This is a genomic window from Thauera aminoaromatica, assembly GCF_000021765.1.
In the GTDB taxonomy this organism is placed as follows: Bacteria; Pseudomonadota; Gammaproteobacteria; order Burkholderiales; family Rhodocyclaceae; genus Thauera; species Thauera aminoaromatica.
Window position 1 is genome coordinate 2,644,110 of the sequence record NC_011662.2, and the last position, 56,498, is coordinate 2,700,607.

The 56,498-nt window shown below is 70.7% G+C and carries 49 protein-coding genes (2 of these 49 cut by a window edge); 26 read left to right on the forward strand and 23 right to left on the reverse strand.

Going from position 1 to position 56,498, the window contains the following annotated elements:
* Positions 1–707 carry the 3' portion of a GTP 3',8-cyclase MoaA gene (gene moaA, locus TMZ1T_RS11650; protein WP_004323160.1) on the forward strand. The gene continues 373 nt to the left of window position 1, outside the view, so only the last 707 of its 1,080 coding nucleotides appear in the window; its start codon lies beyond the left edge, outside the window; it ends in the stop codon at positions 705–707.
* Between the two features lie 49 nt (positions 708–756).
* On the opposite strand, the gene TMZ1T_RS11655 is transcribed toward moaA, so the two are convergent.
* Complete coding sequence (locus TMZ1T_RS11655; protein WP_012585494.1) at positions 757–1,374, reverse strand: YceI family protein; 618 nt, start codon at positions 1,372–1,374, stop codon at positions 757–759.
* Between the two features lie 42 nt (positions 1,375–1,416).
* Positions 1,417–2,244: a CDP-alcohol phosphatidyltransferase family protein gene (locus tag TMZ1T_RS11660; protein ID WP_261788910.1), complete on the reverse strand. Its 828-nt coding sequence runs from the start codon at positions 2,242–2,244 to the stop codon at positions 1,417–1,419.
* Between the two features lie 50 nt (positions 2,245–2,294).
* Between TMZ1T_RS11660 and TMZ1T_RS11665 the strand changes: the two genes are divergently transcribed.
* The 5 genes from TMZ1T_RS11665 to TMZ1T_RS11685 are packed head-to-tail and all read left to right on the forward strand — an operon-like array spanning position 2,295 to position 6,752.
* Complete coding sequence (locus TMZ1T_RS11665; protein WP_012585496.1) at positions 2,295–3,293, forward strand: zinc-dependent alcohol dehydrogenase; 999 nt, start codon at positions 2,295–2,297, stop codon at positions 3,291–3,293.
* Between the two features lie 30 nt (positions 3,294–3,323).
* On the forward strand, positions 3,324–3,722 hold the full coding sequence (locus TMZ1T_RS11670) for a 6-pyruvoyl trahydropterin synthase family protein (RefSeq protein WP_004323165.1): 399 nt from the start codon (positions 3,324–3,326) through the stop codon (positions 3,720–3,722).
* Positions 3,719–4,792, forward strand: coding sequence for a glycosyltransferase family 4 protein (locus TMZ1T_RS11675; protein WP_012585497.1), 1,074 nt, complete (start codon positions 3,719–3,721; stop codon positions 4,790–4,792). The genes TMZ1T_RS11670 and TMZ1T_RS11675 overlap by 4 nt, the downstream gene beginning before the upstream one ends.
* Positions 4,793–4,821: 29 nt before the next feature.
* A complete protein-coding gene (locus TMZ1T_RS11680) occupies positions 4,822–5,775 on the forward strand; it encodes a class I SAM-dependent methyltransferase (RefSeq protein ID WP_012585498.1) in 954 nt (317 codons plus the stop codon).
* Complete coding sequence (locus TMZ1T_RS11685) at positions 5,772–6,752, forward strand: lysylphosphatidylglycerol synthase transmembrane domain-containing protein (RefSeq protein WP_012585499.1); 981 nt, start codon at positions 5,772–5,774, stop codon at positions 6,750–6,752. The genes TMZ1T_RS11680 and TMZ1T_RS11685 overlap by 4 nt, the downstream gene beginning before the upstream one ends.
* Here TMZ1T_RS11685 and TMZ1T_RS20595 read toward each other — a convergent pair.
* The 3 genes from TMZ1T_RS20595 to TMZ1T_RS11695 form a co-directional block, all read right to left on the reverse strand.
* Positions 6,727–7,056, reverse strand: a complete 330-nt coding sequence (locus TMZ1T_RS20595; protein ID WP_082047726.1) for a helix-turn-helix transcriptional regulator — start codon at positions 7,054–7,056, stop codon at positions 6,727–6,729. The genes TMZ1T_RS11685 and TMZ1T_RS20595 overlap by 26 nt on opposite strands.
* 18 nt (positions 7,057–7,074) lie before the next feature.
* Positions 7,075–7,587, reverse strand: a complete 513-nt coding sequence (locus tag TMZ1T_RS20280) for a hypothetical protein (protein ID WP_144312161.1) — start codon at positions 7,585–7,587, stop codon at positions 7,075–7,077.
* A 267-nt stretch (positions 7,588–7,854) separates the two neighbouring features.
* Entirely contained in the window at positions 7,855–8,727 is an 873-nt protein-coding gene (locus TMZ1T_RS11695) for a RibD family protein (RefSeq protein WP_012585500.1), read from the reverse strand.
* A 97-nt stretch (positions 8,728–8,824) separates the two neighbouring features.
* Here TMZ1T_RS11695 and ribA point away from each other — a divergent pair, with 97 nt between their 5' ends.
* Complete coding sequence (gene ribA, locus TMZ1T_RS11700; RefSeq protein ID WP_012585501.1) at positions 8,825–9,982, forward strand: GTP cyclohydrolase II RibA; 1,158 nt, start codon at positions 8,825–8,827, stop codon at positions 9,980–9,982.
* Between the two features lie 32 nt (positions 9,983–10,014).
* Here ribA and TMZ1T_RS11705 read toward each other — a convergent pair whose 3' ends face one another.
* On the reverse strand, positions 10,015–10,842 hold the full coding sequence (locus TMZ1T_RS11705; protein ID WP_012585502.1) for a creatininase family protein: 828 nt from the start codon (positions 10,840–10,842) through the stop codon (positions 10,015–10,017).
* 134 nt (positions 10,843–10,976) lie between these two features.
* Here TMZ1T_RS11705 and TMZ1T_RS11710 point away from each other — a divergent pair, with 134 nt between their 5' ends.
* Entirely contained in the window at positions 10,977–12,701 is a 1,725-nt protein-coding gene (locus TMZ1T_RS11710) for an alkaline phosphatase family protein (RefSeq protein ID WP_012585503.1), read from the forward strand.
* Between the two features lie 684 nt (positions 12,702–13,385).
* On the opposite strand, the gene TMZ1T_RS11715 is transcribed toward TMZ1T_RS11710, so the two are convergent.
* The 4 genes from TMZ1T_RS11715 to TMZ1T_RS11730 form a co-directional block, all read right to left on the reverse strand.
* Positions 13,386–13,670: a hypothetical protein gene (locus TMZ1T_RS11715; protein ID WP_004321819.1), complete on the reverse strand. Its 285-nt coding sequence runs from the start codon at positions 13,668–13,670 to the stop codon at positions 13,386–13,388.
* 191 nt (positions 13,671–13,861) lie between these two features.
* Positions 13,862–15,115: a DNA recombination protein RmuC gene (locus TMZ1T_RS11720; protein WP_012585504.1), complete on the reverse strand. Its 1,254-nt coding sequence runs from the start codon at positions 15,113–15,115 to the stop codon at positions 13,862–13,864.
* A gap of 4 nt (positions 15,116–15,119) precedes the next feature.
* A complete protein-coding gene (locus tag TMZ1T_RS11725) occupies positions 15,120–17,642 on the reverse strand; it encodes an ABC transporter permease (protein ID WP_012585505.1) in 2,523 nt (840 codons plus the stop codon).
* A 10-nt stretch (positions 17,643–17,652) separates the two neighbouring features.
* A complete protein-coding gene (locus tag TMZ1T_RS11730; protein WP_004321811.1) occupies positions 17,653–18,825 on the reverse strand; it encodes a M20 aminoacylase family protein in 1,173 nt (390 codons plus the stop codon).
* A 406-nt stretch (positions 18,826–19,231) separates the two neighbouring features.
* Here TMZ1T_RS11730 and dbpA point away from each other — a divergent pair, with 406 nt between their 5' ends.
* Complete coding sequence (gene dbpA / locus TMZ1T_RS11735; protein ID WP_012585506.1) at positions 19,232–20,695, forward strand: ATP-dependent RNA helicase DbpA; 1,464 nt, start codon at positions 19,232–19,234, stop codon at positions 20,693–20,695.
* Positions 20,696–20,750: 55 nt separating this feature from the next.
* Here dbpA and TMZ1T_RS11740 read toward each other — a convergent pair whose 3' ends face one another.
* Positions 20,751–21,572 carry a DnaJ domain-containing protein gene (locus tag TMZ1T_RS11740; RefSeq protein WP_144312162.1) on the reverse strand — a complete coding sequence of 274 codons (822 nt, stop codon included), beginning with the start codon at positions 21,570–21,572 and terminating at the stop codon, positions 20,751–20,753.
* 548 nt (positions 21,573–22,120) lie between these two features.
* On the opposite strand from TMZ1T_RS11740, the gene TMZ1T_RS11745 reads away from it, so the two are divergent.
* The 9 genes from TMZ1T_RS11745 (at position 22,121) to TMZ1T_RS11785 (ending at position 32,499) form a co-directional block, all read left to right on the forward strand.
* Positions 22,121–23,038, forward strand: coding sequence for a histone deacetylase family protein (locus TMZ1T_RS11745; RefSeq protein WP_012585508.1), 918 nt, complete (start codon positions 22,121–22,123; stop codon positions 23,036–23,038).
* 165 nt (positions 23,039–23,203) lie between these two features.
* Positions 23,204–24,046, forward strand: a complete 843-nt coding sequence (locus TMZ1T_RS11750; RefSeq protein ID WP_004306175.1) for a DUF429 domain-containing protein — start codon at positions 23,204–23,206, stop codon at positions 24,044–24,046.
* Positions 24,047–24,269: 223 nt separating this feature from the next.
* Positions 24,270–25,385: a branched-chain amino acid ABC transporter substrate-binding protein gene (locus TMZ1T_RS11755; protein ID WP_012585509.1), complete on the forward strand. Its 1,116-nt coding sequence runs from the start codon at positions 24,270–24,272 to the stop codon at positions 25,383–25,385.
* Positions 25,386–25,522: 137 nt separating this feature from the next.
* Complete coding sequence (locus tag TMZ1T_RS11760) at positions 25,523–26,455, forward strand: branched-chain amino acid ABC transporter permease (protein ID WP_012585510.1); 933 nt, start codon at positions 25,523–25,525, stop codon at positions 26,453–26,455.
* Between the two features lie 13 nt (positions 26,456–26,468).
* Positions 26,469–27,590, forward strand: a complete 1,122-nt coding sequence (locus tag TMZ1T_RS11765; RefSeq protein ID WP_004306170.1) for an ABC transporter permease subunit — start codon at positions 26,469–26,471, stop codon at positions 27,588–27,590.
* Positions 27,587–28,360 carry an ABC transporter ATP-binding protein gene (locus TMZ1T_RS11770; protein ID WP_012585511.1) on the forward strand — a complete coding sequence of 258 codons (774 nt, stop codon included), beginning with the start codon at positions 27,587–27,589 and terminating at the stop codon, positions 28,358–28,360. Before TMZ1T_RS11765 ends, TMZ1T_RS11770 begins: the two co-directional genes overlap by 4 nt.
* Positions 28,350–29,096: an ABC transporter ATP-binding protein gene (locus tag TMZ1T_RS11775; RefSeq protein ID WP_012585512.1), complete on the forward strand. Its 747-nt coding sequence runs from the start codon at positions 28,350–28,352 to the stop codon at positions 29,094–29,096. Before TMZ1T_RS11770 ends, TMZ1T_RS11775 begins: the two co-directional genes overlap by 11 nt.
* 211 nt (positions 29,097–29,307) lie before the next feature.
* Positions 29,308–30,327, forward strand: coding sequence for a DUF475 domain-containing protein (locus TMZ1T_RS11780; RefSeq protein WP_012585513.1), 1,020 nt, complete (start codon positions 29,308–29,310; stop codon positions 30,325–30,327).
* A 270-nt stretch (positions 30,328–30,597) separates the two neighbouring features.
* A complete protein-coding gene (locus tag TMZ1T_RS11785; protein WP_012585514.1) occupies positions 30,598–32,499 on the forward strand; it encodes a choice-of-anchor I family protein in 1,902 nt (633 codons plus the stop codon).
* On the opposite strand, the gene TMZ1T_RS11790 is transcribed toward TMZ1T_RS11785, so the two are convergent.
* The gene (locus tag TMZ1T_RS11790; protein WP_012585515.1) at positions 32,483–34,945 is read right to left on the reverse strand and encodes a molybdopterin-containing oxidoreductase family protein; all 2,463 of its coding nucleotides are present in this window, start codon (positions 34,943–34,945) and stop codon (positions 32,483–32,485) included. The genes TMZ1T_RS11785 and TMZ1T_RS11790 overlap by 17 nt on opposite strands.
* An 89-nt stretch (positions 34,946–35,034) precedes the next feature.
* On the opposite strand from TMZ1T_RS11790, the gene TMZ1T_RS11795 reads away from it, so the two are divergent.
* A complete protein-coding gene (locus TMZ1T_RS11795; protein WP_012585516.1) occupies positions 35,035–35,391 on the forward strand; it encodes a gamma-glutamylcyclotransferase family protein in 357 nt (118 codons plus the stop codon).
* Positions 35,392–35,511: 120 nt separating this feature from the next.
* Here TMZ1T_RS11795 and TMZ1T_RS21575 read toward each other — a convergent pair whose 3' ends face one another.
* Positions 35,512–36,492, reverse strand: a complete 981-nt coding sequence (locus TMZ1T_RS21575) for a PEP-CTERM sorting domain-containing protein (RefSeq protein WP_012585517.1) — start codon at positions 36,490–36,492, stop codon at positions 35,512–35,514.
* A 545-nt stretch (positions 36,493–37,037) separates the two neighbouring features.
* Between TMZ1T_RS21575 and TMZ1T_RS11805 the strand changes: the two genes are divergently transcribed.
* The 3 genes from TMZ1T_RS11805 (at position 37,038) to TMZ1T_RS11815 (ending at position 38,922) form a co-directional block, all read left to right on the forward strand.
* The gene (locus tag TMZ1T_RS11805) at positions 37,038–37,784 is read left to right on the forward strand and encodes an SAM-dependent methyltransferase (protein ID WP_012585518.1); all 747 of its coding nucleotides are present in this window, start codon (positions 37,038–37,040) and stop codon (positions 37,782–37,784) included.
* Positions 37,785–37,823: 39 nt separating this feature from the next.
* The gene (locus TMZ1T_RS11810) at positions 37,824–38,438 is read left to right on the forward strand and encodes a DUF1294 domain-containing protein (RefSeq protein ID WP_012585519.1); all 615 of its coding nucleotides are present in this window, start codon (positions 37,824–37,826) and stop codon (positions 38,436–38,438) included.
* Between the two features lie 70 nt (positions 38,439–38,508).
* Positions 38,509–38,922, forward strand: a complete 414-nt coding sequence (locus tag TMZ1T_RS11815; RefSeq protein ID WP_012585520.1) for a GNAT family N-acetyltransferase — start codon at positions 38,509–38,511, stop codon at positions 38,920–38,922.
* Between the two features lie 48 nt (positions 38,923–38,970).
* Here the strand turns inward: TMZ1T_RS11815 and TMZ1T_RS11820 are convergent, their stop codons facing one another.
* Positions 38,971–39,537, reverse strand: a complete 567-nt coding sequence (locus TMZ1T_RS11820; RefSeq protein WP_012585521.1) for a CIA30 family protein — start codon at positions 39,535–39,537, stop codon at positions 38,971–38,973.
* Positions 39,538–39,851: 314 nt separating this feature from the next.
* Here TMZ1T_RS11820 and TMZ1T_RS11825 point away from each other — a divergent pair, with 314 nt between their 5' ends.
* Both TMZ1T_RS11825 and TMZ1T_RS11830 read left to right on the forward strand, forming a co-directional pair.
* Positions 39,852–41,891 (forward strand): zinc metalloprotease, encoded by a 2,040-nt coding sequence (locus TMZ1T_RS11825; protein WP_012585522.1) that lies wholly within the window; start codon positions 39,852–39,854, stop codon positions 41,889–41,891.
* A 233-nt stretch (positions 41,892–42,124) separates the two neighbouring features.
* On the forward strand, positions 42,125–43,222 hold the full coding sequence (locus tag TMZ1T_RS11830; RefSeq protein WP_012585523.1) for an NADH:flavin oxidoreductase/NADH oxidase: 1,098 nt from the start codon (positions 42,125–42,127) through the stop codon (positions 43,220–43,222).
* 71 nt (positions 43,223–43,293) lie between these two features.
* Here the strand turns inward: TMZ1T_RS11830 and TMZ1T_RS11835 are convergent, their stop codons facing one another.
* From TMZ1T_RS11835 to TMZ1T_RS11870, 8 genes are all read right to left on the reverse strand, one after another.
* A complete protein-coding gene (locus TMZ1T_RS11835; RefSeq protein WP_012585524.1) occupies positions 43,294–44,862 on the reverse strand; it encodes an acyl CoA:acetate/3-ketoacid CoA transferase in 1,569 nt (522 codons plus the stop codon).
* A gap of 62 nt (positions 44,863–44,924) precedes the next feature.
* The gene (locus TMZ1T_RS11840; RefSeq protein ID WP_012585525.1) at positions 44,925–46,712 is read right to left on the reverse strand and encodes an acyl-CoA dehydrogenase; all 1,788 of its coding nucleotides are present in this window, start codon (positions 46,710–46,712) and stop codon (positions 44,925–44,927) included.
* Between the two features lie 37 nt (positions 46,713–46,749).
* The gene (locus tag TMZ1T_RS11845) at positions 46,750–47,169 is read right to left on the reverse strand and encodes an acyl-CoA thioesterase (RefSeq protein WP_012585526.1); all 420 of its coding nucleotides are present in this window, start codon (positions 47,167–47,169) and stop codon (positions 46,750–46,752) included.
* 13 nt (positions 47,170–47,182) lie between these two features.
* On the reverse strand, positions 47,183–47,950 hold the full coding sequence (locus TMZ1T_RS11850; RefSeq protein WP_012585527.1) for a 3-hydroxyacyl-CoA dehydrogenase: 768 nt from the start codon (positions 47,948–47,950) through the stop codon (positions 47,183–47,185).
* 20 nt (positions 47,951–47,970) lie between these two features.
* On the reverse strand, positions 47,971–49,242 hold the full coding sequence (locus tag TMZ1T_RS11855) for a thiolase family protein (RefSeq protein ID WP_012585528.1): 1,272 nt from the start codon (positions 49,240–49,242) through the stop codon (positions 47,971–47,973).
* Positions 49,239–50,009, reverse strand: coding sequence for a crotonase/enoyl-CoA hydratase family protein (locus tag TMZ1T_RS11860; RefSeq protein WP_012585529.1), 771 nt, complete (start codon positions 50,007–50,009; stop codon positions 49,239–49,241). Before TMZ1T_RS11860 ends, TMZ1T_RS11855 begins: the two co-directional genes overlap by 4 nt.
* 23 nt (positions 50,010–50,032) lie before the next feature.
* Entirely contained in the window at positions 50,033–51,910 is a 1,878-nt protein-coding gene (locus TMZ1T_RS11865; protein WP_012585530.1) for a feruloyl-CoA synthase, read from the reverse strand.
* Positions 51,911–51,949: 39 nt separating this feature from the next.
* A complete protein-coding gene (locus tag TMZ1T_RS11870; RefSeq protein ID WP_012585531.1) occupies positions 51,950–53,089 on the reverse strand; it encodes an ABC transporter substrate-binding protein in 1,140 nt (379 codons plus the stop codon).
* 287 nt (positions 53,090–53,376) lie between these two features.
* Between TMZ1T_RS11870 and TMZ1T_RS11875 the strand changes: the two genes are divergently transcribed.
* Complete coding sequence (locus TMZ1T_RS11875; RefSeq protein ID WP_144312164.1) at positions 53,377–54,270, forward strand: TetR/AcrR family transcriptional regulator; 894 nt, start codon at positions 53,377–53,379, stop codon at positions 54,268–54,270.
* 25 nt (positions 54,271–54,295) lie between these two features.
* Here TMZ1T_RS11875 and TMZ1T_RS11880 read toward each other — a convergent pair whose 3' ends face one another.
* Positions 54,296–54,829 carry a PadR family transcriptional regulator gene (locus tag TMZ1T_RS11880; RefSeq protein ID WP_012585533.1) on the reverse strand — a complete coding sequence of 178 codons (534 nt, stop codon included), beginning with the start codon at positions 54,827–54,829 and terminating at the stop codon, positions 54,296–54,298.
* A gap of 222 nt (positions 54,830–55,051) precedes the next feature.
* On the opposite strand from TMZ1T_RS11880, the gene TMZ1T_RS11885 reads away from it, so the two are divergent.
* A protein-coding gene (locus TMZ1T_RS11885) for a crotonase/enoyl-CoA hydratase family protein (protein ID WP_012585534.1) crosses the window boundary here: on the forward strand, positions 55,052–56,498 show its 5' portion. Its footprint extends 1,457 nt past the window's final position; only the first 1,447 of its 2,904 coding nucleotides appear in the window; it begins with the start codon at positions 55,052–55,054; the stop codon falls past the right edge of the window.

A 56,498-nucleotide genomic window follows, 5' to 3' on the forward strand; every position in this document is an offset into this window, starting at 1 on the left:
CCAACGGTGTGCTGCTGCCCAAGCTCGCGCGCCGGCTCAAGGACGCCGGCCTGCACCGCGTCACCGTGAGCCTGGACGCGCTCGACGATGCGCTCTTCCGGCGCATGAACGACGCCGACTACCCGGTGGAGAAGGTGCTCGAGGGCATAGAGGCGGCCAAGGTGGTGGGCCTGGGCCCGATCAAGGTCAATATGGTGGTCAAGCGCGGCACCAACGACGTCGACATCGAGCCCATGGCCGCGCACTTTCGCAACAGCGGCCACATCCTGCGCTTCATCGAGTTCATGGACGTGGGCGCTTCCAACGGCTGGAAGATGGACGAGGTGCTGCCCTCGCGCGAGATCGTCGAGCGCATCGACCGCCTCTTCCCGCTCGAGCCGGTCGACCCCAACTACGAGGGCGAGGTCGCCGAGCGCTGGCGCTACAAGGACGGCGCCGGCGAGATCGGCGTGATCTCCTCGGTGACCCAGGCCTTCTGCTCGAGCTGCACGCGCATCCGCCTGTCCACCGAGGGACAGCTCTACACCTGCCTGTTCGCGCAGCAGGGCCACGATCTGCGCGCCCTGCTGCGCGAGGGCGCCGACGACGCCCGCATCGACGCCGCGATCGCCCAGGTGTGGCAGGGGCGCGAGGACCGCTACTCCGAGATCCGCACCGCCGAGACCGCCGCGCTGCGCAAGATCGAGATGTCCTACATCGGCGGCTGAAGCGGTCGCGGCCGCCGCCACCGCGGCCTGCGCCACCTCGATCGTCGCCTCAATCGTCGCGCATCGCCTCCAGCTCGAAGCGCAGCGCCACCGCATCGCCCACCATGCCGCGGCTGACGCCGTAGTCCATGCCCCAGCGGCTGCGCTCGATGGTCGTGCGCGCCGAGATGCCGAGCGTGTGCTTGCGGTGGCCGAAGGGATAGCTTGCAGCCTTGTTGAGCGTGACGTCGAGCACGACCGGGTGGGTCTGCCCGAGCAGGGTCAGACGGCCGGCGAGCTTGCCGTGCAGGCGCCCGTCGCGCTCGGCGCCGGGCTCGAAGCCGGTGGCCTCGAAGACGATCTCGGGATGCTTCCTGGCGTCGAGGAAGTCGCTGTCGCGCACGTGGCGGTCGCGCGCCTCGTGGTTGCTGAACACGCTGTCGGCGGCCACCACCACCCTCCCCGACTTCAGCGTGCGCGCGGCCTCGTCGTATTCGAAGCGCCCGCTCGCCTTCAGGAACAGGCCGATGATGTCGGCGTAGCCGAGGTGCTCGACCTGGAAGCCGATGGCGAAATGCTCCGGGTCGATCGTGTAGCTGCGCGGCTCCGCCCAGGCCGGCGCGGCACCGAGGACGCCCGCCAGCACGGCCGCGGCGAGCATGCGGGGAAAACGTCTGCGCGATTCCATCTTCCTTTCTCCTCCAGGGACTTGCGAATGTGGCTTCCGCGGTCAGGATTGCGGACGCGTGTGGTATAGCCAGCGCACATCGACCGCGAAGGACCACGCCAGCAGCGCCAGCGCCAGCACCAGCAGCGCCGTCGCCAGCGCACCGCCGATCGCCGGCAGCAGGCATAGCAGCAGGCAGGCGACCTGCCAGACGCAGACCAGCTTGCGCCGGCGGCTCTCCCGCAGCGGCCGCTCCAGCCAAGGCCAGGGCCGCATCGCGGCGACGAAGACGTAGCGCATCGCACCGATCGCCAGCACCCAGGGTCCCGCCTTGTCCATCGCCAGCAGATGCACGCACAGGACCAGGATCAGGAAGGCGTCGAGCTCCATGTCGAAGCGCGCGCCGAAGTCGCTCTCGCAGCGCCAGCGCCGCGCCACCCAGCCGTCCACGCCATCGAGCAGCAGCGCGAGCGCGGCGAGCGCGGCCACCTGCACGGGATGTGCATCCACCCATGCGGGCGTGGCAAGCATCCCGGCGAGGAGGGCGACCAGCAGGGCGCGCGCCAGCGTCACCCGGTTCGCCGGACCCAAGCCGCGGCGCGGGTCGGACCAGAAGTGCCGGATCAAGGCAGCGATGGCGAGCAACGCCGCGCCCGCCGCCCAAGCAGCCGCGAGCGGCAGCGCGAGCGTGCTCGACGCCAGCGCGACGAGCGCGACGAGGCCGCCGAAGCCCCCGGCCAGATCGAGCCAGAGGCGGGGAAGTCCGCCGCGCCGAACACAAGATCCGCCCTGCTCCATCGCCATGCTGCCCTTGCGCCCCTTTCCCACCTCGTTCAGGCCCCATTCGCGCTTGGCGGCGCGCCTACAGTGGCTGCAGCGCCCTGCTACCATTCCTCCTTCGATCATCCGCCGCGCGAAAGGGTTCGCACAAGGAGCTCGGCATGTCCAGCACCAACCTCGCCTTCTGGACCGTCCGCCCGGGCTACGGCGAATTGCGCCCGGCGCCGCTGCGCCCGCCCGCAGACGGCGAGCTGCGGGTGCGCAACCTCTTCGGCGCAGTCAGCCGCGGCAGCGAGAGCCTGGTGTTCCGCGGCGAGGTGCCCGAAAGCGAATACGAACGCATGCGCGCCCCCTTCCAGGAGGGCGACTTCCCCGGGCCGCTCAAGTACGGCTACATCGGCGTCGGCGTGGTGGAGGACGGCGTCGGCACCGCGGCCACCGCCTTGCGCGGCCGCACGGTGTTCTGCCTGCACCCGCATCAGCAGCGCTATGTGGTACCCGCCGGCGCCGTCGTCCCCCTCCCCGCCGGCGTGCCGGCCGCGCGCGCGGTGCTGGCCGCCAACCTCGAGACCGCGATCAACGCCTGCTGGGACGGCGTCCCCGCGCTGGGCGACCGCATCGCGGTGGTCGGCGCCGGCGTGGTCGGCAGCCTGGTGGCCTGGCTGTGCGCGCGCCTCCCCGGCGTCGAGCTCGAGCTGATCGACACCGACCCCGGCCGCGCCGGCCTCGCCGCCGCGCTCGGCCTCGTTCACCGCCTCCCGGAGCAGGCGCGTGGCAACTGCGACCTCGTCTTCCACGCCAGCGGCAACCCCGCCGGCCTGGTGCGCGCGCTCGAACTCGCCGGACAGGACGCCACCGTCGTGGAGATGAGCTGGTACGGCCGCCGCAGCGCGGAGCTGCCGCTCGGCGCCGCCTTCCACGCCCGCCGCCTGCGCCTGCAGTCCAGCCAGGTCGGCCGCCTGCCGCCGCCACGCAGCCCGCGCTGGGACTACCGTCGCCGCATGGAACTCGCGCTCGCGCTGCTCGTCGATCCACGTCTGGACGCACTGATCAGCGGCGAGACCGACTTCACCGACCTGCCCGCGCTGATGCAGCGCCTCGCCGAAGCCCCCGCCGGGGCGCTGTGCGAGCGCATCCGCTATGCCAGTCCGAGCACCTGAGATCCACCCGAGCATCGATCCGGAGCCCCCATGTACAGCCTCACCGTCCGCGAACACATCATGATCGCCCACAGCTTCCGCGGCGAGATCTTCGGCCCGGCGCAACGGGTGCATGGCGCGACCTACCTGGTCGACGCCTGCTTCCAGCGCAGCGAGCTCGACGCCGACGGCCTGGTGGTCGACATCGGCCTCGCCGCCGCAACGCTGAAGGCGGTGCTCGCCGAGTTCAATTTCCGCAACCTCGACGAGCTCGAGGAATTCCGCGGCCGCAACACCACCACCGAGTTCATGGCCAGGGTGATCTTCGACCGCCTCGCCGCCACGATCCGCGCCGGCCGGCTGGGCCCCGGGGCGCAGGGGCTGGAGCGGCTGAAGGTGAGCCTGCACGAGTCGCACGTCGCATGGGCGAGCTACGAGGGCGCGCTGTGAGCGCTCACAGGGGGAGCGCAGACCTCGATTTCATCGTCCCCGGCGACCCCGCCCAGCGCACCGGCGGCTATCTCTACGATGCCCGCATCGTCGAGGCGCTGCGCCACCTCGGCTGGACCGTCACCGTCCATGGCCTGCCCGGCCGCTTCCCCGACGCCGACCCCACGGCGCGCGACGCCCTGCACGACACCCTCGCCACCCTGCCCGCCGGTCGGCGCGTGGTCATCGACGGGCTCGCGCTCGGCGGCCTGCCCGAGGTCGCGATCGAGCACGCCGGACGGCTGGCACTGGTCGCGCTGGTGCACCACCCCCTGGCCGACGAGCGCGGCCTCGATCCCGTGCTGCGGCGCTGCCTGCTGGCGAGCGAACGGGCCGCGCTCGCCGCCGTGCGCCTCGCGATCACCACCAGCGCCTTCACCGCGCGCCGGCTGCTCGACTTCGGACTGCGCGCCGAGCGCATCCGCTGGGTCGAGCCGGGCGTGGCGCCGCTCGCGCTGGCCGCCGCGGAGGGCGAGCCGCCGCAGCTGCTGTGCGTGGCCAGCCTGACCCCGCGCAAGGGCCAGGACGTGCTCGTGCGCGCGCTCGAGCGCGTACGAGCGCTGCCCTGGCGCTGCACCCTGATCGGCAGCACGCATCGCGACCCCGGCTACGCCGGCGAGGTGGCCGAACTCGTCCGCAGCCTCGGCCTGCAGGACCGCATCCGGCTCTCCGGCGAATGCGCGGACGCGGCCCTGCGCGACGCCTACGCCGCCGCCGACCTCTTCGTGCTGCCCTCCCACTACGAGGGCTACGGCATGGTGGTCGCCGAGGCGATCGCCGCCGGGCTGCCGGTGCTCGCCACCACCGGCGGCGCGCTCGCGGGCACGCTGCCTCCCGGCGCCGGGCTGGCCGTGCCGCCCGGCGACGTCGATGCGCTCGCCGGCGCGCTTGGCGAGTTGATCGGCGACCGCGCCCGGCGCCTGCGCCTGCGCGACGGCGCCCGCCGCGCACGCGCTGGACTGCGCGGCTGGCCGCAAGCGGGCGAGGCCTTCGCCGCCGCCCTCGCCGAACTCGCGCCGGCGTCCGCGTGATCCCGTCCGCGCGCCCACCCGGAGCCGCCATGCCGACCCACCCCGACGCCGCCGCCCCCCGCCATCCCGACGCCTGCTTCGATGCCGACTGGCTCGCGCTGCGCGCCGCCGCCGACCGCGCCGCGCGCGCGCCCCGACTCGAAGCGCTCGCCGCCGCCTGGCTGCAGGGGCGGCGGCGACGGCACCCGCAGGCCCCGCTGCGCCTGATGGACCTCGGCTGCGGCAGCGGCGCCAACGCGCGCCACCTCGCACCCCGCCTGCCCGGCCCGCAGCAATGGACGCTGGTCGACCACGACGCCGGTCTTCTGGAACGCGCCCGCACCCTCGGCGCGGACCTGCGCGATGCGCAGGGCGCGAAGCCGCAGGTCCACACCCGCTGCCGGGACCTCGGCACGCTCGCCGCACCTGCGCTCGCGGACACAGACCTCGTGTGCGCCTCCGCCGTGCTCGACCTCATGCCAGCGAGCTGGCTGGTCCGCCTCGCCGATGCCTGCACGAGCACCGGCTGCGCGCTGCTGATCACGCAGAGCGTGGACGGGACCTGGCGCTTCCTGACCCACGGCTCCGCAGAGCCACCCGTCCCCGACGATGCCTTCGTCCGCGACGCCTTCAACGCCCACCAACGCCGCGACAAGGGCCTCGGTGCCGCCCTCGGGCCGGACGCCGCACCCGCGCTCGCCGAGCTGCTCGCGGCGCGTGGCTTCGACGTCGAGACCGCCGCCAGCCCGTGGCGGCTGGACCTCGCCGCCCCGCCCCAGGCTGCGCTCGCATGCGCGCTCATCGACGGCTGGCGCGACGCCGCCACCGCGCAGTGCCCGCACGCCGCCGCGCGCATCGCCGCCTGGCACGCACGCCGCAGTGCGCAGTGCGCCGCACGGGGCAAGGAGGTGCTTGAAGTCGGGCACCTCGACCTCTTCGCCAGCCCGCCGGTCGCCACCCCGGCAGCGCTCCGGCCCGACGGCCCCGCCGCCCGCGCGCGATGAGCGGCGAAGCCCGGCGCACTCGACGCCCGCTGCCCGTCCTGCGTGCGCTTGCGAGCCTCGGGCTGCTCGCCGGCGTGCTGTGGTGGATCGAACCGCGCGCCCTCATCGCCGCCTTCGGCGCGCCTGCGCCCGCCTGGCTGGCGCTCGCGCTCGCGATCGGCGTGCTGCAGACGGCCTTGTCGGCGTGGCGCTGGCAGCTCACCGCCGGCCGCCTCGGCGCCCCGCTCGGCTTCGCCCATGCGCTGCGCGAGTACTACCTCGCGAGCTTTCTCAACCAGATCCTGCCGGGCGGGGTGATGGGCGACGCCGCGCGCGCCTGGCGCCACGCCAGTCTGCCGGGTACAGCCCGCGACGCAGCCTGGCAGGCAGTGGTGATCGAGCGCGGCGCGGGCCAGCTCGCGCTGCTGCTGGTGGTGGTCGCGAGCGTGCTCGCCGCCCCCGCGCTGCAGGTTGTGCCGGGACGCCTGGGCGACGCCGTCGACCTCCGGGGACTGCCGTGGATGGGCGTGCTCGCCGTGCTCGCCCTCGTCGCGACAGCACTCGCAGGCAGCACCAGGACGGCCCTGCGCAGCCTGGCCAGCGCCACCCGGCAGGCGCTGCTCGGGCGCGCGGTGCTGCTGCGCCAGCTGCTCGCCTCGCTGCTGATCGTGGCCAGCTACGTCGCGGTGTGGCTGTGCTGCATGCGCATGAGCGGGCTCGCCACGCCGCCAGCCCAGGCGGCGGCGCTGGTGCCCTGGGTGCTGCTGGCGATGGCGATCCCGCTCTCGGTGGCGGGCTGGGGCATCCGTGAAGGCGCGGCCGCGCTGGTGTGGCAGGCGGCCGGGCTGGACGCCGCCGAAGGCGTGGCGGCCTCGGTGAGCTACGGCGTGGTCGTGCTGCTGTCGACGCTGCCGGGCGCGCTGGCGCTGCGGCGCCACGAGCCCGGCGCGCGCTCCACCGCCGAGGCGACGCCTACTTGCCGGGCGGACGGGCCTTGAGGCTCTCCGAGGGCAGGATGCCGAAGCTCGACTTGTAGAGCTCGGCGAAGCGCCCGAGGTGGGTAAAGCCGTAGTCGAGCGCCACCGCGGTGACGCTCGCCACGCGCACGGCCGGGTCCATCAGGGTGGCGTACACATGCTCGAGCTTCTTGCGGCGGATGTAGGTTCGCGGCGACATCCGCGCCTGGTCCTTGAGCACCTGATAGAGCGAGCGCTGGCTCAGCCCGGCGAACTGGGCGAGTTGCTCGACGCTGATGTCCTGCTTGATGCGCGCCTCGATGTGGCGCTCGAGGCGCTCGAACAGGCGCGCCTGGCCGCAGGTCTACGAGGTCGGCTGGTTATGCTGCAGGGTGAACAGCAGCTTGTTGGCCACGGCATGGGCGTAGTGCATGAACAGCTGCGCGCGTAGCGCCCCGCTGGCGCTCTCGCTCGCAACCAGGCGCAGCAGCGTGACCAGGTGGTCGAGCTCGTCGCGCGTGCAGGGGCAGCGGTTGAAGCGCACGCCCTCTCCCGCGTGGAGCCAGCCGCACTCCGAACACGCTTCGCGCAGCACGGACTCGGGGACGAGCACACTCCACAGCTCGCTATCGGCCGAATAGAGCAGCTCGGGCGACGCACCGGTGCCGAGCAGGATCTGTCCGGGCTCCAGCTCGATCGCCGCCTCGCTGCTGCGCAGGAAGGCGTGCCCGCGCACGAGCACGAGGGCCTCGTATTGCTCCGCGGGGTTGGGCGGGGCCTCGTCGGGCACGACATCGGCGACCAGCCGGCACAGGTCCAGGCGCTGCACACTCGCCGGACGCGCGCCGGCTTCCCGCGCCCGCGGCAGATCGTGCACCACAGGTCGGGCGGTTGCGGAGGCCCGCGTCGGGAGCGGGCCTTGATGCGAATTGGACGGCAGGTCGATCGACATCCTCACTCCAGTGAATCGGCGAGCCGGCTGCAGCGGGGTCCGTCGCCCACTCGCCGTGGAGCGCCGGTCGTCCCGCAGCGCAGCCGAACGATTCAGGATCGCACGGAAACGATTACGAAGACCTGCGGGATCATATCAGTCATTCGTCGACGAGAAACGCGTTTGTCGATGTTTTTCTTTTATATCGAGATTTCATCTCTGCTGCGCCGCCCGCCCCGCCCCATCGAAGTCGAGGTCGAACAAGCTGTCGCTCCCGCAGCGGAACGGCCTGCACACCGGACGCAGGGCCTCGTCGAGCGTGTCGATCGGCGGCAGAACCAGCCCGGCGCGCCCCGAGCCGATCAGCAGCGGTGCGACCAGCAGATGGAGCCGCTCGATCGCCCCCGCCTGCACGAAACGCGACACGGTGTGCCCACCCCCCTCCACCAGCACCCGCCTGCAGCCCGCCCGTGCCAGCCAATCGAGCACCGCGCCCGGCTCGAAACCCGACCCGGCACCTGGCAGGCCCGCGCGCGCGACCCGCCCCGGCAGCACGGCGGCGGTGCCCGGCGCGAGATCCTCGCCAACCAGGTGCACGGTGGGCGCGGCGCCGTCTTGGAACAGCCTCGCGTCCGCCCGCGCGCGACCGCGCGGGTCGAGCACCACGCGCACGGGGTTGCGCCCGGCGACGTGGCGCACCGTGAGCTGAGGATCGTCGGCATTCACCGTGCCGACCCCCACCACCACCGCATCCACCAGCGCCCGCAGCCGGTGCAGGTGGGTACGTGCCTCGAGGCAGTTGATATAGTGCGAGGCCCCGCTCGCGGTGGCGATGCGGCCATCCAGGCTCTGCCCCAGCTGGGCGATCGCGAGACGGCCGGGCCTGGCCACCCAGGGCAGGAAGAGATCGAGCAGTTCCGCGGTGTCCGCGCGCAAGGCCCGCGCGCAGCGCCAGGCGCCGCGCGGAGCGATCTCGATCGCCACGCCCTCGACCGTGAAACTTATCGTCCCGGCGCCGGCCCAATCAGCGTCGCGGGCTTGCAGGATGCAGGCCCAGCCCCAATCTGGTACAAGTTCGTCCGCCATCCATCCTTCCCTGAAAAATCGTCTTCACTCGCGTCTGCCGGCCTGGAAAGCGCCTGGTGCAGGGTCGAGCCCCGACACCCCAAACGGAGAAAAACAAATGCGCCAAGCCGAGCGTGCCCTTTTCGACCTGCGACGCGGACTTTCGATCCTCGTGCGCGACCACGCGCGCGCCTTCGTCGTGTGCGCTGTCGAAGGCCTGGACGATGCCGCGGCGGGCGAAATGCAGATGCTGGCCGGCTCGCCCGCACGCCTGGTGCTGAGCGACCACCGCCTCGCCGCGATCGGCCGCGCCGGGGCCGCGCAGGCGGTTTCCGTCGGCCTGTCGCCGCTTCCCGACGCCGCCGGTCTGCATGCGCTCGCCTGGCAGCGCGGCGCCAGCCTGCCCGCGGACGCCGAACTTCGCGACGGCGGCCCGGTCGAGCGCGCCGCCCTGCGCCTGCTCGGGCGCGCCCAGCGGGTGCCGGCGGCGCTGGTGTGCGAAGTCGCGCCCGATCGCGCCGCTGCGGTTGCGGCCACGGTGGCGAGCGGCGATCTGCTCGCGGTCGATGCCGCCGAGGCCATGCGCCTGTGCGAGAGCGGCCCCGGCCGGCTCGCCCGCATCAGCGAGGCGCGCGTGCCGCTGGCCGAGGCCGAGAACAGCCGCTTCGTGCTCTTCCGTGAAGCCGACGGCGTGCACGAGCACGTCGCCATCGTCATCGGAGAGCGCGCGAACTGGCCCGAGGACGTCCCGGTGCGCCTGCACTCGTCCTGCCTCACCGGTGACCTCTTCGGCAGCCTGCGTTGCGACTGCGGCGAGCAGCTGCGCCGCGGCGTGGCAGCGATCGACGCGCTCGGCGGCGGCGTGCTGCTCTACCTCTCGCAGGAGGGTCGCGGCATCGGCCTGGCCAACAAGCTGCGCGCCTATGGCCTGCAGGACGAGGGACTGGACACGATCGACGCCGACCAGGTGATCGGCTTCTCCAAGGACGAGCGCGACTTCCGCATCGCCCACGAGATGCTCGACGAGCTCGGCATCGACCGCATCCTGCTGCTCACCAACAACCCGAGCAAGGTCGCCGCGCTGCAGAAAGCCGGCATCCACGTCGTCGGCCGGCGCGCGATCTACGGCGAGGTCACCGTGCAGAACCAGCGCTACCTCAGGACCAAGGCCAGCCGTCACGGCCACTGGCTCAACGATCTGCTGAACGAGCAGGGCGAGCCGGGCGACGACGAGCCCGCATGCCTGCCCGCCGCGGACGCCGCGCACCGCGCCTGAGGCGCGGCCTCGAGGCCGGCCATGCGGCCTGCTCAGCGCTGCTCCGGCGCCGGTGCGCGCGTCACCAGCGCCTCGAGGTCGAAGTCGTGTGCCTCTTCGACGATGCGCGCGAGACGGCTCGCGAAGTGTTCCACCAGGCGCGCCCCGAGCGCGGCGTCCGCCAGGCGAGGATCGCCGCAGGCCCCCGAAGGATGAAGGTCCTGCGCCATCCAGGCGAAGCCGGCCTCGCCCTCGGGGCCGAGCAGTCGCCCCGCCGCCGCCATGCGCACCCCCAGCGACTCGAATCGATCGACCGCGTCGCGCCTCACCTTGTGCGGCGCCAGGTGCATCATCAGCGCGGTCTCGAGCGCGCCACCATGCAGGCCGTCGCGCAGTTCGTCCGCCGGCAGAGCGGCGGGTGGCGGCGGGAAGCGGAAGGAATGCGCGCGCACCACCAGCATGCGCTGCGCAGCGCGCAGCTCGAGCGCAGCCAGGTCCACCAGCGCCTTGTTGCCACCATGGGTGTTGAACAGCACAAGGCGGCGCAAGCCGGCGCGCGCGACGCAGGCACCGATCTGCACCACGCTCGCCAGCGCGGTCTTCGCGTCGAGCGCGAGCGTACCGGCAAAGCCCGTGTGTTCCAGGCTGCACCCCACCGCGACCGGCGGCAGCACGCACAGCGGCAGGCCCGCGCGCAGCTTCGGCACGACCGCCTCGAGCAGGCCGAGGGCGATGTCGAGGTCGGTCGACAGCGGCAGGTGCTCTCCGTGCTGCTCGATCGCGGCGAGCGGCAGCAACGCGACCGCATCGGCGCGGGCGAGCCCGGCAATGCGGCTCGGGGTCAGGTCCTGCCACCAGGGCAGCGCGGGCTTGGCGTTCATTTCGGTCGGTCTCCCGGGGGGCATCGGCTGTCCCGGATCATAGCCGCACTCGGCCACGGCCCGACGTCGCCGTGTCCCGCGCCCTGGTGCCGACCCGCGCGCCCGCGCTTTGCCGCACGCGGCGGAGGGGTCGCATGAGCGCACGGGCGCGTGATCTTGTGCTCGGCACGCTCCTGCCGCTGCTCGCGCTCGACGCCTTGCTGGTGTTCGACAACGCCTGGCCGACGCTGTGGCCGCGGCCGACGCCGGCCGTCTCGATCGAGCTCGCCTTCGCCGTCGCCGCACTGGTGCTCTTCGCCGCCTGGCGGAAACACGCAGCGCACGGCCTCGTGCGCGTGCTCGCGGGGCTGGCCACGCTGTGGATCGTGCTGCGCTACGTGCAGGTGACCGTCCCCGCGCTGTTCGGCCGCCCGCTCAACCTCTACTGGGACCTGCCCCACCTCGGCGCCGTGCTCGACATGGGCGGCGACGGTCCGGGCGCGAAGGTCCTGCTCGCGCTCGCGCTCGGTATCCTCGTCGTGCTGGTACTGCATCGCGTGGTGTCGGCCTGCGTGCGTGCCCTCGCACGCAGCGCGGCGGCACCGGGCGCGCGTGCGCTGCTCGGCGGTGTCGCGGGCGCGGCAATCCTGCTGTGGGCGCTGGCGCCGTGGCCCGGCCCGCTCGCCGCGTCGGCCTTCGCGCGGCCGGTCGCCGCGCTGGTCTCCGATCAGATCCGCTTCCTGCACTCGGCGCTCGCCGCCGACGGCGGCGAGCGGCTCGGCCCCGGCCCCGACTTCCGCGGCGACCTCGCGGCGCTGCGGGGCGCAGACGTGCTGATCGTGTTCGCCGAGGCCTACGGCGCGGTCAGCTTCGATCGACCGCCGATCACCGCGGCGCTCGCCGACGCACGCACCGAGCTGGGTGCCGCGATCGCGGCCAGCGGCCGCGAGGCCGTCTCCGCCCGCGTGGTCTCGCCGACCTTCGGCGGCGCCTCCTGGCTGGCGCACGCCGCCGTGCTCGCGGGGGTCGATACCCGCGACCCGGCCGACCACGCACTCTTGCTGACCACCGATCGCCCCACCCTGGTCCGCCACTTCGCCACCCACGGCTACCGTACCGTGGGCTGGATGCCAGGGCTGCAGCGCCCCTGGCCGGAGGGCCGCTTCTACGGCTTCGACCGCATCGCCGATGCCGACAGCGCGGGCTACGCCGGCCTGCCCTTCGGCTTCTGGCGCATCCCCGACCAGGCCTCGATGGCGCGCATCCACGTGGACGAGCTGGGCGGCAGCTTCGGCGAGGCAGTCGGTACGCAGCAGGCCCGCTCCAGCCCGGGCTCCTCCCGGGCTTCTGCGGGCGACACCTCCGCCAGCGCGCCCACTTCCCGTCCGGGCGCACGCGCGGAGACCGCTGCCGCGCGTCGCGCGCCACGGCTGGTCGTTTTCGCCACCGTCTCCACGCACGCCCCCTTCGCAGCGATCCCACCCTTGCGCGAGGACTGGTCGCGGCTGCTGCGCGCGGACGCCTTCAGCCAGGAGGAGGTCGAAGCCGCGGCGGCCGTGCGGGTGTCCTGGACCGAGCCGCTCCCCGCTTATCTGGCCTCGATGCGTTACCAGCTCGGCTGGCTCGCCGACTACCTCGCCCATCACGCCGCGCGGGAGCTGGTCCTGATCGTGATCGGCGACCACCAGCCGATCGGCACGGTGAGCGGGCCGGACCAGCCGCACGACGTGCCGGTGCATGTGATCGCCTCCGACCCCGCGCTGCTCACCCGCTTCGCGGCCGCCGGCTTCGTCGCCGGCCTGACGCCGCCACAGCAACCCCTCGGCCCGATGCATGAGCTTGCCCAGGTGCTGGTGGATGCCTTCTCGGGCCCGCGGTGAGTGCGCAGCCCGCATGACCGCCCCTCCAGACCGCGCAATCGCGACTTGCGTCGCTCCTACGAAAACCGGCACGCGCGCTGTTGCGGGCGCCCGGACAGGGCTGTGGGAGCGACGCAAGTCGCGATTGGCGGAGGGGTGCTGACGGGGCGTCGGTGCAGGCTCGGGGGCCGTGATCGCGACTTGCGTCGCTCCTACGAAAACCGGCACGCGCGCTTTGTTGCCGGCGCCGGGGCAGGGCTGTGGGAGCGACGCAAGTCGCGATTGGCGGCGGGATGCTGCCGGGGCGTCGGTGCAGGCTCGGGGGCCGTGATCGCGACTTGCGTCGCTCCTACGAAAACCGGCACGCGCGCTTTGTTGCCGGCGCCTGGGCAGGGCTGTGGGAGCGACGCAAGTCGCGATTGGCGGCGGGATGCTGCCGGGGCGTCGGTGCAGGCTCGGGGGCCGTGATCGCGACTTGCGTCGCTCCTACGAAAACCGGCACGCGCGCTTCGTTGCCGGCGCCTGGGCAGGGCTGTGGGAGCGACGCAAGTCGCGATTGGCGGCGGGATGCTGCCGGGGCGTCGGTGCAGGCTCGGGGGCCGTGATCGCGACTTGCGTCGCTCCTACGAAAACCGGCACGCGCGCTTCGTTGCCGGCGCCCGGGCAGGGCTGTGGGAGCGACGCAAGTCGCGATTGGCGGAGCGACTACTCCGCCCTTTCCGGCGGCACGATGCGGTACAGCAGGGTGTCGCACTTGGCGCACGACACGATGCGACGCTCGTCCTTGCCGTGGCTGAGGCCCTCGTCCTTGAATTCGGTCGATTCGCAGGCCGAGCAGCGCGGTTCGGTCTGGTTGTTGGCGTACAAGTAGGCGTTGAGCTCGGGGAGCGCGCGCTTGCGCTGCTCGATGCGGTGGAACTTCCTCAGGATGAGCCACATCGTGAAGAAGACCGCCATGATGAAAAGGATCGGCAGGGGAAAATCGGACATCGGTGCGGGGTTCCCGGACGGGTGAATCGGAGAAGCGATGCAGGCCTTGCGGCGAGTCGGGCCTGAAGATACGGGCGGCGGCGCGCCCCGTCCCTGTCCCGCATCAAATCGGGCGGACGATCATCCGTGCGCGCCCGTGACGGGTGGTCCGACCGCAGCGGCCCCGGAAGAATTCCCCAGGTTCGCAGAATTCAATCCCGCCCCCCCACGGATCCGCTTCCCACGGTCCCGGCAGCCAGCGCCGCCGGCGCGCCCTCGCCCGCCTCTTCGTCCTCCTCGTCCAGCTGCACCGACTCGATGCGGCGGAAGTGCGCGCTGATCTTGCGGCTCGAAGTGTGCACGTCCTGCACGTCGCGACTGGCCTGCTCGATGTGGCGGGCGAGCGCGGCCATGCGCTCGTCGAAGCGCTGGAAGTCCTTCGCGAGCTTGCCGAGGGCGTCCTGAATGACGTGGATCTGCTTGCGCGTCTCGACGTCCTTCATCACCGCGCGCGCGGTGTTGAGCACCGCCATCAGCGTGGTCGGGGACACGATCCACACGCGTTTCTGCTGCGCGTAGGCCACGATCTCCGGGTGGTAAGCGTGCAGCTCGGCGAACACCGCCTCGGCGGGCAGGAACATCACCGCGCCATCGGCCGTGCTGCCGGGCAGGATGTACTTGGCGGAGATCGCGTCCACGTGGCGCTTCACGTCGGCGCGGAAGGCCTGCTGCGCGGCGCGGCGGTCGAGCTCGGCGAGCGTGTCGTCGAACATGCGGTGGTAGTTCTCGAGCGGGAACTTGGCATCGACCGCGACGTTGCCGGTGGGCGCCGGCAGGGTGAGCAGGCAGTCCACCCGGGTGCCGTTGGGCAGCACCTGCTGGAAGGCGAAGGCCTCGGGCGGCAGCATGTTGCGCACGAGGTTCTCGAGCTGGACCTCGCCGAAGGCGCCGCGTGCGCGCTTGTCGCCGAGCAGCTCCTGCAGGCTGACCACGTTGGTGGTGAGGCCGTCGATCTTCTTCTGCGCCTCGTCGATCGTCGCCAGCCGCGCCATCACGCTGGCGAAGGTCTCGTTGGTCTTGCGGAAGCCCTCGTCGAGGCGCTGGTTGACCTGACCCGAGAGGGTGTCGAGACGGCCGTCCACGCTCTGCGTGAGCGCCTGCATGCCGCGCGACAGCTGCAGCGAGGCGGCGGTGAGGCCGCGCTGCAGCAGCTCGCGGTCGGCGCGCGCGTGCTCGCCGATGCGGTCGGTCTGGCGCGCGAGCCCGTCGTGCAGGTCGAGCAGCAGCTCGCGGTGGCGCGCGGCCAGGCGCTGCTCCATGAAGTCGGTGAGGTCGTCGCCGAGGCCTTCGCGCAGGCGGCGCTCGGCGCCGCCGCCGCGCAGCAGCCCCCAGGCCTGCAGCACCAGCACCGCCACCAGCAGGCCGGCGAGCAGCCACTCGACCGGCGTCAGTTGCAAGGACGTCATGCGTTCAGCCCAGTGCACGCAGGCTGGCGAGCGGCGGCCGGCTCAGCAGCGCACGCGTGCCCAGCCAGCCGCCGGCGACCACGCCGGCCGCGCCCAGCACCACGCCCACCAGCACCGGCGCCAGCGCCGGCACGTAGGGCATGCGGAAGACCTGCTCGGCCAGCACCCAGCCGATCGCGCTCGCGCCCACGCCCGCGAGCACGCCGGCGACCCCGCCCAGCACCAGGAACTCGGCGAACAAGGCCTGGCGCACCTGGCGGTTGCGCGCGCCCAGGGTACGCAGCATGGCGAGCTCGTAGTCGCGCTCGTCGTGAGTGGACTGCAGCGCGGCATACAGCACGACCAGCCCGGCGAGCACCGCGAAGCCGAACACGAACTGCACGATCACGATCAGCTTGTCGGTCATCGACTGTACCTGCGCGATCACCGCCGCGGTGTCGATCACGGTGAGGTTGGGGAACTCGCCGACCAGCTTCGTGGTGAAGTCGTGGCGCGCGGGCGGCAGGTGGAAACTGGTGATCAGGGTCGCGGGGAAATCCTCCAGCACGCCCGGCGAGGCGATGAAGAAGAAGTTCACCCGCATCGAGTCCCAGTCGAGCTTGCGCACGCTGGTGATCGGCGCCTCGACGCGGCGGCCGCCGATCTCAAACGCCACACGGTCGCCCACCGCCAGCCCGAAGGTCTTCGCCAGCCCGGCCTCGACGGAAAACTGCGCGGAAAACTGCGCGGAAAACTGCGGCTGCGCCGCCGCCCCGTGCCAGCGCCCGGCCTCGACGACGTTGCCCGGCGGCAGCTCGGCGCCGTACGACAGATTGAACTCGCGCTCGGCCAGGCGCCGCGTGCGCTCGTCCTCGTACGCCGAGGGGTCGACCGGCTTGCCCTCGATCGCCACCATGCGGCCGCGAATCATCGGCTGGATGGGCGGCACCGGCAGGCCCTCGGCGGCGAACAGCGCGGCGATGCCGGCGCGCTGGTCGGGCTGGATGTTGATCACGAAGCGGTTGGGCGCATCGGGCGGCGCCATGCGCCGCCAGTTGTCGAGCAGGTCGGCGCGCACCAGGGTGAGCAGCAGCAGCGCGGTCATGCCCAGCCCGAGCGCGGCGGCCTGGATCACGCTGCTGCCCATGCGGCGGCCGAGGGCGGCGATGCCGTAGCGCCAGCCACCACCGCGCAGGCTGCCCTGTCCCTTGAGGCGGCCGGCGAGCCTGAGCACACCCCAGGCGGCAAGCGCGAACACGCCGAGCGCCACCGCGAAGCCGGCCGCCACCATGGCGCCGAGGCGCGCGTCGGCGGCGATCCAGAAGATCAGCCCGAGCAGCGCCGCCAGCCCGAGCGCCCAGGCGGCACCCGAGACCGGCTCGGCGAACTCGAACTCGCGGCGCAGCACGCGCAGGGTGCTGACCTTGCCCAGGCGCAGCAGTTGCGGCAGCACGAAGCCGGCGAGCAGCGCCATGCCCACCACCATGCCATGCGCGAGCGGCAGCGGCGAGGGCGCGGGCAAGTCGGTGGCGAGCAGCTCGCGCAGCCCGCCCGCCAGCCCCCACTGCACCGCCCAGCCCAGCGCGGTACCGGCGAGTGCGGCGGCCAGCCCGAAGAGCAGGAACTCGCCCACCACAATGCCCAGCACCTGCGCCTGACGCGCACCAAGCACGCGCATCACCGCGCAACCGTCGAGGTGGCGTGCCATGAAGCGGCGCGCGGACAGGCCCACCGCCACCGCGGCGAGGATCACCGCGAGCAGCGCCGCCAGGCGCAGGAAGCGCTGCGCCTGGTCGAGCGCGGCACGCACCTCGGGGCGGGCGTTGTCCACGGTCTCGACGCGCTGGCCGCGGCCGAGGTTCGCGCGCGCCCACTTCTCGTAAGCCTCCACCGCCTGCGGCGCGCCGGCCACGTGCAAGCGCCAGGTGGCGCGGCTGCCCTCGGCGATCAGGCCGGTGGCCTCCAGATCCTTGAGGTTGAAGATCGCGCGCGGCAGCAGGCTGAAGAAGTTGGCGCCGCGGTCGGCCTCGAAGCTGACCATGGCGCCGACGCGGAACTCGAGCTCGCCGAGGCCCACCTTGTCGCCGGTGTTCACGCCCAGCTCGGCGAACAGGCGCTCGTCCAGCCACACCTCGCCCGCTTCGGGCGCGCGACCTGCGGGGGCGTCGGCCTGGTTGGGACCGGGCGCCAGACGGATGGTGCCGCGCAGCGGGTAGCCGTCCTCCACCACCTTGACGCCGCCGAGCGCCGCGCCCTCGGCGGTACTCGCCATGCTGGTGAACAGCACCGTCCTGGCGGTCTGCAGGCCGCGGCTGCGCGCCTCGTCGATGAAGGCGTCGGGCCACGGCTTGTCGGCGCGCAGCAGCAGGTCGCCACCGAGGAGCTGGTTGGCCTCGCGATCGAGCGCGCGCCCGACGCGGTCGGCGAGGAAGCCCACGCTGGTCAGGCTCGCCACCGCGATCATGATCGCCAGCCCGAGCAGGTGCAGCTCGCCCGCGCGCAAGTCGCGCAGCATCATGCGCAGGGCGAGTCGAAGCGTGCGCATCATCGGGCTGCGCTCACTTCACGCCGCCGAGCAGACGCTGCACCAGCGCGCACCAGTAGGCCACGCCGGCCGGCAGCACCTCGTCGTTGAAGTCGTAGTTGGGGTTGTGCAGCATGCAGCCGCCCTCGCCCGGGCCGTTGCCGACCCACACGTAGGCACCCGGCTTCTCCTGCAGGAAATAAGCGAAATCCTCCGCACCCATGCTCGGGCGGCGGTCGGTGAATACCCGCTCCGGTCCCGCCACCGCGCGCGCCGCCTCGGCGCACAGCGTGGCCTCGGCGACAGTGTTGACGGTCGGGGGATAGCCGCGGCGGAACTCGAAATCCACCTGCACACCATGGCTCTGCGCGATCCCCTCGGCCACCTGGCGCAGGCCGCGCTCGAGGCGGTCGCGCACCTCGGCGGAGAAGGTGCGCACCGTGCCGCACAGCTCGGCGCGGTCGGGGATCACGTTGTAGGCCTCGCCGGCATGAAACTGGGTCACCGACACCACGCCGGCGTCGATCGGATCGAGCACGCGGCTCACCAGGGTCTGCGCCGCCTGCACGAAGGCCGCGCCCGCCACCACCGGGTCCACGCCGAGGTGCGGCATCGCCGCATGCGCGCCGACGCCGGTGAAGCGGATGTCGAAGCGGTCGGCGCTCGCCATCACCGGGCCGGCGTGTACGGCGAAGCTCCCCGCCTCCATGCCCGGCCAGTTGTGCATGCCGAACACCGCCTCCATGGGAAAGCGCTCGAAGAGTCCGTCGGCGATCATCGCCGGCGCGCCGCCCTCGCCTTCCTCGGCGGGCTGGAAGATCAGGTACACCGTGCCGTCGAAGTCGCGCCGCGCGGCCAGCGCCTCGGCCGCGCCGAGCAGCATGGTGGTGTGACCGTCGTGACCGCAGGCGTGCATGCAGCCCTGGATGGTGGACTTGTGCGCGAACTCGTTGCGCTCTGTGATCGGCAACGCATCCATGTCGGCGCGCAGCCCGATCGCACGCAGCCCGCGGCGGCCGCGCACCACACCGACCACGCCGGTGCCGCCGATGCCGCGATGGGTCTCGATACCGAGCGCCTCCAGATGGCGCGCCACCAGCTCGGCGGTGCGGCGCTCCTCGAAGGCGAGCTCGGGGTGGGCGTGGATGTCGCGGCGGATCGCGGTCAGCTTGCTCTGCAGGGGGCGGACGCTTTCGATGAGGCTCATGGCTGCACCGTGTTGTCGTGGTTTGTCGCGGGTGTCCGAGTGTAGTACAGGCGGACGCGGGTGGATCCTTCGGCGTCCTCAATCCGGTTGCGGCGGGGGCAAGGGAGACGGCTGGCGCGACGCGGGATCACGATGGTCGGCATGCATTCCAGGCGTCGTGGCGTCTCGACCGCAGGGATCGCATGGATCGCGACTTGCGTCGCTCCTACGCGCGGGCCGCACCGTAGGAGCGACGCAAGTCGCGATCGGGCAGCGCAGAATGTGTTTCCCGTCATGGAGCACGTCGACGTCGCCGGGGTCTGAAACAAAACGCGGCGTGAAGTTCCCGCCCCCTCGGACACGGCGATTCCGGCCGATCGCACAAAGTTCTCTAGGGAAGATGTCGAATCCGCCGCGATAATCGCGCATGACCGAATCGACGCCCCCCTCCTCCCCCATCCTCGCGAGTCCCCCGGACGCCCCGCCCGGGTCACCCCCGCCCGCAACCCCCGGCCTGCCTTTCGACGGCCTGCCGCTCTCGCCCGCCATGCTGGACACCCTGCGCCAGCTCGACTACCGGGCCATGACCCCGATCCAGGCGGCCAGCCTGCCGCTTGCCCTCGCCGGGCACGACCTCATCGCCCAGGCCAAGACCGGCAGCGGCAAGACCGCGGCCTTCGCCCTGCCCCTGCTGGCCCGGCTCGACGTGCGCAAGCTCGCCGTCCAGGCCATGGTGCTGTGCCCGACCCGCGAACTGGCCGACCAGGTCACCCAGGAGATCCGCCGCCTGGCGCGCTTCGAGGCCAACATCAAGGTGCTGGCGCTGTGCGGCGGCACGCCGATGCGCCCGCAGCGCGACAGCCTCGAGCACGGCGCCCACGTCGTGGTCGGCACGCCCGGGCGCATCATGGACCACCTCGAACGCGGCAGCCTGGTGCTCGAGGCCCTGAACACGCTGGTGCTGGACGAAGCCGACCGCATGCTGGACATGGGTTTCCACGACGACATCGCCTTCGTGGCCAGCCGCTGCCCCTCCGAGCGCCAGACCCTGCTGTTCTCCGCCACCTACCCCGAGGGCATCGCCCGCCTGGCCGCGCGTTTCCTGCGCGAGCCGCAGGAGGTGAAGCTGCTCGAGCAACACGCGCACGGCAAGATCCGCCAGCGTTTCTACGAGGTCGCCCACCCGGCGCGGCTGGAGGCGGTCGCGACGCTGCTGCGCCACTTCCGCCCGGTCAGCACGCTGGCCTTCTGCAACACCCGCCAGCAGTGCCGCGACCTCGTCGAGCTGCTGCGCGCGCGGGGCTTCGCGGCGCTCGCCCTCAACGGCGAGATGGAGCAGCGCGAGCGTGACCAGGTGCTGATCCAGTTCGCCAACCGCAGCTGCTCGGTGCTCGTCGCCACCGACGTCGCCGCGCGCGGGCTGGACATCGCACGTCTCGAGGCGGTGATCAACGTCGACGTCACCCCCGACCCGGAGATCCACATCCACCGCATCGGCCGCACCGGCCGCGGCGACGAAGAGGGCTGGGCGCTGAACCTGTGCAGCAGCGCGGACAAGCGCCGCGTCGCGAGCATCGCGCAGAGGATGGGCTTCGAGCCCGAGTGGCACGCCCTCGACGAACTGGTGGAAGACGCGAACGAGCCCCTGCAGGCGCCGATGACGACGCTGCTGATCCTGGGCGGACGCAAGGACAAGATCCGCCCTGCGGACGTGCTCGGCGCGCTGACTGGCGAGGCCGGCTTCACCCGCGAGCAGGTCGGCAAGATCACCGTCACCGACCAGACCACCTACGTCGCGGTCGAGCGCGCGATCGCGCGCGAGGCGGTGCGCCGGCTGTCGGCGGGCACGCTCAAGGGCAAGAAGGTGAAGGTGCGCGCGCTGGAAGTGTGATGCGGGGGCGAGGCTCGCGGTGGGTGCTTTGAGCCGCGGGCGCCCCGCGCCGGTCTCAACTTCGACGCGACGCCAGTCCGGCGATCTGCTCGCGCAAGCTCTCGCATTCGGCCTCGAAGCCGGCGCGCGCTTCGGCAAAGTGCGTTTCCCAGCGCTCGACCTGAACGGCCCGGCGGTACGCGGGATCCAGTTGCAGGGTCTGCACGGCAAGGATCAGGTCGGCGACCCGGGTCTGCAGTTCGGCAACCCGACGCCGGACGGCGCTGCTCGCGGGCGCCGCGCTCCCCTGCACAGGGCTCGCGTCGTCGCGCTTGCGCGCCCACCCCGCCAGCTCGGCGGTGATGGCGCGCAGCCCCGCGAGGTCGCGCGCCTGGTAGGCAGCCTGCACGCGCAGGAAGACGTCGTGCGCCTCGGCGCGCTCGGCCTCCTCCGCACGGTCCGGATGGCAGCGCATGGCCGCCGCGCGATACAGCCGGCGCAGTTCGTCCTGCTCGTCGTCATCGAGTTCGGGCCGCGGCACGGGCGTGTGCGCGGTGCTGCGGCGGTAGGCGTCGAAGTCCGCTTCGGCCTGGCGCGCCTGCTCCCGATCGGCCGCCGCACCCGAGCGCTCGGCCTTCAGGTCGAGATATTCCCGGCGCAGGCGCAGGCATTCACCCACCACGTCGCCGAGGGCAAGGAACTGCTGCTGCTCGTAGCTGCGCACCTGCTGCTCCATGTCGGCGAGACGGCCGGTGAAGTCGAGCATCTGGGCCTGCAGACGGGCACAGCGCGCGAGCAATCGTTCGGCGTCCGGATCGGGCGCGGCGACGATGGCGGCAGGCTCGACATGCTCGTCGGGCGCGGATTCGGCGCCGAGTGGATCGCGACGCTCAGGCATCGACGGGGACTCCGCGTGTGCGGGCCCAGGCTCGGATATCGACGCGGGTGCAACTTCCGGCGCATCTGCCGGCACTGGCGGCACGGCCGTGGAGGCGACGCGCGTCCCCGGCAGACGCGCGCGGGCGGCGGTCTTGCCGGCGCAGAAGCGCAGGATGGCCGCACGGATGCTTGCCAGGAACAGGCGGAAACCCAATTTCAGCCTCGATTTGGAGTGGACATGGAATCGACATTCGACATATTGCACTGCACCATAAACGCCTGACAACAGGAACGCTCCACGGAGCAGGACAATCCATCCCTGTTGCAGCGCGTCCGGCTCGTGTCCGCCAGCATCCTGACCGCCCCTCGAAGGCGCGGATTCACGTCCCCGCCCAGCTGCGGCCGTGCGCGTTCGAGATACGCGTCCGAGGCGGGCGTCGATGGCGCCGCCGCGGCTGCGCGGCGGCTTATGCTTTGCGCACCAATTGCTGCGCACACGGTCCCAAGCCGTGCGGGAACAGAACGCCCGCCCTTGCCGCGCCCGAGTTCAACCGGAACCCGTCCACCTTGAAGCTCTACTACGCCGACCATTTCGTCCTCCCGCTGCCCGCGGGCCACCGCTTTCCGATGGAAAAATACTCGCGGCTGCGCGCGCGCCTGCGCGACAGCGGCCTGTTCGCCGACGACGACTTGCGCGTCCCTGCCGCCGCCAGCGACGCCGAGATCCTGCGCGCCCACGACGCCGGCTACCTGCAGCGCGTCGCCGGCGGCACGCTGGACGCGGCCGAGGTACGCCGCATCGGCTTTCCATGGAGCGCGGCGATGGTCGAGCGCTCGCGCCGCTCGGCGGGCGCCACGCTGGCCGCCTGCCGCAGCGCGCTCGATCGCGAGGGCGGCGCAGCCTGTGCCGCCAACCTCGCCGGCGGCACGCACCACGCACATCGCGACTTCGGCTCGGGCTTCTGCGTGTTCAACGACGCCGCCATCGCCGCGCTGGCGATGCGGGCCGAGGGCCGCGCCGGCCGCATCGCCATCGTCGATTGCGACGTGCACCAGGGCGACGGCACCGCGACCATCCTCGCCGACACGCCCGAGGTCTTCACCTGCAGCCTGCACGGTGCGAAGAACTTCCCCTTCCGCAAGCAGGCGAGCGACCTCGACGTCGAACTGCCCGACGACACCGGCGACGAGGCCTACCTCGCCGCGCTCGATGCGGCGCTCGACACCGTCTTCACCCGCGGCCGCCCCGAGCTGGTGATCTACCTCGCCGGCGCCGACCCCTACGCCGGCGACCGCCTCGGCCGGCTCGCGCTCAGCATCGACGGCCTGCGCCGGCGCGACGAACGCGTGCTCGGCCGGTGCCGCGCCGCCGACGTGCCGGTCGCCGTGGCCATGGCCGGTGGCTACGCGCAGCCGATCGACGACACGGTGACGATCCACTTCAACACCCTCTGCACGGCGGCGCGGGTGGCCAATGCGCGCTGACGGCCGGGTTCAAATCCGCGGCGCGCACTGCGATGGTGCCGGAACGCGAGTACGTGCCCCGGATCGGCCTGCGTTGCACCGGGCATCGCGTCCGTCCCGACGCGGTGCGGCCTGCAGCGCCGAAGCACCGATCACGACGCATTGCGTCGCTGGAGACATGCAGCGATGACGACCCGACTGTACGGCGTGGACTTCACCTCCTCACCCCGCCGCGCCAAGCCGATCACCGTGGCCCATGGCCACCTCGACGGCGCGCGCGTGGAGCTCGTCCGTTTCGAGCACTGCGTTGACTGGCCCGGCTTCGAGGCCCTGCTCGCTCGCCCCGGCCCCTGGCTAGGCGCCTTTGACTTCCCGTTCGGACTGCCGCGCGAGGCGATCGCCGACCTGGACTGGCCGCAGACCTGGCCAGCCCTCGTGCGCCATTGCGCCACGCTCGGCAAGCCCGCCTTTCGCGCCGCGCTCGATGCCTACCGCGAATCTCGCCCGGTCGGTCGCCGCTATGCCCATCGCGCCACCGACCTCCCCGCACGCTCGCACAGTCCGCTGAAGCTGGTGAATCCGCCGGTCGGGCTGATGTTCCTGGAAGGGGCGCCGCGTCTGCTTGCCGCTGGCGTGCGTGTGCCGGGCATGCACGACGGTGACCCGAGCCGCGTGGCCATCGAGGCTTATCCCGGGCTGCTCGCCCGCCGCATCACCCCCGCTTCGTACAAGAGCGACGAGCGCCGCAAGCAGAACGCGGAACGCCATGCGGCACGCAAGCAGATCATCGACACGCTCACCGTCGGACCGGTCTCGTCGCAGGGCGCGTCCCGACCGCTGGTGTTGGCCGCCACACGCGAACAACACCAGGCCATGCTCGACGACGCCAGCGGCGATCTTCTGGACGCCGCGCTCGCGCTGCTGCAGGCGGCCGCGGCTGCGCGCCTTGGCCCGCCGCACTTCGGCCTGCCCGCCGGGATGGATCCGCTGGAGGGGTGGATCGCCGGTTGCGGGACAAGCAACGCTTAGCACTCGGCGACCACCGGCTTCGCACCATCGACGACGTCGCATGACCCGGGCATGCCTGCCCAATACGGTCGCTTGCTTGGCATGGCGCTTGCTTCAGCCTCAGGGCAGGACAAGTCATTCGCGCAGTTAATTCGCCCATTCGCAACGCGTTTTTTTGGGCACAATACGGACGCGTTTCGGCTTCACCCAAACCCCTCCCCCGATCACCCCGGAGATCCAGAGCATGAAGAGAACCGTCGTCGCAGTCGCCCTGATGAGCATCGGCCTCAGTGCCGCCCAAGCGCAGGAAGTGGTCGTCAAGCTGGGCGGGGCCGCCCCGCTCACCGGTAACCAGTCGCACCTTGGCAAGGATCTCGAGAACGGCACCCGCCTCGCCATCGAGGAGGCCAACGCCAAGGGCGTGACGATCGGCGGCAAGAAGGTCAAGTTCGAGCTGGTCGGCGAGGACGACCAGGCCGACCCGCGCACCGGCACCACGGTGGCGCAACGCCTGGTCGATGCCGGGGTGAAGGGGGTGATCGGGCATCTGAACTCGGGCACCTCGATTCCGGCCTCGCGCATCTACGACCAGGCGGGCATTCCGCAGGTGTCGCCGGCCTCGACCAACCCGAAGCTGACGCTGCAGAACTTCAGCGGCGTGTTCCGCACCATCGCCAACGACGTGCAGCAAGGTACCGGGCTCGGCAAGTACGCCACCGGCGCGCTCGGCGCCAAGCGCGTCGCGATCATCGACGACCGCACCGCCTACGGCCAGGGCCTGGCCGACGAGACCGCGAAGGCGGTGAAGGAGACGGGCGGCGAGGTCGTCGCGCGCGAATTCACCACCGACAAGGCCACCGACTTCAACGCCATCCTCACCAAGATCCGCGCCACCAACCCCGAGGTCGTCTTCTACGGCGGCATGGACGCCCAGGCCGGCCCGATGGTGCGGCAGATGAAGCAGCTCGGCATCACCGCCAAGTTCCTCACCGGCGACGGCGGCTGCAGCCCCGAGATGATCAAGCTCGCCGGCGACGGCATGTCGTCCAGCGCCTACTGCTCGATGCCGGGCCTGCCGCTGGAGAAGATGCCGGGCGGCGCCGACTTCCGCGAGCGTTACAAGAAGCGCTTCAACGCCGACGTGCAGGTGTATGCCCCCTACGCCTACGACGCCGCGATGGCCATCATCACCGCGATGCAGAAGGCCGACTCGGTCGAGCCGTCCAAGTACCTGCCCGAGCTCAAGAAGAGCAACTTCCCGGGCGTGATCGGCAACGTCTCCTTCGACGCCAACGGCGACATCAAGGAAGGCGCGGTGACGATCTACAACTTCAAGGACGGCGCCTGGGTGCCGCTGTAAGCGCCTGAACCGCCGCCGGCGCACCCGCTTGCGGCGCGCCGGCGGCGCGCGACATCCCCGTTTCGATTTGCCCGCCCCGGAGACCCTGCGCGTCCGCCGGGGCGTGGCGCGCGACTTCACAGACTCAGGAAGGCAGCATGGAAACCCTGATCCAGCAATTCATCAACGGGCTGGTGATCGGCAGCGTCTACGCGCTGATCGCGCTCGGCTACACCATGGTGTACGGCATCCTGGGCCTGATCAATTTCGCCCACGGCGACGTGCTGATGGTGGGCGCGCTGGTCGCGCTGCAGACCATGCTGTTCCTGATGGGCATGGCACCCGGCATGTCTCCGCTGGTGATGCTGGCGATCGCGCTCGCGGTGGCGATGGTGATCTGCATGCTGCTCGGCTTCACCATGGAGCGGCTCGCCTACCGGCGATTGCGCAACGCGCCGCGCCTGGCGCCGCTGATCACCGCGATCGGCGTGTCCTTCCTGCTGCAGACCCTGGCGATGATCATCTGGGGCCGCAACTACCACACCTTCCCGCAACTCATCTCGACCACGCCGCTGCAGCCGATCCCCGGCGTGTTCGTCACCCCGGTGCAGATCGCCATCGTGGTGGTGTCGGCGCTGCTGATGGTCGGCCTGCTGCTGCTCGTCAATCGCACCCGCATCGGCCGCGCGATGCGCGCGACCGCCGAGAACCACCGCGTCGCCAGCCTGATGGGGGTCGACACCAACGCGGTGATCGCGCTCACCTTCGTCATCGGTGCCGCGCTCGCCGCCGTGGCCGGGGTGATGTTCGCCAGCAACTACGGCATCGCCCACTACGGCATGGGCTTCATGCCGGGCCTCAAGGCCTTCACCGCCGCGGTGCTGGGCGGCATCGGCAACCTCGGTGGCGCGATGCTCGGCGGCGTCGTGCTCGGGCTGGTGGAGTCCTTCGGCGCGGGCTACATCGAGCACCTCACCTTCGGCTTCCTCAACTCGTCCTACCAGGACATCTTCGCCTTCATCATCCTCGGCCTGGTGCTGATCTTCCGGCCCACCGGACTGCTCGGCGAACGCGTGTCGGACCGGGCCTGAGCGAGCACGCACCATGAACGAACTCGTCGCCGCCGTCCCCTGGCTGGGCAAGCGCAACCCCACCGCCGCGCGCTGGCTGATCATCCTCGTCGCCATCGCGGCGCCCTTCATCGCCTGGCAGTTCGGCCGCAGCTGGGTGCGCATCCTCGACTTCGCGCTGCTCTACATGATGCTGGCGCTCGGCCTCAACCTGGTGGTCGGCTTCGCCGGCCTGCTCGACCTCGGCTACATCGCGTTCTATGCGGTGGGCGCCTACACTTTCGCCTTCCTGGCTTCGCCGCACTTCGACGTGCATCTGCCGTTCTGGGTCATCCTGCCGCTGGGCGCCGCCTTCGCCGCGCTCGCCGGCGTAATGCTCGGCTTTCCGGTGTTGCGATTACGCGGGGATTACCTCGCCATCGTCACCCTCGGTTTCGGCGAGATCGTGCGCATCTTCATGCTCAACCTCAACTACCCGGTCAACATCACCAACGGCCCGCAGGGCATCAACATGATCGACCCGATCAACCTGTTCGGCTGGGACCTGTCGCGCAACATCCGCATCGGCGAGGACTTCACCATCCACTCGCTGTTCCTCTACTACTACTTCTTCCTCGCCGCGGTGGTCGCCTCGATCATCTTCATCCAGCGCCTGCAGATCTCGCGCATCGGCCGCGCGTGGGCGGCGATGCGCGACGACGAGCTCGCCGCCAAGGCGATCGGCATCAACACCCGCGACATGAAGCTGCTCGCCTTCGCCCTCGGCGCCACCTTCGGCGGCGTGGCGGGCGCGCTGTTCGGCGCCTTCCAGGGCTTCGTCAGCCCGGAGAGCTTCAGCCTGATGGAGTCGATCGCGGTGCTGACCATGGTGGTGTTCGGCGGCATGGGCAACCTCGCCGGCGCGGTGGTCGGCGCCTTCGTGCTCGCGCTGCTGCCCGAACTCCTGCGCGACGTCGCCGTGCCGCTGCAGCAGACCCTGTTCGGCCACGTGCTGCTCGACCCCGAGGTGCTGCGCATGCTGCTGCTGTCGCTGGCGATGATCCTGATGATGCTGCTGCGCCCGGCCGGCATGATTCCGGCGCGTGCGCGCTACTGCCACGATCACCACCTGAGCCATCACCTGAACAACACGCCGAAGCGGGAGGCCGCGAAGTGATCACGCTGCTCGAAGCCCGCAACATCGGCAAGCGCTTCGGCGGCCTGCAGGCCTTGTCCGACGTATCGCTGACCATCCGCAAGGGCGAGGTCTACGGCCTGATCGGCCCCAACGGCGCCGGCAAGACCACCTTCTTCAACGTCCTCACCGGTGCCTACACCCCCGACGGCGGCGAGTTCGTCTTCAACGGCAGCGAGCTGCCCAGCGGCAAGCCGCACAAGGTGGTCGGCCGCGGCATCGCCCGCACCTTCCAGAACATCCGCCTGTTCCGCGACCTCACCGCGCTCGAGAACGTCATGGCCGGCCACCACATCCGCACCCGGGCGGGCATATGGGGCGTGCTGACGCAGAACCGCTTCACCCGCGAGGAGGAACGCCTGACCACCGAGCGCGCCTACGAGCTGCTGCGCTACGTCGGCATCGAGCGCTTCGCAGACGTGGTGTCGAAGAACCTCTCCTACGGCGACCAGCGCCGCCTGGAGATCGCGCGCGCGCTCGCCACCGAGCCGCAGCTGCTCGCGCTCGACGAACCGGCGGCGGGCATGAACGCCACCGAAACCGGCCAGCTCAAGCAACTGATCCAGCAGATCCGCAACGACGGCATCACCGTGATGCTGATCGAGCACGACGTGAAGCTGGTGATGGGCCTGTGCGACCGCGTCGCGGTGCTCGACTTCGGCAGCAAGATCGCCGAGGACGTGCCCGCAGTGGTGCAGAAGGACGAAGCGGTGATCGCCGCCTATCTGGGCGGAGGCAAGCATGCAAACTGATCCCCGGCTCGAGCCGAGCACGCCGCTGCTGCGCCTGCAGGAGCTGAAGATCGCCTATGGTGGCATCCAGGCGGTCAAGGGCATCGCGCTCGAGCTCCATGCCGGCGAGACCGTGTGCCTGATCGGCGCCAATGGCGCCGGGAAGACGACCACGCTCAACGCCATCGCCGGCGTACTGCCGATCGCCGGCGGCGACATCCACTACAAGGGCGAGCGCATCAACGCCCTGCCCGCCCACCGCCGCCTGCGCGCAGGCATCGCGCTGGTTCCCGAGGGGCGCGGCATCTTCACCCGCCTGACGGTGGAGGAGAACCTGCGCATGGGCGCGTACACGCGCAAGGACGCAGCCGCCATCGAGGCCGACCTCGAGCGCGTCTACACCATGCTGCCGCGAGTCAAGGAACGCCTGGCCCAGGTCGCCGGCACGCTGTCGGGCGGCGAGCAGCAGATGGTGGCGATCGGCCGCGCCCTGCTGTCGCGCCCGCGCCTGCTGCTGCTCGACGAGCCGTCCATGGGCCTGGCACCGCTGATCGTGGAGAAGATCTTCGAGGTCGTGCAGTCGGTGGCGCGCGAGGGTGTCACCATCCTGCTCGTCGAGCAGAACGCCAACCTCGCGCTCGAGTTCGCGCAGCGCGGCTACGTGATGGAGTCGGGGCGGATCACCCTCACCGGCAGTGGCAGCGCCTTGTTGCAGGATCCGAAGGTGCGCGCGGCGTACCTGGGCGAGGAGGCCTAGGACGAGGCGCGTCGCGATTCCGGCCTCTCCGGAGGCGCCGGCGCGACTCGACCGTCCGATCGCGACTGGCGTCGCTCCTGGGGCACGGCTCCGGAGGCCATGTCGGTTCGCTCGCCCGAGCGCAAGTCGGCGGAGCACGAGCCGGCCACCGCACTCCGCAGCGGGGAGGGAAAGCGCTAACATTGCGCACCTTTTTTCGCTCCCTCCCCCAATGCAGAATCTGAAGTACTTCACCTGGTCGATCGGCTTCACCGTCTTCGGGCTCGTCGGCGGCTATCTGCTCGGCGGCTGGCCGGCCGCCTTCATCGTCGCCGTGCTGGCGGTGCTGGAGACCTCGTTGTCCTTCGACAACGCGGTGGTCAACGCCACCGTGCTGCGCCACATGGACGAGAAGTGGCGCCAGCGCTTCCTGCTGTGGGGCATCCTGATCGCGGTGTTCGGCATGCGCATCGTGTTCCCGCTCGCCATCGTCGGCGTGGTCGCCAGCCTGGGGCCGGTCGAGGTGGTCGATCTCGCGCTCTTCAACCCCGACGAATACGCCCGCCTGCTCACCTCGGCGCATCACGAGATCGCGGCCTTCGGCGGCGCCTTCCTGATGATGGTCTTCCTGAAGTTCTTCATCGACGAGAACAAGGACACCCACTGGCTGGCGCCGATCGAGAGCCCGCTGACCAAGCTCGGCCGCCTGGAGGCCGCGCAGATCCTGCTGACCCTGCTCGCCATCCTCGCCACCTCGGCGTGGATCGACGGTGCGGACAAGCGCATGGAGTTCATCGTCGCCGGGGTGTGGGGGCTGATCGTCTATATCGCCGCCGACGGCCTGGGCGCGATCATGGGCGGCGAGGAGGGCGAAGGCGGCAAGATGGTCGCCAAGACCGGCTTCGCCGGCTTCATGTACCTGGAGCTGCTGGACGCGTCCTTCAGCTTCGACGGCGTCATCGGCGCCTTCGCGCTCACCACCAGCCTGCCGATCATCGCCATCGGCCTGGGCGTGGGGGCGATGTTCGTGCGCTCGTTCACGCTGATGCTGGTGTATCGCGGCACGCTCGAGGCCTACCGCTATCTGGAGCACGGCGCCTTCTGGGCCATCGGTGCGCTGGCGGCGATCATGTTCGTGGGAGTGCACATGCACATCCCGGAGACCTTCACCGGCCTGATCGGCGCGGTGCTGATCGGCGCGGCGTTCTGGAGCTCGCTGCGGCACAACCGGCTGAGCGTAGGCGGGGGCTGAAGCGCAGAATCGCGACTCGCGTCGCTCCCACAAGACCATCGCGGCTCCGCGGCGGTGGAAGCACCGCATCCCCGATCCGGAGCGAACCACCTCGCCCGGGTCGCATGTGGGAGCGACGCAAGTCGCGATTGCGGCTGCGCCTGCAAACGATTGCGGCGACACCTGCGCACGATGGCGGCCGGTCGGACGGTCTGCGCGCAGCCTCCTGTAACACCCCGGTCACGCCGTGCTCATAGATTCGGGGGCCTTTGCCCACCGCCCCCCGACACCATGAGCCACCGCCTGCGCCACGCCCTCGAGACCTTCTCCCTCAGCCTCCTCGCCGCCGCCACGCTGGCTGCGTGCACCGGCGACGACGACACTCCACCGCCGCCGCCTGCAACCGAAACCGCCCCGGCCCCGCAGGCCCCCGCTCCCGAGCGCACCCCGATCTCGCTGCGCCTGGAGCGCATCGGCGGCTACGCGACCAATCTCTTCGGCAAGAGCGCCGCGGAGATCCCCGCCTACGACCCCGCCAGCAAGCGCGCCTTCGTGGTCAACGCGGATGCGGGCGCGGTCGACGTGCTCGACCTCGCCAACCCCGCAACGCCGATCTCCGTCGGCCGGCTCGACTCGCAGGCCCTGCTCGCCGGCTCCGAGATCAACAGCGTCGCCGTGCGCGATGGCGTGGTCGCGGTCGCGATCCAGGCCAGCCCCAAGACCGACAAGGGCCGGGTCGCGCTCTACCGCGCGGCTGACCTTTCGCTGCTGGGCAGCGTCGAGGTCGGCGCCCTGCCCGACATGCTCACCTTCACGCCCGACGGCAAGACCGTGCTGGTCGCCAACGAAGGCGAGCCGAACGACGACTACTCGATCGACCCCGAGGGCTCGATCAGCGTGATCGACGTCTCCACCCCCACGGCCCCGGTCGCCCGCAGCGCCGGCTTCACCGCCTTCAACGGCCAGGAGAAGGCGTTGCGCGCCCAGGGCGTGCGCATCTACGGCCCCGGCGCGAGCGCCGCGCAGGACCTCGAGCCCGAGTACATCGCCGTCTCGGCCGACGGCGCCACCGCGTGGGCCACGCTGCAGGAGAACAACGCGCTCGCCCGCATCGACGTGGCCAAGGCCACGGTGGAGGCGATCCTGCCGCTCGGCGACAAGGACCACGGTGTGGATGCGAACGCGTTCGATCCCTCCGACACCGACAAGAAGGCCGTCATCCAGGCCTGGCCGGGCGTGCGCGGCCTCTACCTGCCCGACGCGATCGCCTCATACACCCACCAGGGCCGCACCCTGCTGGTCACCGCCAACGAGGGCGACGCCCGTACCTGGGGCGAAGGCGACGACGCCTACTGGGACGGCGACGCCAGCAAGGGCTTCGTCGAGGAGTTCCGCGTCAAGCACCTCACCAACACCAGGGGCTGGACCGGCCGCAAGGGCGACGACCTGCCGCCGCAGCTCGACGCGCTCGCCGACGGCGGCCTGCTCGACCCGACGGTCTTCGCCTACTGCGGCGCGGTCGCTGGCAACCCGGGCAAGTGCCGCGACGACGACCAGCTCGGCCGCCTCAACATCACCTGGACCATGGGCTATCGCCAGGACGCCGACGGCAAGCCGATCCTGTTCGACACCGCCGGCAACGAGAACCCGGCCGGCACCCGCCTGATGTACGACACGCTCTACGCCTTCGGCGGACGCTCGTTCTCGATCCGCGACGCGGACGGCAAGCTGGTGTGGGACTCGGGCGCCGAGATCGAGCGCTTCCTCGCCAGCGACGAGTGCAAGCTCGGCAGCGCGCGCAACATCCCCTGCGCGACCTGGTTCAACACCAACCACGAGGAAGGCAACACGCTGGACAATCGCAGCGACAACAAGGGTGCGGAACCCGAAGGCGTCGCGCTCGGCCGCATCGGCGACAAGACCTTCGCCTTCGTCGGCCTCGAGCGCATGGGCGGCGTGCTGGTCTATGACATCACCGACCCGCAGGCGCCGACCCGCGTGGACTACCTCAACCCGCGCGAGGACTGGAGCACCAAAGACCCCTCGACCGTGCTGGCGAGCGTCGGCGACCTCGGCCCCGAAGGCCTGCACTTCATCCCCGCCAAGGACTCTCCCAACGCCAAGCCGCTGCTGCTGGTCGGCAACGAGGTCAGCGGCACCACGGCGGTGTACCAGCTCAACCTGAGCTACTGAGCGGCTCGATCTCGCACAGCCCCGAGCGCAGGGGCTGCGAGCCGGCGACCGGATCGACGCGGCGGTCGGAGACGAGGCGGCTGTAGTTCGCCCCCGCCTCCGAGCGCGCGTCGTAGCCGTCGGCCGCCCCCGCCGCGCCAGGCTGCCACCAGCCGTATTCCACCCACACCACACGCGCATCGAGCGCCGCATCGAAACGCGCGCGAATGCGGATGGCGCCGTTGGCAGTGCGCACCCGCACCCAGTCGCCCTCCGCGATGGCGCGCGCCCGTGCCGCGTCCGGGTGCAGATGCACCGCCGGTTGGGGAGAGTGCCGGCGCAGCGAGGGCGCCTGGCGGTCCTGGCCGTGGCGGAAGTGGCGCAGCTTGGCGGTGGTCATCACCAGCGGATATTCCGGCGCCGCCTTGCCGAAGGGCGAATCAACCGGCTCGGCGAAGCGCGGCAGCGGCGACTCGCCGTGCTCGAGCAGCGTCTCGGAATACAGCTCGATACGCCCGCTCGGCGTGCGCAAGCCCTCGTCCCGGTACTTGCGGTAGCGCGTGGCCGCGGGCAGCGCGAGCCCGCCCGGGTGCGCGCGCAGGGTCTCGAGCGTGAGTCCGGTCGGGGCGAGCACATGGGCCAGCCCCGCCTCGAGGTCGCCACCCCAGAACTGCTCGCCCAGCCCCAGCCGCTGCGCGAGCCGGAACACCACCCAGGCATCCGCGCGGCTGTCGCCGAGCGGCGCGATCGCCGCCGGGCGCAGCTGCACCCAGGATTCCGCCGCCTGGCTGCCCTCGAAGCCCACCCGCAGCGCCTCGCGCTCCCACGGCGTGCAGATCGGCAACACGATGTCGGCCAGCGCCGCGGTGGGCGTCAGGGTGAGGTCGGCATAGACGCAGAACTCGAGCGCGGCGAGCGCCCGCGCGGCGCGTTCGGCATCGGCATGGTTGAGCAGGAAGTCGCGGCCGAAGCCCACCAGCGCGCGGATCGGGTACGGCCGACCCTCCAGGATCGCGTCCCACAGCACGTCCGACCCGATCAACCCCAGCCTGGCGGGGCCGAGCCGCGAGCGCTCCAGCCCGATGCAGCGCGCGCGCTGCGCAGCGGGGAGCAGTTCCTTGCCGCTGGCGTCGTTCGACGGCGCGGGCGTGAACGCAACGTTGCCGCCCGGCGCGTCGAAACTGCCGGTGAGCGCCATCAGCGTGGCGATCGCGCGGTCGGTCTGGGTGGCGTTGGTATGCTGGCACACGCCCGCCCAGCAGTAGTACGAGACCGCCGGCCCGGCCTCGTGCAGCAGGCGGGCGAGCGCCTCCACTTGCGCGGGCTCGATCCAGCACAGCTCGGCGACGCGCTCGGGGGTGTAGTCGGCACAGGCCTGCTCGAAGAGCGAGAACACGGTCTCGCAGCGCAGCATCCCGCCGTCGACGAGACGGACATCGAGCCCGCCCGACCACAGCAGACCCGGATCACCGCGGCCCGCCGCGGCGCGCACGTCCCGACCCGACGCGATCGGTGTCCGGTCGGCGCCCGACCGCCCGCGCGCGCAAGCGATCACGCCCCCATCCACCCCCAGCGCGACGAAGTCGTCCGCCCCCGCCCCCGCCCCCGCCGGCAGCGCGGCCAGCTCGCCGGCACGCAGCAGGCGGCCGTTGTCGCCGCGCACCAGCAGCGGCGCGTTGCTGAAATCGCGCACGAAGCCGGCGTCGAACCACCCGCGCGCCAGCATCACCCGCGCCACCCCGAGCGCGAGCGCGCCATCCGAGCCGGGGCGCACGCGCAGCCACAGGTCGGCATCGGCCGCGAAGCCCGCCTTGCGCGGATCGACCACCACCAGCTTCGCCCCCGCCTTGCGCGCCGCCCGGATCGCCAGCGAGTTGGCCAGCCAGGTGTCGCGCGGGTTGTGCCCCCACAGCACGATGCAGCGGCTGTGCGCGAAGTCCGGCGTGGCGATGCCGCGGCCGAAGCTGAGCTGGTGGGTGAAGTCCTTGTGCCAGTTGCAGATCTCGGTGCCGTTGGCCACGTTGGGGCTGCCGAAGGCGTTGGCCAGGCGCTCGATCCAGCGGATGTCGTCGGCGATCGGCGTGCCGCTCGGCGTCGCGATCGCGAACGCCACCGCCTCCGCGCCGGATTCGTCGCGCACGCGCGCGAGCGCCTGCGCCACCCGATCGAGCGCCTCGTCCCACGAGATCTCGCGCCAGCCGGGATCGGAGTCGCCCTTGGGGCGCGTGCGCAGCAGCGGGCGCAGCACGCGCTGCGGGTCGTAGACCAGCTCCGGCGCCGCCCGCCCCTTCACGCACTGCGCCCGCCCGGTCGGATGCGCCGGGTCCGGCAGCTGCGCCACCAGCCGCCCGCCCTCCACCACCATGCGCGAGCCGCAGCGCGACTTGCACAGACCGCAGAAGCCGGGGATGGAGCGGCGCGAGGCGGAAGGATCCGCCGAGGGATCATCGGGCATGGTGAGCGGCATGACGCTGTGGTCCAATCGAGGGCGAGGCACACGCTCGCGGCTCATACCATGCTAGCAGCCTGCCGCCGCATGCCAACCCGGAGATCCCGATGGAACGCCTTTTCGTCTACGGAACGCTCGGCCCCGGCCGCCCCAACGAACACGTCCTGCAGAAGATCGGCGGCACCTGGCAGCCCGCCAGCGTGCGCGGCCGGCTCGTCCGCGCCGGCTGGGGCTTCGAGCGCTCCGGCTTCCCCGCACTGGTGCCCGACGCGCACGGCGAGGAGGTCGCCGGCCACGTCTTCGTGTCGCCGAACCTCGCCGCGCACTGGCCCGCGCTCGATGCCTTCGAGGGAGAGGACTACGTGCGCGAAGCGGCCAAGGCCGTCCTGGCCGATGGCACCGAAGTGGAGGCTTGGGTGTATGCGCTTGCGGAGGCGAAGCGGCCCCGCCCGGCGCGAGCCTGAGCTCCCCGCCCGCGCCAGGTGCCGCTCGGCCTCTTGCCCTTCTGCCTGGAGTGCGCCTGGCCCGGGCGCACACGACAACGGCAGCCGCAGCTGCCGTTGTCGGAGCGATGCGCCGGGCGCTCAGGCTGCCTTGCGGCGGCGCGCCGCCAGACCGGCGAGGCCGAGGCCGAGCAGCGCCAGCGAACCGGGCTCCGGAGTCGGATTCACAACGCTCTCCGGCGTCCCTGCGCCGAAATAGGTGCGCGTCACATACTCCGACGATGCGCCCGCAGCAAGCGAGAACACGTTGCGCAGCGCCAGCGTGACGTCATAACCGCCGCCCAGATCGATGAACTGGTCGATATCGGCACCGTCGCCGGCGATCAGGTCGTCGAGGGCGCTGCCGGAAACGATGCGTCCGCGCAAGCCGCTGAACGAGTCGATTTCATAGCGCCCGGTGGCCGGAACGGTGCCGCCAGTGGCGCTGATACCGACGAAGGTCGTCGAGGTCGCCGACCCGGTCGCGGTATCCGTCTCGAACAGCACCTCGACCCCGCCGAGGCTGATGCGGCCACCGCCGTCCGAGATGCTGCCGTCGAACTGGAGATCGCCATCGATATAGCGCACGAGCTCGAAACCGAGCAGGCCTTGCGTGGTATTCGTGATCGAGTAGGTCTGCGTCAGGACGCTGCCGGTCTGCGTGCTGCCCGTCATCAAGGGAGTCAGCACCTGGGACAGGCTGAACGAAAGACCGCTGAGGGCGAACGCGCTGCTCGCCGTCGTCGTCGAGCCGGTGACCGTCGGGTTCGTCAAGCTGCCGCTGCCGCCGATGTCCCCGGAGGTCAGGAAGGTGCGTGCGCCCGCCGTTGCGCCCAGCCTGATGGCCACGCCCGACTCGTACGTCGTCCCGGCCGCCACCCCCGCGCCGATCGGGTTGTAGAGCGCATCGGTGGAGTTCGCTCCCACGGATGAGCCGAAACTGCCATAGCCATCCACGCCGACCGTGACGCTTCCGTCGCCGGCGCCGGTCGTCAGGGTGTAGGGCGCCGCCAGCGCGGTGCCGCCGGCGGTCGCGAGCGCTGCGATGGCAATGAGTCTTGCCGAGAGAAGCTGCTTGTTCATTTTGATGTCCCCGAATGTTGCTGTCTGGTGTTTGGCAAGCGGACGCCGCCCGAGCGATCGTCCTATCGCCCCATTCGGCGCGACCTTGCTGGCATCAACGCACGCAAGATGTATTCCAGCCAGAACAAATCTACTTAACACATTGAATAATATCAACTTTATTTCCTACGCCCGATACTACTGGCGCTCAAACCTGTCGAAGTGTAAAAATTCTCGACGGCAAACTTCGGCTTCATCACGCCCAACGGCGGCGGCGAGCCGGTCTTCCTGCACGTCAGGGGAGACAGGAAACAGCAGGAAATAGGGACAGACCCCGATTACGTTGCGGGAAGGATTATCTCGGACGTTGAAAGGCACCATTCCTCAAAGCTCAGCAGCAACAACAGGTCGGGTCGAGAAGCTTGAGTACGACTTGCCGGTCCGCTGCAAAGGACGGAGTCGCAGTCGGGCGCCTGAGACCAATCCCTGACGCTCCAAATTAGCAGTCGTCCAAACCGCGATCGCATCAGCATTTCACCCACTCATTCCGCCAAGGAGCTCTTACAGTGGACATCCCGCGAATATTCAACATCACTGAAAGCGCTCACCGTTTCCATAATCCGTTCACTCCCGACAAGTACGCCACGCTCGGCACGGCGTTGCGTATGGCGCCCGGGACACGAGTGCTCGACCTCGGCAGCGGTTCGGGTGAGATGCTCTGCACATGGGCTCGCGATCACGGGATCTTCGGGACCGGAATCGATATGAGCGCGTTGTTTTCCGAGCATGCAGGACTGCGCGCCAAAGAACTCGGCGTTGCCGATCAAGTTCGGTTCATTCATGGCGATGCAGCGGGTTACATTGCTGAAGAAAAGGTCGACGTCGCCGCTTGCCTAGGCGCCACCTGGATTGGCGGAGGGCTTTCCGGAACGGTCGAACTTCTGGCGCAAAGCCTGTGCGCCGGAGGGATCATCCTCATTGGCGAGCCCTACTGGCGACGACTGCCCGCTACGGACGAGATCGCCAAGCGTTGTCTTGCAAACTCGATCTCTGATTTCCTCCCGCTTCCGGAACTTGTGTCGTCCTTCGGCACGCTCGGCTACGACCTTGTCGAGATGGTTCTGGCAAACGAGGACGGTTGGGACCGATACGAAGCAGCCAAATGGCTCACCATGCGCCGCTGGCTTGACGCCAACCCCGACGACGAGTTGGCCCACGAGGTTCGCGCCCGGCTGACTTCGGAACCGGCGCGCCACGTTGCTTACACCCGTGAATACCTGGGCTGGGGTGTGTTTGCGCTGATGGCGCGGTAGTCTCCACCCTCCCTCGATCCCTCCCCTGACCCCACGATCATGCGCCACCAAGGAAAGATCACCACCTGGAAGGACGACAAAGGCTTCGGCTTCATCACCCCCAACGGCGGCGGCGAGCCGGTTTTCGTCCACGTCAGCAGCCTTGCCAACCGCCAGCGCCGGCCCGAAGGCACGGAGCTGGTGAGCTACGAACTCGCCACCGATGCCAAGGGACGACTGCAGGCGAAGGCCGTCGCCTTTGTCGGCGAGCGCGCGGTAGCGCCTGCGGCGCCGGGGCGCAGCAGCCTGCCACCGCTTTTCGCGGCGGGCTTCGTCGGCTGGTTGGGCGTGATGGCCTGGCTCGGGCGGCTGTCGCTGGCGGTGCTCGCGCTTTACGCGGCGGCGAGCGTCGTCGCCTTCCTCGCCTACGGGCACGACAAGTCGGCCGCCGTGCGCGACGCCTGGCGCGTCAAGGAGAACACGTTGCACCTGTTCGCCCTGCTCGGCGGCTGGCCGGGGGCGCTGGTGGCGCAGCGGCTGTTCCGCCACAAGTCTTCCAAGGCCTCGTTCCAGACCACCTACTGGATCACCGTCGTGCTCAACTGCGCGGCGCTCGCCTGGCTGCTGTCGCCCCACGGGGCGCAGACGCTGCAGGCGGTGCTGGCCGCGATCTGAGCGCCGGCGGGCTCGCCGGACGGCGGCCGCCGCCTTCTCCATCCCTCCACGCCTCCCGGATCACCCAAGCATGTCACCGAACGCCGTCATTTCCCTGTCCGATCGGGTCGAGCACGACGAGGTGCTCGCGCTCTACGTCGCCAACCGCTGGTCCTCGGCCGAGAAGCCCGATGTGCTGCTGCGCGCGCTGCGCGATTCGCATGCGCTGGCGACCGCGCGCGTGGACGGGCGGCTGGTGGGGCTGGTCAATGCGATCTCGGACGGGCACCTGGTGGCGTATTTCCCGCACATGCTGGTGTTGCCGGCGTTCCAGCGCCAGGGCATCGGGCGCCGCCTGATGGCGGCGATGCTCGCGCGCTATCGCGACTTCCACCAACTGATGCTGACCGCCGACGGCGACGCGGTGGCCTTCTACGAGGCGATGGGCTTCACCCGCGCAGGGCGCACGGTGCCGATGTGGATCTACGCGGGGAAGGATCACTGAGGCGTGGCCGAGGCGTCCGCTCTGGCGAAGGGGCTCGCCGCGCCTCGCTCAACCCCCTGCTTCTGCACGGTCGCGCAGCATCCAGATCCCCCGGACCGCGAGCTCGAAGCCGCCGAATTGCCGGTCGGCGATCATCAGCCCCACCTGCTCGATGCGCGCCCCATGCAGCGACGGTGCGTCAGGCACCGGACGACCGCGCCAGGTGGGCCGAAAATCGGCCAAGGCCAGGCGCACCCGGGTCCACAAGCCGGCCGGGGGCGCGAAGGCAGCCTGGTAATTGACGCCGTCGAAGCCGCGGTCGGTGCGCAGGGCCAGCTTGTAGCGGCGGCCGTCGCCGCGCACTTCGAGTTCGATGGCGTCGCGGTCGCCCGCGTCGAGCCCCTCGTTGCCGCCCCCCTCGTTGCCGAACCCGCCGGGCGCGGGCGGCGCCAGGGCGCTGCGCACCGAGGCGAAGCCGCCGTTGTTGTCCGCCGACACCGTCCCGGCAAACAGCGCATGGCCGGCGGAATCGAAGCGCAAGGCGCTGCGCGACACGCCGCCCATGACGCGGTCGTCGATCGCCGACCAGGTGACGACCGACTCGGGACGGTCGAAGAGGAACAGGGGCAGGGACATCGTTGGATTATGCACCCGCCGCGAAGCACCCGGCATGGCCTGGCAGAATCCGCACCGCACACGTGCCTTGACTCGCGACCGTCCTTATCTATGCTGAATTACCGATTACGAATCAGCGTGTTACCGACGCACGGCGCTGGCGTCCCGGCCCTTGGCCGGGAGTGCGTGCGCGATCCTTTGCAGCGGCATCCGCAAGCCGCTGCCCTTGGTCGGGCCTCCCTTCCGCCTCCGTATCGACGTGTGAGCAGGCCGGTGTGCCGCGAGGCGTACCGAGCCGAAGCGGGCTCGGCTGCATCCATCGAGAGGAGGCCATCATGGCGAGGACCAAGGACAAGGAACCTTCCGAGCAACGGCGTCAGCGCACTTGCGCAACGATGGAGGAGCATCGTCGGCTCGCCCATCTCTATCCCGAGTATCGCCGCAGGCGCCGGGAGATCGAGCTCGAGACGCGCCAGTTCATCGCGCGCTACGCCGCCGAGGGCCTGCGCACCGGGATCGTGCGCATCCCGGTGGTGGTGCATGTGGTGTGGAACACCGCGGCGCAGAACGTAAGCGATGCGCAGATCCAGTCGCAGATCGACGTGCTGAACGCCGATTTCCGCCGCACGAACGCGGACGCCGCGAGCGTGCCGGCCCACTTCGCCGGCGTGGCCGCGGACGCCCGCATCGAGTTCGCGCTCGCCGTGCGCGACCCCAACTGCGGCGCGACCACCGGCATCACCCGCACGAACACGGCGACGACCGGCTTCACCCGGGCGACCCGCAACAACGTCAAGTCGGCGGCCACCGGCGGGGCCGATCCGTGGCCTTCGGACCGCTACCTCAACATGTGGGTGGCCAACTTCACCGACGACCTGCTCGGCTTCGCCACCTTCCCCGGCGGCCCGGCGGCGCTCGACGGCTTCGTCGTCGATACGCAGGCCTTCGGGACGATGGGCACGGCCGCCGCGCCTTTCAACCTCGGCCGTACCGCCACCCACGAGATCGGCCACTGGCTCAACCTGATCCACATCTGGGGCGACGACACCGCGCAGCCCGACCAGTGCAGCGGCACCGACATGTGCGCCGACACACCCAACCAGGCGGACGAGACCTACGGCAACCCCGCGGGCATCCGCATCTCCTGCGGCAACGGGCCCAACGGCGACATGTACATGAACTACATGGACTACACCGACGACGTCGGCATGTTCATGTTCTCCCAGGACCAGGTGACCCGCATGAACGCGACGCTGATGGTCGCGCGCACCGGCATCCTGGCCTCCGACGGGCTGGTGCCGGTGGGCGGCGGCTCGCCCGCGCCCGACCTGTGGATGCAGGACAACGCCGACGACGTCGGCGCCGAGCCGGACGCGAGCACCAACCCGATGTGGATCAGCGACGACATCTGGGTGCGCAACGTCGCCGACGGCCTCACCAACCAGGACCACCAGAACCCCAACGGCGAGCAGACGAACTACGTCTATGTGCGCGTGCGCAACCGCGGCTGTGCCGGCGCCGCGGCGCAGAGCGGCACGCTCAAGCTGTATTGGGCGAAGGCGTCGAGCTCGCTGTCGTGGCCGGCGCCCTGGGACGGCAGCGTGGCCAGCCCGGCGCTGATGGGCGGGCTGGTCGGCAGCCAGGCGGTGAGCGTGAACGGCGGCGACACCGAGATCGTGGAGTTCGCGTGGACGCCGCCGGATCCTTCGGACTATGCGGCCTTCGGCGCGGACAAGGCGCACTTCTGCCTGCTCGCCCGCATCGAGACCTCCGCCACCGCGCCCTTCGGCATGAGCTTCGCCGAGACTGCCAACCTCTACGCCAACGTGCAGAACAACAACAACATCGTGTGGAAGAACATCTCCATCGTCGACACCGACGGCGACGGGGCGCGCCACGCGGACGTGGTGATCGGGCGCTTCACGCGCGAACGGCGCGCCACGCGGCTGCTGTTCCGCACGCCGAAGCGGCGCGGCTTCTCGCTGTTCGACTGGGGCCACCTGATGGTCGAGTTCCGCGGCGAGGCCCTGCTCGAATGGGTGAAGGAGGGCGTGAAGGGCGATGGCTTCGAGCGCCTGCAGGACGGGCGCCTGTTCATCGCGCGTGCGGGCGCGGAGGTCGTCGGCCCGCCGCTCAAGCCCGGCAGCTTCGGCACCGTGCATGTGCAGTTCGTGCCCGATGGCCGGCGCCCGACCGGCGCCCAGGTCTTCGAGCTCGATCTGATCGAGCTCGACGCCAAGGGGCGCGCCGTCGGTGGGCAGCGCCTGCTGCTGAAGACCGGCCGTGCGCCCGCGAAGCCTTGCTGCCGACGTGAAGCGGGAAGCTTCGACGGCGTCAACTGGACGCCGGACTCGACCTGCCGATGCGGCTGCTGAGGGGTTTGCCGCCCCGGTCGTCCGCGGGCGAAGTGCGAACGGCCCGAGCGTCGCCAGGCGCCGGGCCGTTCGCTTGTGCCTTTGGAGCCGAGGCAATGCCGAGTGGACGCGCGCAGCGCTCGTCCGCTACCTTCCAGCCCTCGTTCGGCCCGTCGGCCGCACAATCCCTTCGCTCATCTTTCCCCATCCGGCCGCCACGCGGCCTGCATCGCCCCTTCGGAACCACATCGCTCATGACCGCCCTCTTCCAGCCCTTCAAGCTCAAGGACCTCACCCTGCGCAACCGTATCGCCATCCCGCCGATGTGCCAGTACTCGGCCACCGACGGCGTGGTCAACGACTGGCACCGCGTGCACTACCCCGCCCTCGCGCGCGGTGGCGCCGGGCTGCTGATCGTCGAGGCCACCGCGGTGTCGCCCGAGGGCCGCATCACGCCGGGCTGCCTCGGCCTGTGGAACGACACGCAGGCCGCCGCACTGGCGCCGATCGCCGCCTCGATCAAGGCCGCAGGCGCGGTGCCCGGCATCCAGATCGGCCACGCCGGTCGCAAGGCCAGCGCAAACCGGCCGTGGGAGGGCGACGACCACATCGCCGCCGACGATGCGCGCGGCTGGGAGACCCTGTCGCCCTCGGCCACGGCCTTCGGCGCCCACCTGCCCAAGCTGCCGCGCGAGATGACGGTGGACGACATCGCCCGCGTGCGCGCGGACTTCGTCGCCGCCGCGAAGCGCGCACGCGCGGCCGGCTTCGAATGGCTGGAGCTGCACTTCGCCCACGGCTACCTCGGCCAGTGCTTCTTCTCCGTGCACGCCAACCAGCGCAGCGACGCCTACGGCGGCAGCTTCGAGAACCGCAGCCGCTTCCTCATCGAGACCGTGCGCGCGGTGCGCGCGGTGTGGCCGGAGAACCTGCCGCTGACGGTGCGCTTCGGCGTCATCGAATACGACGGCCGCGACGAGGAGACGCTCGCCGAGTCGATCGAGCTCGCGCGCAGCTTCAAGCGCGAGGGCCTGGACTTTCTCAACGTCAGCGTCGGCTTCTCGACCCTGAAGGCCAGGGTGCCCTGGGGTCCCGCCTTCCTCGCCCCGGTCGCCGAACGCGTGCGCCGCGAGGCCGGGCTGCCGGTGGCCGCGGCCTGGGGCATCGACAACCCGGTGATCGCCGACGCCTGCGTGCGCGACGGGCAGCTCGATCTGGTGATGGTGGGCCGCGCCCACCTCGCCAACCCGCACTGGCCGATGCATGCCGCGCGCGCCCTGGGCGTCGAGCGCCCGACCTGGGTGCTGCCGGCACCCTACGCGCACTGGCTGGAGCGCTACGCGGGGGCTTGAGGCGAAGCAGCGGCGCAGGCGGCCGCGGCCGGGTTTCACCCCGGGCGGCCGCCCGGGGTCGAGCCCGCGTCTCAGCTGTGCAGGATCTCGTAAAGCCGGCCCCAGCGCTCGCTGAAGATGCCGGCGTCCATCTCGCGCACGCGCTCCATGCGCGGCACGAAGTCCATGTGGGCGAGGATGTCGCGCTCGATGTCGACGCCGGGCGCCACCTCGAGCAGTTCCATGCCGCCCTCGCGGGTGAGCTGGAACACTGCGCGCTCGGTGACGTACATCACCGTCTGCCCCACCCCGGCGGCGTAGTGGCCGCTGAAGGTGATCTGCTCGACGTGGTCGAGGAACTTGCGGCTCGTGCCCTCGCGGACGATCTCGAGGCGGCCGTCGGCGGCGCGGATCTCCAGCCCGCCGGCGGTGAAGGCGCCGCAGAACACCACCTTCTTGGCGTTCTGGGTGATGTTGATGAAGCCCCCGCAGCCCACCGGCCGGCCGCTGAACTTGGAGACATTCACGTTGCCATGGACGTCGGTCTGGGCGAGCCCGAGGAAGGCCACGTCGAGGCCGCCGCCGTCGTAGAAGTCGAACTGGTAGCCCGGGTCGATGGTCGCATCGGCGTTGCTGGCGTGGGCGAAGTCGAGCCCGTCGGCGGGGATGCCGCCGATCGGGCCGGTCTCCAGGGTCAAGGCCATGAGGTCCTGCACGCCCTCCTCGGCCGCGATCGAGGCGATGCCGGCGGGCACGCCGATGCCGAGGTTCACGATCGCGCCGTGGCCGAGCTCGACCGCGGCGCGGCGGGCGATGATCTTGCGTTCGTCGAGCGGCAGCCGGCGCAGCGAACCGACCGGCACGCGGATGTCGCCGGCGAAGGCGCGGTTGTACTGCGTGCCCATGGTCTGCATGTGGTTCTCGGGACGGCCCACGACGACGTGGTCCACCAGGATGCCCGGCACCTTGACCTGCTTCGGATGCAGGGTGCCGTTCTGCACCACCTGCAGCACCTGCGCGATGACGATGCCGCCGTTGCGCTTCGCGGCCTGGGCGATCGAGATCGACTCGTTGAAGATGCCCTCGTCCTCGACCGTGAGGTTGCCGTTCTCGTCGGCGGTGGTGCCGCGGATCAGCGCGACGTCGATCCGCGGCGCGCGGTAGAACAGCCACTCCTGCCCGTCGAAGTCGACGCGCTCGACGATCTCCTCGCTGGTGGCCGAGTTGAGCTTGCCGCCCTCGATGCGCGGATCGACGAAGGTCTCCAGGCCGACCTTGGTGATCAGCCCGGGGCGGCCTGCCGCCATCTCGCGCGGCAGCACCACCAGCACGCCCTGCGGCAGATTGTAGGCCTCGATGCGGCTGTCCATGATCAGCTGCATCAGCACCGGCCCGCCCACGCCGAAGTGGCCGCCGACGATGCGCTTGATCATGCCCGGCTGGGTGAGGTGGAAGATGCCCTTGTTCTTGCCGTTGCCGAGCCCGCAGGCGTGCCAGATCGTCATGTCGCGCGGATGACCGGTGGCCTCGAAGCGCTCGCGGATCGAGATCGCGACCTCCTCGGCGAAGCCCGCCAGGCCCACGCCGCTGCAATACAGCGTGGCGCCGTCCTTGATCAGCTTGCCCGCCTCGGCGGCGGGAATGACTTTCGATTTCGACATTGGTCCAGTTCCAATTTTTGCACCCGGCAAGGCATCGGCCTGCCCTGCCGGGCGGACGGTGATCAGAAGGCCGCTTCGTCGAAGCGGGTCAGTGCACCGCCGGCCTCGCGCACGGTGGCGGCATGGGCTGCGGCCTGCGGGCCCAGGGTTGCCATGTAGAAGCGCGCGAGTTCGACGATGCCGTCCAGATACACCGGGTCGCCCTCGCCCGCCGCGTGCCGCGCGCGCGCCGCCAGCGCGGCACGCCCGAGCTGCCAGCCGCCGCACACGGTGCCGAGCAGGTGCAGGAAGGGCACCGCGCCGGCGAGCACCTCGCCAAGCTGCTCGCGGCCGTTGGCGAGGATCCAGTCGGTCGCCGACTCGAGCGCGTCGATCGCCGCGCCCTGGCCGTCGCCGAGCTCGGCGAGCCCCGCGGCCGAGAGCGCCGTGGCGCTCGCGCGCAGCTCGACGATCAGTTCGCGCAGCGTGGCGCCGCCCTCGCGCAGGATCTTGCGCCCCACCAGATCGTTGGCCTGGATGCCGGTGGTGCCCTCGTAGATGGTGATGATGCGGGCGTCGCGGAAGTGCTGCGCGACTCCGGTCTCCTCGACGAAGCCCATGCCGCCGAAGACCTGGATGGCCTCGTCGCACACGTCGTTGCCGAGCTCGGTGCACCAGCCCTTGGCCACCGGCATCAGCAGGTCGACGTAGCGGCGGTGCTTGTCCGCCACCGCGGCATCGGGGTGGTGGTGGGCGATGTCGAACCAGCCGGCGGCGGTGTAGAGCAGCGTACGCATCGCCATCACCCGCGCCCGCATCGACAGCAGCATGCGCTTGACGTCGGGGTGGCACAGGATGGGCCGGCCCGCGGCCCCGCTCACCGCGTCGCGCCCCTGCACGCGCTCGCGGGCGTAACCGAGCGCCATCTGGTAGGCGCGCTCGGCGAGCGCCGCGCCCTGCACGCCGACGCCGAAGCGCGCCTCGTTCATCATCACGAACATGACCTCGAGGCCGCGGTTGGGCTCGCCCACCAGCCAGCCGATCGCGCCGCCGCCCTCGCCGAAGCTGAGCGTGCAGGTCGGGCTGCCGTGGATGCCCATCTTGTGTTCGATCGAGATGCAGCGCACGTCGTTGCGCGCACCCAGGCTGCCATCGGGCTCGACGAGGAACTTGGGGACGATGAAGAGCGACAGCCCCTTCACCCCCGCCGGTGCGTCGGGCAGGCGGGCGAGCACCAGGTGGACGATGTTGGGCGTGAGCTCGTGCTCGCCGTAGGAGATGAAGATCTTCTGCCCGAACAGCTTGTAGCTGCCGTCGGCCTGCGGTTCGGCGCGGGTGCGCGTGGCGGCGAGGTCGGAGCCCGCCTGCGGCTCGGTCAGGTTCATCGTGCTGCCCCACTCGCCGCTCACCACCTTGGGCAGCCAGGTGCGCTTCTGCTCCGCGCTGGCGGCGATCCGCAGCGCCTCGGCCTGGCCCTGGTTGAGGATGGGCAGCATGGTGAAGGCCATGTTGGCGGCGTTCCACATCTCCATCACCGGCGTGGACACCAGCTTGGGCAGTCCCTGGCCGCCGAACTCGACCGGCAGCGACAGGCCGAGCCAGCCCGCGGCACAGAACTGCGCATAGGCCGGCTGCCAGCCCTCGGGGGTGGCGACGCGGCCGCCCTCCAGCAAGCGGCAGCCCTGCTCGTCGCCCGCGCGGTTCAGCGGCGCCAGCACGCCGGCGGCGAAGCGGCCGGCTTCCTCGAGGACGGCGCCGATCACGTCGGCGCTGGCCTCCTCGCAGCCGGGCAGGCGGGCGATGTCGTCGAGCCCGGCGAGCTCGGCGAGGATGAACTGCATGTCCCGCAAGGGGGGCTGGTAGTCGTACATCCGGAGTCTCCTCTCTGTCGTTCTTGTTCTCGCGCGCTCAGCTGCAGGCGGCGCGGAGATCCTCGGGGATCGGAATTGCCTTGATGCGCAGGGGATCCTCCGGGTCCTGGACCGCGAACACGCGCACCTCCCTGCCCTCGCACAGCACGGTGTCGCCGCGCCGCGCGACGTGACGCATCACGAAGCTCTTGCCGCCCCAGTCCTCGACCCAGGACTCGATCTCGATGTCCTCGCCATAGGTGGCCGAGTTGCGGAACTTCGCCTGCGCGTCGACCAGGGGCGCGCCGATGATGCCGCGCGTAGCCGTGGTCTCGCGCCAGCTCGGCACGCCGCAGGCGGTGCAGAACTCGCGGAAGGCGGTGTCGAACCACTTGAAGTAGTTGGCGAAGAACACGATCTGCGCGGGGTCGCAGTCGCTGAACGCGATGCGCATGCGGTGGAGGTGGCGGCGTGCCATGGCGGGCCCCGTCTCAGCGCGCGGCCAGGCGCACCGCGCCGTCTAGCCGGATCGTCTCGCCGTTGAGCATCACGTTGTCGATGATGCTCAGCGCCAGCTTGGCGAACTCCTCGGGCTCGCCGAGGCGCGGCGGGAAGGGCGTGTTCTCGCCGAGCGACTTCTGCACCTCGGGCGGCAGGCCGCGCATCATCGGGGTGATGAACAGGCCCGGCGCGATCGTCATCACGCGGATGCCGAAGCGCGCGAGCTCGCGCGCGATCGGCAGCGTCATCGACACGATGCCGCCCTTCGAGGCCGCGTAGGCGGCCTGGCCGATCTGGCCCTCGTAGGCCGCGACCGAGGCGGTGTTCACGATCACGCCGCGCTCGCCGTCGGCCTGCGGCACCCCCTTGCTCATCGCCTCGGCGGCGAGCCGGATCATGTTGAAGGTGCCGATGAGGTTGATGCGGATCGAGCGCTCGAAGTCGGCGAGCGGCTGCGCGCCCTCCTTGCCGAGCACCTTGCCGGCGTTGCCGATGCCGGCGCAGTTGACCAGCCCCTGCAGGCCGCCGAAGCGGCTCACCGCCAGGTCCACCGCCGCGCGCGCGTCCGCCTCGGCGGAGACGTCGGTGCGGGCGAAGGCGGCGCGCTCGCCGAGCGCGGTGGCGAGCGGCTCGCCCTGCCCGGCATTGAGGTCGGCGATCACCACGTTGGCGCCGGCGCCATGCAGCGCGCGTACCGTGGCCTCGCCCAGGCCGGAGGCGCCGCCGGTGACGATGAAGGTATTGCCTGCGAATCTCATTGCGTTCTCCCGGTCGCCGCTCAGGCGACGTTCTCCACGATCACCGCCACGCCCTGGCCGCCGCCGGCGCAGGCCGAGGCCACGCCGTACTGCAGCCCGGCGGCACGCACGGCGCGCGCCACGGTGTGGGTCAGGCGCACGCCCGAGGCACCGAGCGGATGACCGATGGCGATCGCGCCGCCATGCACGTTGGCCTTGTCGCGGTCGAGCGCGAGCTCGCGCTCGCAGGCGAGGTACTGCGCACCGAAGGCCTCGTTGATCTCGACGCGACCGATGTCCTCGACCGCGATGCCGGCCAGCCGTGCGGCGGCGCGGATCGCCGGCGCCGGGCCGATGCCCATGATCTCGGGCGGCACCGCCACCGCCGCGCCCGCCACCACCCGGGCCAGCGGCTGCAGCCCGTGGGCGCGCACCCAGTCGCCGCGCGCCACCAGCACCGCCGCCGCGCCATCGACGATGGCCGAGCTGTTGCCGCCGGTCTGCACGCCACCAAAGGCGGGCTTGAGCTTCTGCAGGATCTCGAGCGCGGTCGGCCGCACGTGGCCGTCGCGATCGCACACGCTGGCGCGATCGGCGAGGCGGATGCCGCGCGGCTTGTAGCCGTCGAGCTCCCAGGTCTCGTTCGCCAGCGCGCTCACCTCGTCTCCGAACCAGCCTGCCTCCCAGGCCGCCACGCCGCGGGCGAAGCTCTGCGCGGCGAAGCGGTCGACCTCGTCGCGGTCGATGCCATAGCGCACCGCGAGGTTCTCGGCGGTGCCGCCCATCGAGGTCTTCGGTGCGGTGTCCAGCGTGGCCTCCCAGAGGAAGTCCTTGAACTCGACCTGCCCCATGCGGAAGCCCGCGCGGTGGGTGTAGGCCGCCACCGGGTTGCGCGACATCGACTCGGCGCCGACGCAGAGCACGACGTTCGCCTTGCCGAGCGTGATGTGGTCGGCGGCGGTGAGGATGGTGTCGAAGCCGGTGCAGCACAGGCGCTGCACCAGCAGGGCCGGCACGTCGGGATTCACGCCCGAGTACAGCCCGATGTGGCGCGGCAGGTAGTAGGCGTCGAAGCTCGACTGCGCCATGTTGCCGGCGACGATCGCGTCGACCTCGGCGGCGGGGATCCCGCTGTCGGCGAACAGCGCGCGCGCCGCGGCGATGCCGAGGTCGGTCGGCGAGACGTCGCGCAGCACGGTGTTGTAGTCGGCGAACGGCGTGCGGCGGCCGGCCACCAGCCAGATGTCGTCGTAGGCGAGGCCGCGCGCGGCCGCCTCCGACTCGGCGAAGTTACCCATGCCCTGCTTGCTCATTGACGTGCTCCCTGGCCCTTGCGCTGGAGGAATTCGCCGATGCGTGCGGCGATCTCGGGGTTGGTCTGGACGACCGCGGCGGTCAGCGACTCGACGAAGAAGCCGTCGTCGCTGGCCATGTTGTCGATGCGGGCGATCGCGGTGACCATCGCCCAGTTGGCCATCGGCGCGTTCTCGGCGACGCGGCGCGCGAGCTCCTGCGCCTTGGCGAGCGTCTCGCCCGCGCCCACGAGGTAGTGCGACAGGCCGAGGCGCTGGCCCTCGTCGGCGTCGAGGATGCGGCCGGTGAGCATCATTTCGCACATGCGCCCGGCGCCCACGATCTTCGCCACGCGCACCGAGGCGCCCCCGCCGACGTAGATGCCGTGGCGGCCTTCGGGCAGCTGGTAGATCGTGCTGGGCTCGGCGACGCGGATGTGCGCCGCGGTGGCCAGCTCTAGCCCACCGCCGATCACCGCGCCCTGCATCGCGGCGATCACCGGGATGCCGCCGTTCTGGATGCGGGCGAAGATGCGGTGCCAGGACTGCGAGTGCAGCATGGTGCCGAAGGCGTCGCGGTGCTGGTGCTCGGAGAGGTCCAACCCCGCGCAGAAGTGCTTGCCCTCGCCCGCCAGGATGATGGCGCGGGTGCCCTCGGGGGTGGCGACCAGCGCCGCCTCGAGCGCCGCGAGCAGGCGGTCGCTGATCGCGTTGCGCTTGTCCGGACGGGCCAGCAGGAGGGTGTAGATGCCGTCCTCGGACGTGGTCTTGACGAGCTGTTCGGTCATTGCTTGTTCCCTTTCGATGAAAATCACGCCGCCGGATGGACCGTGATGACGGTCTTGTCGAGCACGTCGGCGTAGAGGAACTCGACCAGGTCTGCGCGGCGGGTCAGCACCGCGCGCTGGTTGATGTATCCCTTGTCGGTGATCTCCCCGGCCTCGACCGAGGGCGGCTCCGCCATCAGGATGGCGCGCGTGGGATGGGTGGAGGAGCCCCCGCCCTTCTTGATCATCGCCGCCATGCCCTGCGCGACGCGGCTGCGGATCGCCGGGTTGAGCAGCAGGTCGATGATGTCGGCGTCGGGTGCCAGATGCGGGCACAGGCGGCGGCATTCGGGCAGGTTGGGGAAGATCAGGAAGCCGATCTCGTCGCGGTCGTGGCCGGTGACGACGATGTCCTGCGCGATCGGCGACATCGCGTCGATCCCCGCCACCCGCACCGAGCCCACATGCACCCAGGTGCCGGTGAGGAGCTTGAAGTCCTCGCCGACGCGGCCGTCGTAGAGCAGGCCGCGCTCGGGGTGCGCCGCATCGACGAACTCGACGGCGTCGCCGATCAGGTAGTACCCCTCGTCGTCGAAGGACTTCGCGGTCAGCTCGGGCTGCTTCCAGTAGCCGGTGAAGACGTTGGGCCCCCTGACCCGCACCTCGAGCTTGCCGTGCGAGGGCACGAGCTTGAGCTCGGTGCCGGGCACCGGCACCCCGATCACGCCCGCGCGCACCGCCTGGAAGTGGCAGTCCGTGGCCAGCGGCGCGGTCTCGGTGGAGCCCCACGAGGACACCATGGGGATGCGCGCGCCGACGCTCGCCTCGGACAACGCCTCGAGCTCGTTCCAGAGGTGCTGCGGCAGTGCCGCACCGGCGTACATGATCACCTGCAGGCGGCGGAAGAAGCGCTCGCGCAGGGCGGCGTCCTGGCGCAGGTGGGGCACCAGCATGTCGTAGGCGCGCGGCACGCTGAAATAGATCGTCGGCGACACCTCGCGCAGGTTGCGCAGGGTCTTCTCGATCAGCGCGGGCGTGGGCTTGCCGTCGTCGATGTAGAAGCTGCCGCCCCAGCGCAGCACCATGTTGAAGTCGTGGTTGCCGCCGAAGGTGTGGCTCCACGGCAGCCACTCGCACACTACCGGGCGGTTGCTGCGCAGGAAGGGCCACACCAGCTCCTTGGCGAGCTGGTTCGAGCACATCATGCGCTGGGTGTTGATGACCGCCTTCGGCGTGCCCACCGAACCCGAGGTGAACAGGAACTTGGCGATGGTGTCGGGGCCGACCGCAGCGAAGGCCGCCATGACGGCCGCCTCGTCGGCCTTCGCAGCGGCCTGCGCCTCGATCTGCGCGATGGGCAGCACGCCGGGCTGCGGCTGGCTGCGACTGCCGGCGACGACGACACCGTCGTGCAGGTCGGCCACCGCCGCGATCGCGGGCAGGAAGCGCTCGATCGGGTCGGCGAAGACCACGCCCGGGCGCAGCAGCTCGAAGTTGCCGCGCAGCTTGCCGAAGTCCTTCGACATCAGCGAGTTGCCCGGCGAGATCGGCGCCACCGGCACGCCGACGTGCATCGCCGCCAGCGCCAGCAGGGCATGCTCGATACCGTTGTCCGAGAGGATCACCACCGGCCGCTCGGCCGAGAGCTTCTGGCCGAGCAGCCAGGAGGCGATCGCCACGACGCGGCGGCGGGCCTCGCCATAGCTGAGCCGATCCCATTCGCCGGCGGCGTTGCGCTCGGCGAGGAAGACCTCGTCGGGCTGCACCGCGGCCCAGTGCTCCAGCCAGTCGCCCACGCAGCGCGGGATCGCATCCGGCAGCTCGATGCCCGAACGCAGGATGCGGTCGCCGTTGGGCCGGTGCCGGATGATCAGGTCCGGGTCGGCGAACAGGCGTGCAGCGTCGCGAATGATCTCAGCCATGGCCTCGTCTCCTCCTTTTAGCGTCGCGGCGGCTCGCACTTACTGCGCGACCAGCTTGTAGGCGCCGCCTTCGATGCGGATCAGCACGCGGGAACGGTCGTCCAGGCCGAAGTGGTCGTTCGGGGTCATGTTGAACACCCCATGCACGCCCACCACCTCCTTGCTCGCCTCGAGCGCATCGCGCAGCGCGGCGCGGAACTCGGCGGTACCGGGCGCGCCCTTGGCCTTTGCCGCGGGCACTGCGGCCTCGATCAGGCGGAAGGCGTCGTGGGCATAGCCGGCAAAGGCGGAGAAGCTGCCCGCGCCGTACTGGACCTCGTACTTCGTGACGAAATCGACACCGGAGGCCTTGGAGGGATGGCTGTCGGGAAGCTGCCTGACGACCGAGACCGGCCCCACCGGGAGGATCGCGCCCTCGGCCGCCTTGCCGGCGACACCGAGGAAGGCCTGGTTGGCGGCGGCGTGGGTCTGGTAGATCTGGCCCTTGTAGCCGCGCTCGACCAGCGCGCCCTGCGGCAGCGCGGCGGGGCTGCCCGAACCGGCGACCAGCACGGCATCCGGGCGCGCCGTGGTGAGCTTGAGCACCTGGCCGGTCACCGAGGTGTCGTTGCGGTTGTAGCGCTCGACCACGGTGAGCTGGATGCCGGCCGCCCCGGCGTGCTTGGTCACCGAGTTCAGCCAGTCCTCGCCGTAGGCGTCGGAGAAGCCGATGAAGCCGAGCGTCTTGTAGCCCTTGGACTTCATGTGCTCGACCAGCGCGCTCGCCATCACCTCGTTCTGCTGCGGCGTGCGGAAGACCCACTCGTTGCGCTCGACCGGCAGGGACACCGGGCTCATCGTCACCAGCGGGGTCTTGGTCTCGTGCGCCACCTCGGCCATCGCGGCGGTGGCCGGGGTGCTGGACGAACCGATGATCGCATCCACGCGGTCCTCGGTGACCAGGCGGCGGGCATTCTTGGTGGCCACGGTGGGATCGGTGGCGTCGTCCAGCACGACCAGCTTGACCTTCTCGCCGCCGATCTCGGTCGGCAGCAGGGCGAAGGCGTTCTTCTCGGGGATGCCGAGCGAGGCGGCCGGGCCGGTGGCCGAGAGCGAGACCCCGATGGTGATGTCGGCGAACGCAGCGGAGCTGAGGGTGAAGGTGGCGGAGAGCGCGACGACGAGCTTGGCGAGTTTCATGTTTCCTCCAATTGGCTGGTGTGGTGACCGCTACGGCAAGGGCCGGCGGAAAGTCGGCTGCTCTCTCGCGGGACTGCAGCTCTTCTAGGCTGTGCGCAAGATATCGCTTGACTAACTACCTTGTCAAACACTTGTTCAATTACTTTTTCGATTGACCTTCGGGCATCATCTACCGGAACATCCAGCCGTCCCCCAGGGCCACGAAGCCGCGCGTTGAGCTCGCTTTTCGCTGCGATGCGGCGGAAAATCCGCTCCGGATGAGAGACACGACCCGAAACGAAACCCCCATGAACGCAGCACGACCCGACGGCGCCGCAATGGCGCCCATGACCGACACGGAGGCCGCGATCCTCCAGCTCGCGCGCGAGGCGCCCGAGCTCGGCCAGGTCGCGGTGGCGGAACGGCTCCGCAGCGAAGGCCTGCGGATCTCGCCCTCGGGCGTGCGCTACCTCTGGCAGAAGCACGGCCTCGAGACTGCGGTGAAGCGCCTGCACGCGCTGGAGGAAGGCAGGGGCGCGGAGGCACTGACGGAGGCGCAGCGCCGCCTGCTCGAGCGCGGCCTGCTCACCGAGCGCCTGGCGCGCGGCGAGCAGGCGGAGGACGGAGCGGGCAAAGAGCAGGAGCCGACCGAGCGCCGCCGGCTGATCCTGGATGCAGCTGCACGCCTGTTCTCCGCAGAGGGCTACGACCGCACCTCGATCCGCGACATCGCACGCAACGTCGGCCTGCTGCCCGGCTCGGTCTATCACTACTTCCCGTCCAAGCGCGAGCTCTTCCTCGCCGTTCATCGCGAGGGCTTCGAGCACACGCTCGAGCGCGTCCGTGAAGCGGCCGCGAGCGGTGGCGATCCCTGGGAATGCCTGCGGCGCGCCTGCGAAGCCCACGTCGAAGGCATCGTTGGGGGCACCTCGGTGGATCGCCTGGCGGGGAGCAACCTGGCGACCGCGCAGAACGACGAGCTGCTCAACGAGATCCGTCCCCATCGTGCCGCCTACGAGACCGTGTTCAAGACACTGATCGACGCCCTGCCCCTGCGCGCGGGAACCGATCGCTCGCTGCTGCGCCTGTTCCTGCTGGGCGGGATGAACTGGGTCTATCTCTGGTACCGAGAGGGCAAGCGCTCGCCGCGCGAGATCGCCGACGCGATGGTCGACATGCTGCGCAGCGGCGTGCAGCCCTGAGCGACGCGCGTCCGCCGCGCGGCGCTCATTCCCCCAGCACGCCGATGGCTTCGTCGTACCAGGCGATCCAGCCCTGCTCGTACTGGATGCCGGCCTTCAGGATGAGGTGGTGGATGCGCCGCTGGCGGGTGGGCTCGACCTCGGCGGGAAAGTCGCGCGCCTCGATGGCGCGATAGGCGCGCAGCTTGTCGGCGTGGAGCGCGCGACGGCGATCGAGTTCGGGCAGCAGGCCGAGCGGCCCGGTGACCGCGTCGGCGCGCAGGCGGACCATGAACTCGTCGCGCAACTCGGGCAAGGGCGAGGCCTCGGCGGCCCAGCGCATCAGCTCGTCGCGCCCGGTGGGCAGCACGCTGTAGCTGCGCTTGCGGGTGCGGCCGGCGTCGGGGTTGGCGTCGGAGCGGATCCACCCCGCCTTCTCCATGCGGCCGAGCTCGCGGTAGATCTGCTGATGCGTGGCCTGCCAGAAGTGGCCGATGGACTTGTCGAAACGCCGTGCGAGCTCGTAGCCGGACGAGGGTTGTTCGAGCAGCGAGGTGAGCAGGGCATGGGCGAGCGACATGCACGAAGTCTAGCCGCGCGCAGCAGGAGCATGCAACGCGTTGCATAGTTGGCGCGAATCTTCTACAGTCCTGCAACTGGTTGCATAGTCGGACGGCCGGTGGGCGGCGCAGGCCTGCCCCTGCCCCGCGCGTCTCTCCCTCCCCTCTCCCGCGCGCGGGGCAGACCCTCCCCTGCCGCCCGGCCATGCGACCAGCCCCGATAAAAATCCGCGAGCGAGACGATGGCCACCTACCCGAACCTGTTCCGTCCCCTGGACCTCGGCTTCACCACCCTGCCCAACCGCTTCCTGATGGGCTCGATGCATGTCGGCCTGGAAGAGGCCGAGGGTGGCTTCGAGCGCATGGCCGCGTTCTACGCCGAGCGCGTGCGCGGCGGGGTGGGGCTGATCGTGACCGGCGGCATCGCCCCCAACCTCGAGGGCCGGCCGTGGAGCGGCGGCGCCACGCTGACGACTTCCGAGGAGGCCGCACGCCATCGCGTGATCACCGACGCGGTGCATCGCGAGGGTGGAAAGATCGCCCTGCAGATCCTGCACTTCGGCCGCTACGCCTATCACCCCGAGCAGGTCGCACCCAGCCCGATCCAGGCCCCGATCGCGCCCTTCGTGCCGCGGGAACTGTCCGCCGCCGACGTCGAGCGCACGATCGAGGACTTCGTACGCTGCGCCGAACTCGCCCGCGAAGGCGGCTACGACGGCGTCGAGATCATGGGCTCCGAGGGCTACCTGATCAACGAGTTCATCGTCGCCCATACCAACAAGCGCACGGACGCATGGGGCGGCGCCTTCGAGAACCGCATCCGCTTCGCCACCGAGATCGTGCGCCGCACGCGCGCGCGCCTCGGGCGCGAGTTCATCCTCATCTTCCGCCTGTCGCTGCTCGACCTGGTCGAGGACGGCTCCACCTTCGAGGAGGTGGTGCAGCTCGCGCAGGCGATCGAGGCCGCCGGCGCCACGCTGATCAACAGCGGCATCGGCTGGCACGAGGCGCGCATCCCCACCATCGCCACCTGCGTGCCGCGCGCCGGTTTCGCCTGGGTGACGCAGAAACTCAAGGACCATGTCGGCATCCCGCTGATCGCCACCAACCGCATCAACACGCCCGAAATCGCCGAGAGCATCCTCGCCGAGGGCAAGGCCGACATGGTGTCGATGGCGCGGCCTTTCCTGGCCGACCCGGACTTCGTGCGCAAGGCTGCGGAAGGCCGTGGCGCCGACATCAACACCTGCATCGCCTGCAACCAGGCCTGCCTGGACCATACCTTCGCCGGCAAGATCACCTCCTGCCTGGTGAACCCGCGCGCCTGCCACGAGACCGAGCTGGTGATCGAGCCGACCACGGCCCCGCGCAGGATCGCGGTGGTCGGCGCCGGCCCGGCGGGCCTGGCCTTCGCCACCACCGCCGCCGAGCGCGGGCACAAGGTCGTGCTGTTCGAGGCCGGGGCGCGCATCGGCGGGCAGTTCAACATCGCGATGCAGATCCCGGGCAAGGAGGAATTCGCCGAGACCCTGCGCTACTTCGGGCGCCGCATCGAACAGACCGGGGTCGCGCTGAAGCTGAACACCCGCGTCTCGGCCGCCGAGCTGGCCGGGAAGTTCGACGAGGTCGTGCTCGCCACCGGCATCGTGCCGCGCGTGCCGGAGATCGAGGGCGTGGATCATCCCAAGG

Bases quoted from the DNA above. Each gene is read 5' to 3' on its own strand.
- TMZ1T_RS11725 (WP_012585505.1), bottom strand. From the start codon at position 17,642: ATGATGCGCACGCTTCGACTCGCCCTGCGCATGATGCTGCGCGACTTG.
- TMZ1T_RS11855 (WP_012585528.1), bottom strand. From the start codon at position 49,242: ATGAGCAAGCAGGGCATGGGTAACTTCGCCGAGTCGGAGGCGGCCGCG.
- TMZ1T_RS11685 (WP_012585499.1), top strand. From the start codon at position 5,772: ATGAGCGGCGAAGCCCGGCGCACTCGACGCCCGCTGCCCGTCCTGCGT.
- TMZ1T_RS11780 (WP_012585513.1), top strand. From the start codon at position 29,308: ATGCAGAATCTGAAGTACTTCACCTGGTCGATCGGCTTCACCGTCTTC.
- TMZ1T_RS11860 (WP_012585529.1), bottom strand. From the start codon at position 50,009: ATGACCGAACAGCTCGTCAAGACCACGTCCGAGGACGGCATCTACACC.
- TMZ1T_RS11870 (WP_012585531.1), bottom strand. From the start codon at position 53,089: ATGAAACTCGCCAAGCTCGTCGTCGCGCTCTCCGCCACCTTCACCCTC.
- TMZ1T_RS11730 (WP_004321811.1), bottom strand. From the start codon at position 18,825: ATGAGCCTCATCGAAAGCGTCCGCCCCCTGCAGAGCAAGCTGACCGCG.
- TMZ1T_RS11740 (WP_144312162.1), bottom strand. From the start codon at position 21,572: ATGCCTGAGCGTCGCGATCCACTCGGCGCCGAATCCGCGCCCGACGAG.
- TMZ1T_RS11830 (WP_012585523.1), top strand. From the start codon at position 42,125: ATGACCGCCCTCTTCCAGCCCTTCAAGCTCAAGGACCTCACCCTGCGC.
- TMZ1T_RS11880 (WP_012585533.1), bottom strand. From the start codon at position 54,829: ATGTCGCTCGCCCATGCCCTGCTCACCTCGCTGCTCGAACAACCCTCG.
- TMZ1T_RS11665 (WP_012585496.1), top strand. From the start codon at position 2,295: ATGTCCAGCACCAACCTCGCCTTCTGGACCGTCCGCCCGGGCTACGGC.
- TMZ1T_RS11810 (WP_012585519.1), top strand. From the start codon at position 37,824: ATGCGCCACCAAGGAAAGATCACCACCTGGAAGGACGACAAAGGCTTC.
- TMZ1T_RS11750 (WP_004306175.1), top strand. From the start codon at position 23,204: ATGACGACCCGACTGTACGGCGTGGACTTCACCTCCTCACCCCGCCGC.
- TMZ1T_RS11705 (WP_012585502.1), bottom strand. From the start codon at position 10,842: ATGAACGCCAAGCCCGCGCTGCCCTGGTGGCAGGACCTGACCCCGAGC.
- TMZ1T_RS11840 (WP_012585525.1), bottom strand. From the start codon at position 46,712: ATGTACGACTACCAGCCCCCCTTGCGGGACATGCAGTTCATCCTCGCC.
- TMZ1T_RS11795 (WP_012585516.1), top strand. From the start codon at position 35,035: ATGGAACGCCTTTTCGTCTACGGAACGCTCGGCCCCGGCCGCCCCAAC.
- TMZ1T_RS11715 (WP_004321819.1), bottom strand. From the start codon at position 13,670: ATGTCCGATTTTCCCCTGCCGATCCTTTTCATCATGGCGGTCTTCTTC.
- TMZ1T_RS21575 (WP_012585517.1), bottom strand. From the start codon at position 36,492: ATGAACAAGCAGCTTCTCTCGGCAAGACTCATTGCCATCGCAGCGCTC.
- TMZ1T_RS11680 (WP_012585498.1), top strand. From the start codon at position 4,822: ATGCCGACCCACCCCGACGCCGCCGCCCCCCGCCATCCCGACGCCTGC.
- TMZ1T_RS11825 (WP_012585522.1), top strand. From the start codon at position 39,852: ATGGCGAGGACCAAGGACAAGGAACCTTCCGAGCAACGGCGTCAGCGC.
- TMZ1T_RS11775 (WP_012585512.1), top strand. From the start codon at position 28,350: ATGCAAACTGATCCCCGGCTCGAGCCGAGCACGCCGCTGCTGCGCCTG.
- TMZ1T_RS11765 (WP_004306170.1), top strand. From the start codon at position 26,469: ATGAACGAACTCGTCGCCGCCGTCCCCTGGCTGGGCAAGCGCAACCCC.
- TMZ1T_RS11865 (WP_012585530.1), bottom strand. From the start codon at position 51,910: ATGGCTGAGATCATTCGCGACGCTGCACGCCTGTTCGCCGACCCGGAC.
- TMZ1T_RS11875 (WP_144312164.1), top strand. From the start codon at position 53,377: ATGAACGCAGCACGACCCGACGGCGCCGCAATGGCGCCCATGACCGAC.
- TMZ1T_RS11785 (WP_012585514.1), top strand. From the start codon at position 30,598: ATGAGCCACCGCCTGCGCCACGCCCTCGAGACCTTCTCCCTCAGCCTC.
- TMZ1T_RS11845 (WP_012585526.1), bottom strand. From the start codon at position 47,169: ATGGCACGCCGCCACCTCCACCGCATGCGCATCGCGTTCAGCGACTGC.
- TMZ1T_RS11835 (WP_012585524.1), bottom strand. From the start codon at position 44,862: ATGTCGAAATCGAAAGTCATTCCCGCCGCCGAGGCGGGCAAGCTGATC.
- TMZ1T_RS11790 (WP_012585515.1), bottom strand. From the start codon at position 34,945: ATGCCGCTCACCATGCCCGATGATCCCTCGGCGGATCCTTCCGCCTCG.
- TMZ1T_RS11815 (WP_012585520.1), top strand. From the start codon at position 38,509: ATGTCACCGAACGCCGTCATTTCCCTGTCCGATCGGGTCGAGCACGAC.
- TMZ1T_RS11755 (WP_012585509.1), top strand. From the start codon at position 24,270: ATGAAGAGAACCGTCGTCGCAGTCGCCCTGATGAGCATCGGCCTCAGT.
- TMZ1T_RS11660 (WP_261788910.1), bottom strand. From the start codon at position 2,244: ATGGTAGCAGGGCGCTGCAGCCACTGTAGGCGCGCCGCCAAGCGCGAA.
- ribA (WP_012585501.1), top strand. From the start codon at position 8,825: ATGCGCCAAGCCGAGCGTGCCCTTTTCGACCTGCGACGCGGACTTTCG.
- TMZ1T_RS11695 (WP_012585500.1), bottom strand. From the start codon at position 8,727: ATGGCGGACGAACTTGTACCAGATTGGGGCTGGGCCTGCATCCTGCAA.
- TMZ1T_RS11820 (WP_012585521.1), bottom strand. From the start codon at position 39,537: ATGTCCCTGCCCCTGTTCCTCTTCGACCGTCCCGAGTCGGTCGTCACC.
- TMZ1T_RS11655 (WP_012585494.1), bottom strand. From the start codon at position 1,374: ATGGAATCGCGCAGACGTTTTCCCCGCATGCTCGCCGCGGCCGTGCTG.
- TMZ1T_RS11760 (WP_012585510.1), top strand. From the start codon at position 25,523: ATGGAAACCCTGATCCAGCAATTCATCAACGGGCTGGTGATCGGCAGC.
- dbpA (WP_012585506.1), top strand. From the start codon at position 19,232: ATGACCGAATCGACGCCCCCCTCCTCCCCCATCCTCGCGAGTCCCCCG.
- TMZ1T_RS11710 (WP_012585503.1), top strand. From the start codon at position 10,977: ATGAGCGCACGGGCGCGTGATCTTGTGCTCGGCACGCTCCTGCCGCTG.
- TMZ1T_RS11720 (WP_012585504.1), bottom strand. From the start codon at position 15,115: ATGACGTCCTTGCAACTGACGCCGGTCGAGTGGCTGCTCGCCGGCCTG.
- TMZ1T_RS11670 (WP_004323165.1), top strand. From the start codon at position 3,324: ATGTACAGCCTCACCGTCCGCGAACACATCATGATCGCCCACAGCTTC.
- TMZ1T_RS11850 (WP_012585527.1), bottom strand. From the start codon at position 47,950: ATGAGATTCGCAGGCAATACCTTCATCGTCACCGGCGGCGCCTCCGGC.